Source organism: Veillonella parvula (assembly GCF_945949885.1).
Taxonomy (GTDB): Bacteria; Bacillota; Negativicutes; order Veillonellales; family Veillonellaceae; genus Veillonella; species Veillonella parvula_B.
The window spans coordinates 1-57,671 of record NZ_CAMFFZ010000010.1 but is presented as its reverse complement, the minus strand read 5'-3'; the positions used below and the strand labels follow the sequence as shown (position 1 = coordinate 57,671).

The following is a 57,671-nucleotide window of genomic DNA, read 5'->3' as shown; positions in this document are numbered from 1 at the left end:
GCATCAAAATCTTCTGGTGTTGTATAAATTTCAAACACATCATCTTCAGACTTAAGATCTTCTGCACCAGCTTCGAGAGCGAGCATAGTTACTTCATCTTCGTCATGATCTTTTTTATCGATAACAAATACGCCTTTAGATTTGAACATCCAGCCTACACAGCCGCTTTCACCAAGGTTACCACCTTGTTTAGAAAAAGCATGGCGCACGTCTGCAGCAGCACGATTACGATTATCAGTCATCACCTCAACGGTAACGGCAACACCGGCAGGCCCATAGCCTTCATATACGATTTCCTCGTATGCGTTCATATCCGTTGTGCCTACGCCCTTATCGATAGCACGTTGAATATTATCCTTAGGAATGTTATTTTCACGAGCTTTCTGAAGTGCTAATTTCAAACGCATATTCCCCGTCGGATCTGCACCGCCCATGCGTGCTGCAACGGTGATTTCACGGCCGATTTTCGTAGCCATTTTAGCTTTTAACGCATCGGTTTTACCTTTTTTATGTTTAATATTTGCCCATTTAGAATGTCCTGACATAGACGCCTCCTATTTATTCCACCATGCTTCGCCCCGCAGCCGATCTAAGATGATTGATACGGCACTACGCACGGATAAATGATTGTATTCACCATGGCCATATATAGGTTCTAAAATATAGTCAAAGCTTTCCATCGTTTCTTTTGTCATACCATAACCGGTACCAAATAATACTAACACAGGGCGCCCCTCATTTTCAAGGTGTTCACGCATCCGTGCATAGGAAATCGTATTATCATAGGTGCGAGCATCTGTTGTAGCTACAATCGGTCTCATTCCTTCTATATCTTCAATTGTTCGCACCGCTACCGCAATTGAGTTTACCAATTCCACGACTGTGAAAGCATCCTTACGATCAGGATTATAGGCAGAACCAAAGCCAGATTTCCAATGCTCCATAATAGTACTTACTAACTCACATTGAGCTGGAATGTTATGAATGACAAAATATTTAGACACATCATAGGTAATGGATGCTCGTGCAATATCATGTATATCATAATTTGTAATAGCCGTCGTAATGACCTCTTTATGTTTATTCATAATAGGATAATGAACAAGTCCGATATATAAATTAGCCAACGCCTTATATCTCCACACCAATAAAAAATACAAAATAAAATTAATCGATTAAAAGCGGTACAAAATAAGCTTCTGTGCCTGCAATTTCATCAGGAGAAAAACGACAACCTACCGCAGACGCTTGGTCTCCTAGCATAAAGCAAGATAATGTTAGATACCCCTCTTTCGTACCACTGTCGACAGTATGGGTAAAACATTTCTGATGTATAAAATCTTGATACATAACTTTTTTACTGTCCCGACAAACTATATCATCATAGTTATCTACAAATTTTTCCATGTATAGTTCGGCTTGGTCTCCACACTTTTGAACAACCTGAATATTTCGTCCTTCACGTCCCCAAATTTCTTTTTGAATATATAGCGCATCATCAAGGTTCGGGAAATCACTTTCAAAATAGGACGGAGTCAAATAACGTTCAATAATATCTCGCTCAGGACCTGTAAAAAATTGATTAGTCAAGTATAAGGCGTACACCAAGGACATAAATGACTTATTTTGCAAAATGATCGCTTCTGGAGGATTAAATAAATTAAACCGCCCCTCATTATATAAATCTAGGAACATCTCACCTAACGGTTCCCCCGTTGCCGTCGTCTCATCAATCAATAATTCCATTGGATGCAAACGATACAGGTTTGATGCATGCCTGCCATCAGGAAGTAAAATCCCTTCATCATCAATGACCATATCATAAAATGATAAAAATCGTACATCCGCCTCAGGACAAGCGGATTTCATCGTATTCATTAAAAACTTAGTAGTTCCTAAATCTTCTAAATAATCATGAAAGCAAGCAAACACAAATGGATTAGGTCCACCACTTTTTACCGTATTATATTTACTATTTTCCTGAGAAGTGCGGTCATAAACACGTTTCAAAAAACGTTCTAGCTCATCTCTAGCCCCTGTATTGGGATGCTCTTTATCAAAATAATGCGCGCCTACCTCATTAGCATAATAGCTTTCAATCAAAAAACAGGGGGTATCCGCATTCATTTCCACCATGCGCAATCGCCCCTGTGTATCGAGAACAAAATCAAAACGAGACAGCCACGTAGGTAGGCCTAACGGATTCCCTCGGTGAAGATAAGGAATCAGATTTTCCGGCATATCCATATTGAGGACAAACTCATCAGGTGCCTGCTGAAAAACCTTAGTAGCCTTATAAAATATTTGGAATAACATACGAGATGCATGTCGTATTTCATCGTAGAACTCAGCAGGAAAAGATTGTACTGAAAGCGTTGGATATCTATCGTCATATCCTTCATAATCTACAAAAGGCAGTATGTGCGTATCTAACGCATCAATATAGGATTGCATAGTATCGCCTCCCATCACGAGCCACCAGAGCGTACACCAGCACTACCAAAGCCCGATTTTTGACCTATAGAAGAGGCTTTTTGACTTCTTCGCTTCTCATAGTCTTGATAAGTACGTCGCCCCACAGAACTATGCAGATTTGAACCTGATGCTGTATATACATTAGTCTCCTCATACGGTTTTAATGGAGCTGCTACGCGGTATGTCATAGTTCGTCCATCCATACGAGCTGTAGGTGGATTAAATCCATGGAAAATATAGTAACCTGCTGCAATACTTGGCAAAAGACTGGCTAAACCAGCATCCCACACTAAACTGCCATCCGTTTCTCGGTGAAAGGTAACGGATCGGTCATCATCAAACAAAGCTGTTTCTTTACCATCACCATGATTCAATAAAGAGTAGCGATTTCCTTGATTATCCTTTAATCGAACTTCCCCATCATTTGCTTCCGGGTAGATTGTATCACATACGGCATAAGCGATGTCATTCCAGTATGAAGACACACCAACGATGCCCGCTACAGCGGCAAAGGCACTCGTTATGTATATGGTTTTCTTACTTGGCTTATACATAGGACACTCCCTTAGTGCACAGCACCACTAACAACGAGAGCAAGCCCTACGAAGATACCAAATACGAGGATACCGGCAGCTGTATTACCACGCATAATCTCTTCAGATAAATTATATTTACGATGCCATAAATTAATAAACATATACCCTGTTACAAATAGTACAATACCAAGAATAGCATAAACAACACTTGCTACTACACCGTGCAATAAAGAAGTATCTGCTGTAGTAACTACAGGAGACATGATAACAGCACGCAATATTTCACCAATACCGATAAAGGAACCTGCAGATAGCCATGCTACAGCACAGTTACCACGTTTAATTTCTTCACTAAATTTACCAGGTACAAAGAAATCAATAACAGTGTTGGCAGTTAACATTAAGAAAATTCCAAAACAAGCATAAAAAATCGTCAATAATACATCAGGAATAAAAATCATGATAAACCTCCTAATATTGTCCCTTTATATTCATAGTCACCGGTTAAACATATAAGCTTTATCGGCTTCATTAAGATTGTGTACATTAAGGAATTTATCGCGCCCACCACTATCCCGTTGGCGAACCATATAGGCATAGGAATCAAGCACATGTGACTTTCGCATTGTACCATTAATGAGCTCCTGTTCCTCTGGCGTCAACTTTCCTGGCTCGCACACCTTAACGCGAGTTTGCCCATCTACGTTAGTGATAATATAAGCAGACTTAGCATCATAGAATACAATGACTTCACGCCCTTCTTGTAAGTCCTCACCTTCATTTCTTATATCTCCGTCTAAAGAATCAATTAAATCTAATGCTGTACTAACAGGATCTAAACTGGAAGTATATACATATTCATTATCCGAATCCGCCTTAGAATAATACACTGATGTATCATGCATATGCTCTTTTGCGGTGTATGGAAGCCCGAACGTAGCACGTACGTCATGCCAATTATAATCCTTATCAACTCCAACAAGAAAAGCCATAAATAGCACGGCATAGCCAATTGCACCAGCGATTGCTCCAACTCGCTTTTTCAGACGCTTATTACGCATCTTTTTATTAATCGCATCAGCCGCTGCATCTTTACAGAGGCGAATATGTGTCAAAGGTACACGTGCGCCTTCGGCAAACATTATTTCGCCTTTAAACCAGTTTTCTTCAAAAAATACACTAGCACCGCCTTCACAAGGCAATTGATATTCCTTATACCCTGCCCGATCACCTACAGAGGCGCCACTATCACCATCAACTGCTACAACCTTTTCTAAGCCGATTTGATGTAAGGTAAAGCCCTTAGGAGTACGTTTACGATAGGATGTTCTGGATACGGTACACCACTCATTATCATTGTATTCAATAGTGACCCATATTTTATCTGTTCCCTCTACAGCCTCAAGACCATATTCATGCCAATAATCACCAGGCGACTTTTGCATAGACGGCTTAGCCTTATAGGCTTGTTCCTGATCAGCTTTTGGAATAATCTCATTATATTTAATTTTTTCAGTTATTACATAACGGCTGCCCTGAACCTCAAGGACATCGTAACAATTAAACTCCATAAACAACCTCATTAGAGTAGCAATAACTTAATACGTGTCTAAACTACTCTCTCTCCTAAACGGGATTTAATGAAATTAATCATTAAAGTAGCCTGCACGTTCATGAATCGTTTCATTTTCAAGAATAGAAATACCATATTGCTGACCTAAGGTAGCTTTTACAAGCACATTGGCTACATCAGCAGTCTTTACAGGTTCTTGACTCATTAATATATGAGCCTTATTGATTACGCCGAACACAGCGCAACTAATGCGCTCTATTAATTTCGGTTCTTCACGAATCAACGTAGCTGGACGAGCAATGACAATCGCTTCAAAAGGCAGTTCCAAAATGATCTCTTCCAGCTGCCCTTTCATAGACAAGTAAAAGAATGGAGATTTTGGATTTGCTCCCAAGGAAGATACTAAACCATATTTTTTAACGCCATTTTGAGCAGCGATGCACGCCATTTCGTACTGGTAGGTATAATCTACCATCCATTGAGCTTCTTTAGTGCCCGCTTGTTTACGATTTGTGCCCATAGCAGAAAATAGAATATCACCTGTTACGAGATGAGCCCACTCACGAGGTTCATCAAAATTAACAATATGGACTGTTACCTTTGGAAATGTAAACGTAACAGGACGACGTACGAACACATGAACTTCTTGGACTTCATGATTATCGATTAACATATCCACAATATGATGACCCACTGCACCAGTAGCGCCTAATACTAAAGCTTTCATATTTCACCTTTATATCTTTCAGACTCTTCTTCTACAACTTCTTTTAAAAGCTTAATTTCTTCTTTTGTTAATGACCGTTCCAATAAATCAGGGCGCAATAATCGTGTTCGTTTTAACGCTTCCTTTTGACGCCATGCGGCAATATTTTTATGATGACCACTACGCAATACCTCCGGTACAATCCAGCCTCTAAATTCTGGTGGCTTTGTATATTGAGGGCATTCTAAAAGAGGCTGATAAAAAGAGTCCTCTTGTGCTCCGCTAGCTGCACCTAACACACCTGGAATCATACGAGCTACCGCATCAGCAACTACCATGGCTGGCAACTCACCACCAGTCAATACATAGTCACCAATAGAAATCGTTTCATCTACAAGATGTTTCTCTACACGATAATCTACACCTTCATAATGACCACAAATAAGGACCACTTGATCATAGCTAGCCAATTCACGAGCCTTCTCCTGTGTGAAAGGCTGTCCTGTAGGTCCCATAAAGATAATGCGGCGTCGTATACTTTCATTAGAATTACCAATAAGACTCATTTCATCACACATCTCATCTGTGGTATAAGTATCATTAATATCACTATCATATTGAGCAATAACGGATTCTACAGCTTCAAAAATAGGAGGTGCCATCATAAGCATGCCAGCACCGCCACCATACGGCGTATCATCTACTTGACCATGTTTATTATGACTAAAGTCCCGAGGGTTAGTTACACCCATAGATAAGCGTTTCGCTTCGATAGCCCGTTTTATGATGGAATGACTAAAAAAAGCATCAAAAAACTCAGGAAATAAAGATACAATATCGATACGCATAGACCGTCCCCTGTACTTATTAACTCACATTAACTCATTAGTATTATCTATATATAGCTATATTATATAACTTTTACGATAATATACCTATATGTAGATAAAACAAAACCGCCCAAATGATTATATCCATTCAGGCGGATCTACGATCATCAATTTATTTTTCACATTGATGTCTTTAACGACCTCTTCAATGGCTGCAAATAATTGATCTGGTTCCCCATCTTTGGAAACCACATAGACATCATTAGCACCTGGTTGTAATACATCAGTAACTGTGCCAAGCACGTTACCCATAGTATCTTGTACCTCAAGACCAATGATATCAAAAATATAGTAACGACCTTCTGGCAATTCCACTAAATCTTCACGACGCACTTGAATTTCTTTCTTACTGAATAGTTCAGCCGTATTGCGATCAGGAATTTCCTTAAAAGATGCTAAAACAAATTGCTTGTGAAATCGTGCGGATGCAACGTGGTATTCTTTACCATCGATGTAACAGGCATCCATATGCATAAACCGTTCTGGAAAATCAGTTTGAGGCATAATACGAAGATCACCCCGCACACCGTGCGGGGCGATGATAACACCTATTGTGATGAAATCGTTATGCTTCATTATTGACGAAACGCAACGATCTTACCGTCTTCTAATAGGATTTCAGCGCCCATCAAGGCATCCAAATTATCCCCGATTTTAACGGTAACTGTTTGCTCTAATGTACCTTGAGGAATTTCAGTTCCTAAAGACAACTCCTTAGCATCCTTCAATTTAGCTGTTACTTCTTCTTTGAAAGCCAAGCGTTTATTTTTTTCTTCGTCGATTTGTTGACGAATAGCAGTAAGACTTGTAGCATCAACTTTAGCTGCATCAGCCAAAATACGTTGGGCTTGAAACTCAATTGCTTCCAAATCTTTATTTACCATATCAAGGCGAGTTTCAAGATCGGATATAATTTTTGCTTTCAAGTCGTCTGTTACTTTTGCTTTTACTGCTACAGGGACACGTAATGTCATTTCTTCCATCGGAATACTCCCTTTTAGACAATATCAACAGATATCTTTTTGTTCTCTTTAATAGCCGCCGCTTTCACCACAGATCGAATCGCTTTTGCAATTCTACCTTGCTTTCCGATGACTTTGCCCATATCCTCTGGGGCTACATGAAGTTCGTAAACTTCAACATTTCCCTTTTGGACCATGGTAACAGAAACGGCATCAGGCTGCTTCACTAATGATTTCGCAATTAATGAAATTAATTCTATCATCACAGTATGCCTCTCTATTAATTACTTTTTAGCGTCTGCAAATTTTTGCATAACGCCTTGTTTTTTGAACAAGGAGCGAACAGTGTCAGTAGGCTGAGCACCTTTAGCTAACCAAGCCAAAGCTTTTTCTTCGTCTACATTAACGATAGCTGGTTGTTTAGTAGCATCATATTGACCAATTGTGTCAACAGGACGACCTTCACGTGGAGCACGTGCGTCAGCAACTACGATACGGTAGAAAGGAGCTTTTTTAGCACCTAAACGAGTCAAACGAATTTTTAACATTGTGAAATTCACCTCCTTATACTGATGTAAATGGACAAGTTCAGCGCCCCTGCCCATGTATTACATAAACGGTAATTTAGGCATTCCAGGGAAGCCGCCCTTACCGCCACGTAAACCTTGCATGCGCTTCATCATCTTCCGCGCTTCTTCAAATTGTTTCAACAAGCGATTTACATCTTGAACCTGTGTACCAGAACCTAAAGCAATACGCTTGCGGCGAGAACCATTAAGAATACTTGGGTTTTCTCGCTCTGCCGCCGTCATGGATGTAATGATAGCCTCAATACGACGCACCTCTTTACTATTCAAATCAAGGTCCTTTAATTGATCCTTAATTTGCCCCATGCCTGGCAACATGCCAATAATATTTTGTAATGGCCCTAACTTTCTCACCTGATTCATCTGTTTTAAGAAGTCATCCAAGGTGAAATTGTTTTTTGCCATTTTCTTAGCCATTTCACGAGCTTCTTCTTCATCGATGGCACCTTGAACATTTTCAATCAATGTTTTAAAGTCGCCCAAATCTAGGATACGAGAAGCCATGCGGTCTGGATAGAATACATCAAAACCATCCATTTTTTCGCTCACTCCAGTGAACTTAATTGGCAAGCCTGTTACAGCTTTGATAGACAGTGCGGCACCACCACGTGCATCACCATCGAGTTTAGTAAGAATAACACCATCAACACCTAATTTCTCATTAAATGTTTGCGCTGTTGTTACCGCATCTTGACCAATCATGGAATCTACAACGAGTAAAATTTCATGAGGTCGAACAGCAGCTTTAATGTTGGACAACTCATCCATAAGGACTGCATCTATAGCCAAACGACCTGCGGTATCGATGATAACAACATCTTTCAGCATATGTGTGCTTTGCTCTACGGCGCGACGCGCAATATCTACTGGATTCGCACTAGGTGTTTCATCTGCAAATACTGGAATATCAATTTGCTTACCTACTACTTGCAACTGAGTAATCGCAGCTGGGCGATATACGTCGGCAGCTACGAGCATCGGACGCTTACCTTGTTTACGTAGGTATACAGCTAGTTTACCAGCAGTTGTAGTTTTACCAGCACCTTGCAAACCAACGAGCATGATAATAGTTGGAGGCTTGCTGGAAATCATGATACGACTTTGCGTACCACCTAAGAGAGCTGTTAATTCATCATTTACGATTTTAATAACCGTTTGAGCAGGGTTCAAGGAACCGAATACCTCTTCACCGAGGGCCTTTTCCTTAATGGACTTAACAAAGTCCTTCGCTACCATAAAGTTAACGTCTGCTTCTAATAGAGCCGTACGTACCTGACGCAACGCAAGATTGACATCATCTTCAGTAATTTTGCCCTTTCCCTTTAAGGATTGAAAGGCTTCTTGCAGTTTTTCTGACAAGCTATCAAATGCCATAATATCCCTCCATTTGCGCCAATACTTGTTGCACCTTAGTCTCGGCCAATACCTCTTTAGGCAAGGTTGCTTTCAACTGTGAAAGCAAGCCTTCCCGTTGTTCATATTGTGCCACCAAGTGCAATTTAGATTCGTAATCATTTAAAATGTGTCGAGCACGCTGTAAGTTATCGTGTACAGCCTGTCGTGATACACCTAACTCCTCAGCAATCTCGCCAAGAGACATATCATCTTCGTGGTGAAGTTGTAAGGACATGCGTTGCTTGTCCGTCAATAATGGTCCATAGAAATCTAAGAGCAAACTTATGAGTACTCGTTCTTCCATTTCTCCACCTCCATCACTGTCAAGTCATATTACTTTACATATACTACAGCATATAAAAAGATGTGTCAAGTAGAAATACTTAACACACTTAATTAATTGCTGTAGTACGGAAGAAACACAGAATTTCTATTTTCTACTTTTATATCTATTACAATGTGCTATAATATCGATATCTAATATTTTCAATATAAAAGATAGGAGGTATTGTATGAATACCAAACAATATGACATTATTGTCTTAGGTTTTGGCAAGGTCGTCGGCAAAACCTTAGCCGCAAAATTTGGCTCTATAGGCAAATCCGTAGCCATGATTGAAGAAAATCCACTGATGTACGGTGGTACATGTATTAATATCGCATGTATCCCTACTAAGACGATGATCATGCCGCATCAAAAGGCTTATCATACGATCAAGTATTAAATCAACGCGAGGTTGTTACATCTCGCTTACGTAATAAAAACTTCGGTATGTTAAATACAAATGAACATGTCGATGTCTATACCGGGCATGGAGCATTCATTAGCAATAAAGAAATCGCCGTTACCGCTGGCGAGGATAAGATTGTATTATCTGCTGACACTATCGTTATTAACACCGGTGCTATAGCGATTAAACCTAATATTTCTGGCATCGATACAGCTACTGGTTTCTATAATAGTACCGAGATTCAACAATTACCTACTCAACCAAGTACATTAGGCGTTATCGGCACTGGTCCTATCGGTCTTGAATTTGCAAGTCTATATGCAAAACTTGGTGCTAAGGTAACTGTATTCAACATCGAATCTAGCATCTTAAAACGCGAAGAACCTATCGTTCAAGAACTAGCTACAGAGTACTTAACTGAGCAAGGTCTTACTATTCTTAATAATGTGACATTAGACTCTGTATCCAATGATGGCGACAAACCAGTTATCATCGCTAATAATCAAAAGTATACTTTTGATGCTGTTCTATACGCTACAGGTCGAAAAGCCAATACAGCTAATATCGGTTTAGAACATACGGACATCACTACTAACGAACGCGGTGCTATTGTAGTTAATGATACTTGTGAAAGCTCCGTCCCTGGTGTATACGCAGTCGGTGATGTAAACGGTGGACCGCAATTCACATATGTATCGCTTGATGACTTCCGTATCGTATTTGGCGCACTTACAGGTAACAACCAATATACCTTAAAAGATCCTAAAAATATTCCTTATACTACTTTCTTAACACCTCCACTTTCTCGTGTAGGTCTTACAGAAGAAGATGCAATCAACCAAGGATATACGGTTAAAACGAAAGAAATGCTCGTATCTACCATGCCTAGAGCACATGTAAACGACTATTTAAAAGGCGCCTTTAAAATTGTTGTGGATGCGGATAACGACTTAATCCTGGGCGCTACACTCTATTCTCAAGGCGCAGAAGAATTGATTAACTTAATAAAAATGGCTATGGATAATAACATTCCATATACATATTTCAAAAATCAAATCTTCACACACCCTACCATGGCCGAAAACCTAAATGACCTTTATAACTTTTAATGCAATAAACAAAATCAATAAACAATTGATACAAGCTGAAAAATAAAAGGGCGCTCATTAGCTAATATATATGCTAATGAGCGCCCTTTAACATTATCTAATATACCTTTTATAGGACAAATATAAGCAAAAAATTAATATAAAGTATAATATTTCAACCTCAAAATTGTAACTCTTAATAAATTTGAATCAATTGCTATTATACTAATATCTATTTATATAAATCACTCAAAATTACTTTTAATTTATAAGTAACATTACTCAGATTACTTCTATATTCACATTCATGATTAGATAAAACATTATAATTATGATTATTTTCACTAACATCCTCCCAAAACTTTGAAAATTCACTAGTACAATAATCTAATGATTCAGTATATTCAAAAGCTTTTTCATGCTTCCTTAAAAGTGAAAACAAATTTTTAATAGTTCTTTGATAATGAGTTACTTCATAGTATTTTTCTTGATTATTAATTTTTGATAAATCTTTTGTCTCAATGATAGTTAATATTTCCCCAATAAAGCGTTCTACAATACGACGTTTACACTCTTTTTCACTATTAGCTTTTCCATAAATAATTGCTAACCAAACAACAACCACAATGGACAAAAGATCTTTAAAGGGTATATAAAAATAATGTTCTTTAGGTAAACATTGTGCTGCTATAATAGCACCACATACACACACACCAATAAAAAAAGTCAAAAGCATTTCGCCTCTATTCTCATATCTCCACTATACACCTTGAATATATTTAGTAATTTCACTAATTAATGATGGTTCATCTTCACATTTTAAATTCAAATAATCAAAAATATCAATTTTTTTAGCTTTTAGCTCTCTCCCTAACACACCAAAACTTTCATCTAGAAAAGAAGATGGATACCCTAAACACCCATCTAAATCACAATTTACAACACTTCTGCTTTGCATTGCAGCTTTAATTTTGGGTTCTAAAAAATTTTTTCTAAATTCTTCACCAGAATACTTTCCTTCTGATGCTTTTCTACCTCCTGGTGTAATCGAAAAGTCTCTTGCAATCGATAGATTAATCAGAGTCACCTATATCTTCTCCTTTTATCTTCCATGAAAATAACGTTCCATGTAATTTATTTTTTAAATCTACATTTATTCTAACACCATCATGATTTATCTCACAATAGCCAAAACCAGAAATCAATCGAGCAGTCTCTATTCTATTAGACTTTAAGAACTCTAATATTTGTGGTAGCCCTTTTCCTCTATTATTTTTTTTTGTCTGAGTTCTAAAAGAGCCTTCTAAGGTACTCTTTAAAATATATGATTCTTTTTGCTTAGTGAAGTGCTTAATGGTATCTTTAATAATTTTTTTCTGTACGGTTGTAGGTATTCCCACCCCCTTATCAAATAAAACAAATTCTAAAAATCCCTTTTTGAACTCACATGCAACTAACCAATGTCCAGAAGTACATGTATAAGCATGCTGCCTTACATTTCCCATCATTTCAATCAAGGAAGCATATAGCTTCTTACTTAAATTACCCTTATCATATTTGAAACATTGATGTCGCTCAGCAAAGTCTAAAACTGATTTTGCTGTCTCTGTTGAAATATCTTTTCCTTCTTCAATTTGCAATGTATCTTCATCATATAATTGAACAGATTTTATAACCTTCTGATTTGTTACAAATTTACTAAAACCATACTTAATAAATAAGCTCCTTGTGTCTTTATTCCTAGGATAATTCCCTCGTATAATCACATTCTTATGATTAGCATCCTTTAAAATAGAAATCAAATACATTAAAGCTGCCGGATCAACAGCATCAACTTTAGAGGAATCAACTTTAATAGCCAACTTTCGTTTATGTACATAATCAATTAATTGATTTAAACACTTTAAAGTATTTTCGGTATTTTCAAGAAGAGAAAAATTATTTGGAACAACAACCTCATCTTTTTGTATCCGTTTTAAAACTCTAATCCTATGTGTTTTTTTATTGTGTTTTTTCTTTTTGAAATTCTTTTTATCAATACGTATTCTAGTAAGCCATTTCTTTCTGCGCCATTTCAACACAATCCCACTCCCCAAAGAAAAATATAATTATCACTAATATCCCTTTCCCAAAACGAGCGTAACATGAGTTTATAAAAAAGTCAAAATTCACTTTTTCATCTCTAATATTAATACTAAATTTTATAGTCTAATTACACAGACACGTTTAAATAGATTTATTCCTAAACTTCCTGAATAACTACTTTTCATTACTCTTAGATTATAAAAAACAAGGATTAAGTTATATCTAAATTCTTCTATTTTAGCATGGATATTCCCATTTAATTTTTTGTAAAAAGCCTACGCACCACAGTTTGCAATTTAGGAGTCAATACAATAGCCACCACAATACCTGCGGCACTTGTAATCAAGGAGTATTGAATTTTGCTAGCTGCTACGACCGCACTTTCAAGAACAAACCACCATGCAAGGAAGTAGCCAAAAGCTGTCCAAATAGCACCGATAATAAGAGCTACCAAGATTCGACCAAAGGATGCAGTAGGTTTATTAATAGATGGTGGCAAATAACCTGCAGTCAAACCACCTACAATAAGGCCTGCAATCCCTTTAATAAAGAAAGAAAACACGATGTATTGTGTATGACCACCAAAGAGATCAAAAAGTGCAGAGCCGATTGCCGCGCCTAAACCACTATATAAACCACCAAATAGAATTGATGTCGTAAAGAGAGCCGCTGAACCAAGATGCACCATGGCTCCACCAGGTATTTCAATGCGAATTGTTGTTGCTACTGCACACAAAGCGGCAATAAAGCCAATATATACTATATCACGAGTCTTTAATTTCATAGCCAAAATCCTCTCTTACTAAACAAATAACTATACTCAGTATAGCAGATGATGTGTACTATAAAAATACCGAGTTTATAGGAATTAAAATATTTGCAACAGAATGGACAAGTTAAAAACAGCACCTATACAATTGTATAGATGCTGTTTTTATTTTATATCATATATCAATTAGATTTTTGCTCGTTTCAAACGAAGCGAGTTACCTACGACTGTTACAGAGCTAAATGCCATCGCTGTACCCGCAATCATTGGATTTAATGCACCTATTGCGGCTAACGGAATACCGATACAGTTAAAGATCAATGCCCAGAATAGGTTTTGTTTAATATTGGTCATTGTCTTACGGCTGAGTCGTACTGCTTGTACCAAGGTATGCAAGTCATTTCGTACGAGAACGATATCCGCCGCCTCTACCGCAATATCTGTACCACTGCCAATAGCAAAACCAATATCTGCCGTAACGAGAGCAGGAGCATCATTGATACCGTCACCAACCATCCCCACTACAAGACCTTTATCTTGTAATTCTTTTACCTTACTAGCCTTGTCTTGAGGCAATACTTCAGCTATAACATGAGTAATACCTGCTTGCTTAGCAATATATTGAGCCGTACGGCAATTATCACCAGTGAGCATCCACACGTCGATACCTTGAGCTTGTAATTCTTTAACAACCTCGATGGTTTCTGGACGTAATTCGTCCTCTACGGCCCACAATGCACTGATGACACCATCTACAGCGAGAACAGATACGGAAGCACCTTGTTCTTCAAAGCGTAAAATATCTTCTTGAACCGCAGTTAAATCATAACCTAGTTCGTTCATCCAACGGCTGTGACCAAGTTGTACAGATACGCCTTGATATGCTCCTTGTAGGCCTTTACCAGGTACATCATCAAAACTTTCTAGTTCAATATCCTTACCTTTATATCCCTGATCTTCACCGTAGTAGACCATAGCCTTTGCAATTGGATGAGATGTGCCACTCTCAAGGGCCATCATAATGGACATATTTTTACTTTCATCGCCACTATAATTTTTGAAAGCCGTCACATCTAGCACACCTTGTGTGAGGGTGCCTGTTTTATCCATAACAACAGCATCTAATTTACCTGCTTTTTCAAGATATTCGGCACTCTTGATAAGTACACCATGTTCTGCACCCAGACCAGAGCCAACCATGATAGATGTTGGTGTGGCAAGGCCAAGAGCACAAGGGCAAGCGATAACAAGTACGGCTGTTGTATTAATGAGCGCCACATTGAGGGAGTCGCCCATGATGAAATACCATACGAGACCCGTCACGATAGCAAGACCGATTATTGTAGGCACAAAGTATTGCGCCACAATATCTGCAATGCGTTGAATACTAGCCTTGGATGTTTGTGCCTCTTCTACAACCTTGATGATTTGAGACAACATCGTATCAGAACCAATACGCTTAGCTTCCATGGTAAAAGCACCACTTAGGTTTATAGTAGCACCAATAACTTCAGAACCAACTTGTTTTTCTACCGGTAAACTTTCACCGGTCAGCATAGCCTCGTCTACGGTGGAGTAGCCATCAGTAATCGTACCGTCTACTGGAATTTTTTCGCCTGCTCGAACCTGTAAAATATCGCCTGCTACCACCTTAGATGTAGGGATGTCCACAAATTCTCCATCACGCAACACATGAGCTGTTGCAGGTTGTAAAGCAATCAATTTTTGAAGTGCTTCAGAGGTACGACCCTTTGCAATTTCTTCTAACAGCTTACCAAGAAGGATGAATGTAATGAGCCATGCAGAGGTTTCAAAGTAAATTCCATGAGGGCCTAGTTCAGGATGAAATTGCCAGTTATAGATACTGAATAAATAGGCTACCGTCGTACCCATTACAACGAGCACATCCATCGTAAGCGCTCCATTTTTTACAGCGCTCCAAGCACTCTTATAGAATATGAGACCAGGACCGAGCTGAGCAATAGTAGCAAGAACAAACTCTACCCATACAGGCAATGCCTGAATACCAAATCGATGTAACGTCATATTAATCATCATCGGTACCGCCATACAGGCGGCAATAATAAGGCGTGTAATATGAGGTTTTAAGTTAACCTTTTCTATTTCTTGCTTTGTTTCGTCTGCTTCTACAGCACCAAAACCAATATTCGTAATGGCATCAATAATCTGTTGTGAATCTATAGTAGCGCCATCTTTATATTCAACGCTCCCCTTTCGAGTTAAGAGGTTGACCTTAACCGATTCTACGCCCTCGACTTTAGAAACGACGTTTTCAACGCGTTTTACACAGGCTGCACAGTGCATACCTGTAATATCAAATTCTTGTTTTTTTACGCTCATATTCACAAGCCTTTCTACTCTGTAGATACATATATCTGATCTTACAACTTACTAGATTATTACAAATCCGTACTATATTTTGTATCTATATACTTAAATATACATCTAAACATCGGTCTATAAAAATGATATATACCATATTATAAATAAAATAGTCATAAACAGGTTTACTAAGAATGTTTTAATATACTCTAAAACTTCAATATATGAACATATTACATGAGTAACTACTCATATATCTATATTTAATAATAACATAAATTCTCATTACGTCAATATCCTACCAAATATAGAGGGTTATTTCATTTTTACAAGGGAATTAACCTCTTTTACCTATACATAGCATTCATAAATAGATTATAATAAAGTGATGATGAATAAACATAAACTTTGATTCCAAAGGAGGTGAATATATGTCTGAATCAATAAGCCCTACGGTAAAATTTACTTCGGTAGCGAAAGAATTTCGCCATGAATATGTTGTTGAAAAATCACGGTTTATAACAACTGTATATCCTTGCAAGACTGAAGAGGAAGCCCAAACCTTTATAAGCCGCATCAATAAAGAATTCTGGGATGCACGTCATAACTGCACAGCCTATGCATTAGGACCACAACAAGAACAACAACGATCTTCCGATAATGGAGAACCATCAGGTACAGCAGGTAAACCAATGCTAGAAGTACTCAAAAAGACTGGCATTACCAATGTAGCCGTCGTCGTAACGCGTTATTTTGGAGGTATTAAATTGGGCGCTGGTGGCTTGATTCGGGCCTATTCACACTCTGTTGCGGAAACCTTACGTCTTGCGCCTAAAGAACTACATACAACACGAACCCGACTACAAGCAAAGATTGACTATTCGCTGTATGGAGCAGTAGAAAGATATGTCCAGGACGAAAAATTACATTATGAAGCAAGCTTTGGTGAATATGTAGACATAACAATCCTAATACCACCTACTGATGTAGAGCACATACAAAAAGAGCTCCAAGACATAAGTCATGGAGCTGCTACTTGTACTGTATTAGATTCTATTGAGGTGGTACTACCACTAGATAAATAATCTAGTTAGTAGATTCCAAACTTTTAATTGCCGTTATTAACTAAACCGGCTATGCCTTGACCGAGTTCACGACGTTTTTCCTTAGTCATAGGATAAGGCCATACTCGTTCTAATTGTTTTTTCCGGCTAATTTTATTACGAGCCGTCATTAATCTACGTGCTTCCCAATTACGAATTGCTTGACTTAAGGTTCTTTTTACCACGCCCATAGTAGTACCTACTTTCTTAACTCTTGCTGTATATCAAAATTTGTGATAAGTATAGAAAGATAATTTAAAACTCAATTTACTTTCTATTACTTTGTTGAATTTAGTATATATAGCATTTTATTAAATGTGAAATGACCGTTACTTAGTTCGTTATAATTTTTATTTATCATATTATGTGTATAATAGGGAGATTCTATGGATACATCTTACTACCACAATTTTATTACCCTTATTCAAACGGGCAATATGACACAGGCCGCAGAGATTCTTCATATTACACAACCAGCGTTAAGTAAGCAGTTGAAATATTTAGAGGCTGAATTTGGGGCTCAATTAATCAACATTAAACGCGGTCAACGAGGATCAAACTTGCAATTAACAGATGCTGGTAAAATCTTCTACGAAAAAGCGCAACAACTCTGCTCTATTGAAGAATCTACATATAATGCTGTACAACAATTGAATTCACGCATTGAAGGTACTTTACGCATTGCGACATCTGCATCTCGTTCAACGCCAATCGTACAGCAATATTTACCAGCTTTTTCCATGAAATATCCATCTGTCCATTTTGAAATTTATGAAGGACTTATGACAAATGTAGTGACCCAACTCATCAACGGTAGCGCCGAATTAGGTATCGCCAATATTCAAATGGTAGATATCGATAAATTCGATATCCTGCTTACCCAAGAAGAGCATTTATACGCTATTTTCCGCCGTGATGTATTCTGGACAGATCGTGAGCATGATACCATCACGTGGGAAGACATAAAAAAATGTCCTCTATCCCTTTCTGGTGGCTCTGTCCGAATGATTATGCAATCTAGCTTAACAGATATGGAGCAACTTAATGCGGTAGCTATAACTACAACAAAAAGCTCAGCTATTGAATGGGCCTCTTCTGGTCGTACAGTTTCTTTAGTCCCAATGGACGCTAAGGAACTTATCAATCATCGCAAAATGGCCCGCATTAAATTGCCAGAATTCTCGGGAGATTTCAAAAAAGCTTTTATCACGCTTAAAGGCCATGCGCTTTCCCCAGTAGCACAGCAATTTATCGACTTCTACAAAGCATATGTATAATCATAATTATACATATTATTACCATACTATGATATTAACAGTCTATATAATTGGTGCCTATGCAATTATATACACCAATTCAATACATAAGAAAAGACCTAGTACTGAATGTGCTAGGTCTTTTTGTATCATATCCTATATAACGACAAATCTTATGGTTGTTTAAGTTCGCCGTACATATGACTCTGTTATACTTGATGAACAGCACCTACAATATCAGTGATGCTGTTAAGATTATATTGTTCTACATATTCGCTCATTTCACGGGCAATACGTGAAATTGCTGTTGGATCTACCATTGTAGCTGTACCAACTTGAACAGCTTGCGCCCCTGCCATCATAAATTCGATAGCATCTGTGCCAGTCATGATACCACCAAGACCAATAATAGGAATAGTTACCCCTTTATAAACTTGATGAACCATGCGAAGAGCCACGGGCTTTATGGCTGGGCCAGATAATCCACCATAAATATTCCCCAATACAGGTTTACGACGGTGAATATCTATAGCCATGCCCAACAAGGTATTAATGAGACTTACCCCATTGCCACCGCCTGCTTCAACAGCTTTTGCGATTTCCACAATATCCGTAACATTTGGTGAAAGTTTTACAATAACAGGCTTATCTGTTACTTTACGAACCGCTTTTGTTACCTGTTCTACTACCTTTGGATCTATACCAAAAGCCATGCCTTCACAGGCAACATTTGGGCAAGATACATTAACTTCAAGGCCTGCAATACCATTTACAGATAGTGTTTCTGCCATCCATGCAAATTCCTCTACCGTACCAGCAGACATATTCGCTAGCAATGGTACATCATATTTCTTAAGATCCGGTAGAATTTCTCTAACAAAATGTTCAGCCCCAGGATTTTCAAGGCCAATGCAGTTCAATACGCCAGATGGTGTTTCTGCAATGCGAGTGCTAGGATTACCATGACGACCTTTAGGGGTTAATCCTTTTACAGAAATAGCACCTACTTCATTACTTAGATCAAGGTAACCTGCATATTCAGGGCCATTACCAAAGGTACCAGATGCAGCGATAATAGGATTTTTCATCTTAATCCCGCAGTAATCGATGGCGAGCTTTGGATTAGGCGTAACGGTGTTATTTAAATCGCGTTCACTCATTAAAAGAACACCTCCTCAGCGGGGAATACAGGACCATCTTTACAAACTTTATAACGTTTGCCACCGGCACCATCACAAGCGCAACCTAAGCAACCGCCCGTACCACATCCCATGCGCTCTTCTAAAGATACTTGGCATGGCACATCGAGTTCTTTAGCCACTTGTGCTACGCCTTTCATCATAGGCATAGGACCACAAGTCATAACAGAAGTAAACGAATTAGCATTAATTAGGTCAGGCATGATTGCTGTAGGGAAACCTTTTGTACCTACGCTACCATCATCAGTAGTGATGTGGACTTGAACAGGCCTATCTTTAAATAAATCAGCCCAGAAGGTTTCGCTTTCATTTCTAAAACCAAGAATAACTTGTGCTTCTTCACCTTTTTGCAAATGAGAGGCGATACATAGCATCGGTGCAATACCAACGCCACCGCCAACGAGAAGCATATTATTAGATGTTACAAACGGTTCGCCCAAAGGTCCCAAACAATCTAATGTATCACCAGGCACGAGACGTGTCATAATTTCAGTCCCCTTGCCTACGACGCGATACAAAAGGGTAATCGTACCCTTTCGGGCATCAAATCCAGCATAGCTAATAGGGCGGCGCAATAATGGCGCCGTAGAGTCCGCTACGCGAACATTACAAAACTGTCCTACCTTTGCTTCTGCTGCCTGTTTTGGTGCGTGAATATCCATAATCCACACATCAGAGCCTATTTGCTCATTGCGAACGACTTCGCCCTGTTCTACATAGCCACTCATGGTTTTACTCCAATTCAAAATCTTGTAATGCTTCTACAGTGTAGTTCGCATCATCTTTACGATTCGCCACAACACGCAATACTTCCCGTGCTGTATCGAGACTTGTTAAGCATGGTGTACCCATTTCTACAGCAAGACGACGCAATTGGAATCCTTCGCGTTCAGGTCGTTTCCCTGCAGTCAATGTATTAAGTACAAGATCGACTTTGTCTTGACGAATGTGGTCAGCACAGTTATCATCACCTTCAGAGATTTTGTTAACTACCTTGCAGTCAACGCCATGTTCTTTGAAGTATTTACCAGTACCACCAGTTGCTTCAATATGATAGCCCAAATCAATAAAGCCTTTTGCTAATTGACTAGCCTCCTCTTTATCGCGGTCTGCAACAGTCATAAGGATTGTACCATCCTCTGGGATACGCATGTTGGCACCATTGATAGCTTTGAATAAAGCTTCAGAATATGTGCGACCAATCCCCATAACCTCACCAGTAGATTTCATTTCAGGTCCAAGAGCGATTTCTACAAGACCCATTTTAGAGAAGGAGAATACAGGTGCTTTTACAGCTACATATGGTTTATTAGGTACAAGACCAAGTGGTAAGCCTAAGTCTTTTAAGCTTTCACCAAGGGCAATGCGTGTTGCACATTCTACCATATTGATACCTGTAACCTTAGAAATGAATGGTACAGTACGGCTAGAACGAGGGTTAACTTCGATAACGTTAAGTTCACCATCAGCCACGATATATTGAATATTAAGTACACCTTTAACATTAAGGCCTACTGCAATACGACGTGTATAATCAACGATTTGATCAATCAATTCTTGGCTCAAATGTTGAGCTGGATAAACGGCCATGGAGTCACCAGAGTGAACACCGGCGCGTTCGATTTGTTCCATAATACCAGGGATACATACATCGGTACCATCAGAAATAGCGTCAACCTCTACCTCCATACCAACCATATAACGGTCGATAAGAACAGGATGCTCCTTAGATGCTACTACGGCTTCCTTCATGTATACATCAAGCTCTTTATCGTTGTATACGATTTCCATCGCACGACCGCCCAATACATAAGAAGGGCGAACGATTAATGGGTATTTCAACTTTTTAGCTGCTTCTTGTGCTTCTTCATCAGAGGTTACCAGAGCACCTACTGGGCGAGGGATACCAAGTTTCGCCAACAATTCATCAAAGCGTTCACGGTCTTCCGCCATATCGATGCTATCTACGGATGTACCGAGGATTTTGACGCCACGTTCTGCCAATGGGCCTGCCAAATTGATAGCCGTTTGACCACCAAATTGAGCAATGACGCCCGCTGGCTGTTCTTTATTGATGATTTCCATTACATCGTCCACAGTCAATGGCTCAAAGTATAAAGAGTCAGAAATATCAAAGTCAGTAGACACTGTTTCTGGGTTGTTATTAATCATAATAGATTGGTAACCCGCTTTACGAAGGGCCCAAGAGGAATGTACGGAACAGTAATCGAACTCTACGCCTTGACCGATACGAATTGGACCGGAACCAAGTACTACTACGGATTTATCGCCTAATGGACGAACCTCATCCTCTTGTGCATACGCACTGTAGTAATAAGGTGTTTTAGATTCAAATTCAGCTGCGCAAGTATCTACGTATTTATATGTTGGAAGAATATTCCATTCTTTACGTTTTGCACGAACATCTTCTACAGTTGTATTAGCATAACGAGCGATAACAGAATCAGTGAAGGAATAACGTTTTGCTTTGCGCAATACATCCTCTGTTAAACCTTGCTCAGCCAATGCTTTTTCCACAATAACAATGTTTTTAATTTTTTCAATAAAGAATGTATCAATTTTTGTAATATAGTGGATTTTTTCTACACTGATTCCCTTGCGAAGTGCTTCTGCTACAACATAGATACGTTCATCATCTACTAAATGTAACCGTTCAATCAATTGTTCCATAGACTCATGAGCGATTTTCTTAAGCTCAATATGGTCTAAACCAATTTCCAAGGAACGAATTGCTTTAAGTAAGGAGCCTTCCAAAGAACGGTCGATGGCCATAACTTCGCCAGTGGCTTTCATTTGTGTGCCCAAGGTACGATCTGCCAAGTTGAATTTTTCAAAAGGCCAGCGTGGAAACTTAGTTACTACATAGTCAAGAGTCGGTTCAAAGCATGCTTTAGTTTCACCGGTTACAGCATTTGTAATTTGATCCAATGTCATGCCTACTGCAATTTTTGCTGCTACCTTCGCAATTGGGTACCCAGTTGCTTTAGATGCCAATGCAGAGGAACGAGATACGCGAGGGTTTACTTCGATAACAATATATTCGTTGCTATTTGGATTCAAAGCGTATTGTACGTTACAACCACCTTCGATTTTTAAATAACGGATAATCTCTACAGATGCGGTACGCAGCATTTGGTATTGAATATCGTTCAAGGTTTGGCTTGGTGCCACAACGATAGAATCCCCAGTATGCACACCAACAGGATCAATATTTTCCATATTACATACGATGATGCAGTTATCTGCACTATCGCGCATTACTTCGTATTCAATCTCTTTCCAGCCTGCAACGGAACGTTCTGCTAGAATTTGGTGAATTGGTGAAAGTTTCAAACCACGACGTGTGATTTCATACATTTCATCTTCATTATGGGCAATACCTCCACCAGTACCGCCTAATGTGTATGCAGGACGGATGATAATAGGATATCCAATACGATTAGCAAAGGCTACTGCTTCTTCAAGATCGTTAAAGATATCGGATTCAGGAACCGGTTGGTTGATTTCCTTCATCGCTTCTTTGAAGAGTTCACGGTCTTCGGCTTGTTTAATGGCTTCAAGAGTTGTACCAAGAAGTTTTACACCATATTCTTCTAATACGCCAGCTTCAGACAATTGTACCGCCATATTAAGACCTACTTGACCACCCAATGTAGCCAACAAGCCCCAAGGGCGTTCTTTTTTTATAACTTCTGTTACGAATTCAAGACTAATCGGTTCTACATATACGCGGTCTGCAATATCTGTATCAGTCATAATAGTAGCAGGGTTGGAGTTAACTAATACTACTTTATAACCCTCTTCTCGAAGGGAACGGCATGCTTGTGTACCAGCATAATCAAATTCTGCAGCTTGACCGATAATAATTGGACCAGAACCAATTACAAGTACTTTTTTTGCTTCTGAGGTCATATTATTTTCCCTTTCTCATTAAGTCTTCAAATTCGTCAAATAAATATAGGTTATCAGTAGGTCCTGGGGATGCTTCTGGATGGTATTGTACGGAGAAGATTGGCAATTCTTTATGACGCATACCTTCTACGGTACCATCATTTACACTACGATGTGTAATTTCTACGAAATCTGGCAAAGAAGTATCATCTACCGCATAACCATGGTTTTGAGATGTAATATATACCCGACCAGTACGTAAATCTTGTACAGGATGATTAGAACCACGGTGACCAAATTTCAATTTGAATGTGGTGCCACCATAAGCTTGTGCCAATACTTGATGCCCCATACAGATGCCAAAGATTGGTTTCTTACCAAACATTTTCTTTACTTCTTCTACTGCATAGCCAAGATCTTGAGGGTCTCCAGGGCCATTAGATAAAAAAATACCATCTGGATTTGCTGCCAACACATCTTCAGCCTTAGTATCTGCAGGAAATACAGTAAGACGACAGCCTGCAGCTTCTAGAGAGCGAAGGATATTTTCCTTTACACCATAATCCATTACCGCTACGTGGAATTCAGCATTTTTATCGCCACGCATACCTTGCCATTTTGTAGTTACACGCATAACTTGATCTGTTGGCAAGTCTTGTTTAAACAATTTTTGAATATCCTCCATAGGGTAATCAGAGCGTACGAGCACGCCCTTCATTACACCATGGTTACGAAGAACACGTGTAATCGCACGTGTATCTACATCATAAAGGCAAGGGATGCCGTGCAAACGAAGATACTCACTAAATAACCCCTCATTTTGCCAGTTAGATGGAAAGTCACACAGTTCACCTACAATAAAACCTTTACAATATGGTTTAGGACCTTGAGTGATAGAATTTAAAGTACCATAATTACCAATTAAAGGATAGGTTAATGTAATAATTTGATCCGCATAGGATGGGTCAGTCAAGATTTCTTGATACCCAGTCATACCTGTGTTAAATACAACTTCGCCTACCGTTGGGGCGCCACCTAATAAGGAACCTTCAAACACGGAACCATCTTCAAGAACTAACTTGCCTTTCATTATAAGACTACGCCCTCCTTCATAACAATTTTGCCATCAACTACTGTGAGTTTAGCTTTACCTGTAACAGTCATACCATCAAACGGGCTAACTTTACCTTTTGTATAAAATTTATTTCTAACTACTGTCCACTTTTCAGTTGTAGAGAATACAGTAATATCCGCTGGCTTACCAACTTCAAGAACACCTGCATCAAGGTGCATCAACTCAGCTGGTCGAGTACTCATATAGTACACAACTTGATCAATGCTAAGTTTATCAGGACCATATGCATTTGTAATAACCGCTGCCAAAGATGTTTCGAGGCCACTGAAACCATTTGGTGCACAGCAGAATTCATGGTCTTTTTCTTCATATGCATGTGGTGCATGGTCTGTAATAATCGCATCGATTGTGCCATCTTTCAAGCCTTCTAATAATGCTTGGCGATGATCTTCTGAGCGAATTGGAGGAGCTATTTTAAATGCTGGGTTATATTCGCGTAAGTATTCATCTGTGAAAGACAAATGTTGGCTTGTAACTTCACAGGTTACATTAAGGCCTTTAGCCTTCGCACGGCGCACCATATCTACAGTATTTTTACTACTTACGTGAGCAATATGGATATGACCACCTGTCATTTCAGATAACAAGATATCACGAGCAACAGCCAAATCTTCAGCTACTGCAGGACGACCAATAACACCTAATTCATAAGAAACAATACCTTCATGCATATGGCCATTTTTAGTCAATGTAATATCTTCTGCATGGTCGATAACCATCTTATTAAACATGGACGAGTATTCTAAAGCACGACGCATAAATGCAGCATTTTCTACATAGTGGCCATCATCGGAGAAAGCTACTACACCAGCTTCTGCCATATCCCCCATTTCAGCAAGTTCCTTACCTTCAAGACCTTTTGATACAGCACCAATAAATTCTACCTTAACAACACCAGTAAGTTCGGCTTGCTTTTGCAACCCTCTTACGAGCGCAGCATTATCTACCACAGGATTTGTATTAGCCATAGTTACAACACGTGTGAAACCACCTGCAGCAGCGGCTTGTGTACCGGAATGGAAATCTTCTTTCGCTTCTTGACCTGGCTCACGCAAATGTGTGTGAATATCGATAAGGCCTGGTGCTACAATAAGACCTGTTGCATCATATATCTCAGCACCTTCAGCATTTAAGTTTTGACCGATGGCTGCAATTTTACCATCTTTTACGAGAATGTCTGCTACTTCGTTTTGTTTTTTCGCCGGATTTACTACCGTACCATTTTTAATAAGCAAGCTCACTACCGTCACCTCCGATAATAGTTAAGTACAATACAGCCATACGTATAGCTACGCCATTACGCACTTGTTCTTGAATTACTGATTGATCAGAATACGCAACATCTGGTGCGATTTCTAGACCACGGTTCATTGGACCTGGATGCATGACCATTACATCGTCTTTAGCTAATTTCAATACATCGCTATTGATACCAAAGATACGCGCATATTCTCTGTTTGTAGGATATAGTGCAGAGTGAATGCGTTCTAATTGAATGCGAAGTACGTTTACCACATCTGCATCAGCAACTGCTTCACGAATATCGTGGTGTACGGTAACACCTAATTTTTCAAGTTCTGGATATACCATTGTACGAGGACCAGCTAAATGTACATCAGCCCCCATTTTTGTAAGTCCATAAATGTTGGAGCGTGCTACACGACTATGCATTATATCGCCAAGGATAACCACCTTTAATCCTTCAATAGATTCCTTTTTCTCTAAGATAGAATACATGTCTAGTAATGCTTGTGTTGGATGCTCATGAGCGCCATCACCTGCGTTAATGATAATCGGTTCTACGGCTTTCGTAGCGTATAAAGGTGCACCTTCTGCGCTGTGGCGCATTACGATAGCATCTGTACCCATGTAGGACATAGTTAATAATGTATCGCGGAAACTTTCACCTTTACCCATGGAAGATCCACTAGGAGAAAGATTGATTACGTCAGCCCCTAAGTATTTACCGGCTAACTCAAAGGAACTACGGGTACGAGTACTTGGTTCCATAAAAAGGTTGATAATGGATTTCCCCTTTAATAGTGGAACCTTCTTGTCATCAGAAAGAACGATTTTCTTCATTTTCTTTGCCACATCTAAAATCAATTTGATTTCTTCAGGTGACACATTTTGCAAACCCAATAAATCTTTGCCTTTTAGGCTAACTTGTCCCATGATTTCCTCCTAACTCACGTAACAAAAAAGACCTTTTGCCCAGGGCAAAAGGTCAAATAGTTTGCACAAAGAAGCCCCTATGGGCACTTCAACTATATTCCTTTCTCAGCCTCTCTGGACTAAATTAAAAGGTATTGTATTATGCAATGGTCTCTCGTACCATATATGCATTTCTTTGTTTATTGTACTGAATCCACCTTTGAAAGTCAATGTAAAACACAAAATTCATATGGATTTTAAAAAGAGGACAAGCATATAAAATTGCTTGTCCTCTCTATATTTAAACAGCTATTACTCCACTTCTATATCTTAAACTTTAATCTAAAATTTCTTTTCTAGAAATTAAGGGGCTTAACCTAATGGATATAATCTTGGTGGGTTTTCTTCATCATTTTGCTGTTCATTTTGTGGAGTATATGGCATTTGATCTTGTTGCGGCTCATTCGCTACAGGATTTATCTGCACATATTGCTGATTTGACGACAATTGAGGTTGACGTTGCTCACGACGACGTGTATTTTGAGATGCAGTCGGTCTAGGTTTTGTCAACTCATCAATGGATACAGCATTTGGAATAGTTACATTTGATGTATCCCCATGAATATCATCAAGTTCACTGAAGGAAGGAGTCCTCTTAGATGCTTGAGCAGCCTTACGTTCGGCTTCAAGTTGTTGACGTGCAAGTTCTGCACGACGACGAGCACTCTCTTGTTGATCTCGGACACGTTGAATAGCTTCAGCACGCTCTTTTGCTTTACGCTCGATTTCAGCTTGAGCCAACGCTTGTTGACGAGCAGCTTCAGCTTTACGCTCTGCTTCTAGTTGCGCTTTATATCGTTCCTCAGCAATACGTCGTGCCTCTGCGGCTTGACGTTCTGCTTCAGCTCGTTCTGCAGCAAGTCGCTCTTGCTCTGCCTTACGAGCTTCCGCCACTATACGAGCCGCCTCTGCTTTCCGAACCTCTTCGGCACGTCTTGCTTCTTCTATGCGGCGAGCTTCATCGGCTCTACGCGCTTCTTCAGCACGTTTAGCCTCTGCAACAATTCGAGCTTCTTCTGCACGGCGCGCAGCTTCAAGACGTTCCTGTTCAGCTTTACGTTGTGCCTCAAGTCTAGCTGCTTCTGCTTTCCGAGCTTCTTCTGCTCTACGTGCTGCTGCTGCTAAACGAGCTTGTTCAGCTTTACGCGCTGCTTCAATTCTAGCTGCTTCAGCTTTGCGTGCTTCCTCTGCTCGTTTTGCTTCTGCTGCTACGCGAGCGGCCTCAGCTTTACGTTCCGCTTCAATTCGAGCTTCTTCTGCTCTACGCGCTTCCTCCGCACGACGAGCCTCTGCTGCTTTTCTTGCTACTTCCATTTGTTGTGCTTCCAAAGCAGCCTTAGCCTCTGCCGCTCTACGAGCGTCTTCTTGGCGCTTCGCTTCAAGAGCGGCTTGCTCAGCAGCACGTTGTGCTTCTAAAGCAGCTTTCGCTTCTGCTGCTTTACGAGCTTCTTCGGCACGTCTTGCTTCCAATGCTTCCTGCTCAGCTTTACGTTGTGCTTCTAAACGAGCTCTAGCCTCAGCAGCCAAGCGTTCCTCTTCGGCCTTTTTGGCCTCTAAAGCAGCTTTTTCTGCTGCTCGTTGCGCTTCAAAGCGAGCCTTAGCTTCGGCCGCTTTTCTTTCTTCCTCCGCTTTGCGTGCGGCCTCAATACGAGCAGCTTCAATTCTACGTTCTTCTTCAAGACGTTTTGCTTCCGCTGCTAGTCGAGCTTCTTCTGCTTTACGAGCCGCCTCTAGTCGATCCGCTTCCGCTTTTCTCGCTGCCTCGATACGTGCCATTTCAGCTTTACGAGCCGCTTCCGCCTTGCGAGCTTCCTCTGCTTTACGCTCTGCTTCGGCTTTTTCAGCCATCTTGCGCTCAATTTCAGCATGCTTGGCTTCTGCAGCCTTTCGCAACATTTCAGCTTTTTCTGCAGCTAGTCGAGCCTCTTCAGCTTTTTTACGAGCTAAGACTTCTTTCTCGTCTTTTGCCTTTTTAAGTTGCGCTTCTTTTTTTACATCTGCTACAGCTTTATCGCTTAACTTTTTAGTTTCTTCATGAGCAATTGTTTCTGCCTGTTTAGCTGGACTTTCAATAGTAGATTTTTTAGTATCTACTATCCCTTTATCTCCATCTTTGCCACCTACAGGGCCTACAGGTATTTGTGTGCTCCCTTGAGTTGGGTGCCCTAAGATATCTTTAACATCTTTCGGCACGTTAACAGCAATAGTTTGATGTTTTTGTGGATTTGCAAGAGATTCAGGAATCAACAAGAAACGAATTGGCAAATTCGATGCACCAGCTGGCATAAAATTTAATGTTAATAAATCGCCCGCATTATAATTTCCTAATAGACGACTATCTAATATAGTTCCTTCCCCTAATGCGGAAATACCATCTTCACCACCAATGTGGTAAGTCCGTGTATCTGTCTGTCCTCGTCTAGCACCTTGTTGATGCAATGCTTTTACTGTAAAGGAACCAGAATAAGGTCCCCCAAGAGGATTAAAATACAGTCTAAACGGTTCATTCCCCTTTGTAGGAATTTTTAGCGTATACGATACACCATAGTTACCACGATCTCGAACAAATGATTTATTTTGCATTTCGTCTACACCATTGATAAACGTATCTTCTCGGTCATTACCAATTTCTACAAAGGCACCACCTAAAGCGGTGTCGAATGGTGTAGCAACCTCCATATTACGTTTAGCACCAGTATAGGTACCGCGCAATTGTATTTCATCTATGGGAAGATTTTTCACCCAATGTGACGCATCTACGGGGTCCATCCCCATAGGCAGCATCATAACACGCGCAAATATAGGCCCTTCTGTTTTAATATCTACGATACCCGTAAATAATGCATCTCGATTTACCGGTGTATTTTCTAAGTCACTAAAGATTAATTGACGCCCTTGTGGTGGGATGCTAAGAGAGTATAACGGTCTTGCATCTGGGCTTTCATTAAGAGGCTGCTCCAAATCCTTCCGAGACAAATCACGACCTGCTGCAAAATAGTCAGGTGTAGCTACAGATTTTAATTGTCTCATGACATGTACTGAAGTTGGATAAGCCGTTTGGTTTTCTAAGACGATAGCAATCTTGTGAGGTAGATCCATTTCATTTACATGATAGAAATAGATACGACCATTGCCATTAATTGTACCTGCACTTAACGTACCTCCTACAGGTCCTACATATTCAGGACTATCCGATAGGAGCAATGTATCCGTTTGAGACATCAACGATGGTGGCAACGGAGAAAACTGAAAATATCCAATTGATTGTAAATCTATATCACGAGCTTCTACATGGCCTGTAAGGGCAGCCATGGCAGCCATAGCCGCAGCTACACAATATCTTGATTTATAGGAAAACATATATTATTACCTCTATATTTCTTCGAGCCCCAACGGGTCATACGTAAGTGCTAATGCTTCAATCTTCTTTAGTCGATGGCCAATTCCAGATTTAGATAGTTCCCCCTCCATCAACTCTTCAAGCTCTTTTAAACTCGCTTCAGGATTCTCCCACCGAAGTCTTGCAACGACGCGCAACTTTTCAGGTAATTCTTCAATACCGATTTCTCTATCAATAATACGGATTGCTTTTACCTGACGAACTGCTGCATCCACAACCTTCTGTAAATTTGCCGTCTCACAGTTGACTTGACGATTAATTTGATTCCGTACGGTTTTCATAATCCGCACGTTTTCAAATTCCATAAGCGCCGATTGAGCACCCATGATTTGCAAACAATTTGTTACTGCATCCCCTTCTTTAAGATATACTACATACTCTTCCTTCCGCTCCGTTAAGCCTGCATGAATGTGAAAAAGCCGTAATACATGGATAATTTCCCTCGCAAAAATCTCGTTTCCCGTCATAAACTCAAGATGGTAATCACTTTGTGGTTTATTAACAGAGCCTCCCCCTAAAAAAGCTCCCCTTAAAAAGGCACGTCGTGCTTCCATTGATTTGAGCCAACTGCGAGGGATTTGTTCGGTTACAGGCCATAAAGCGAGATCCTCTAAAACCTGTCTCCCTTCTATAGAAGGTTCCACAGAGAGCGTATACATATTTTTTTTACGCAGGTTTAAACCTTGTCGTACTAATACATTTGTAGGTAATTCGTATTGCTTTTTCAAAATACCAAGCAACCGACGAGCTACTGCATTATTAGCCGTAGCCAAACGAATGCCGACGGCACCTTTCATCCCCAAAATGATAGATCCGCTCATACGCAATAAGCAAGACGCTTCAATTTTCATGGCCACATCCGCATCACTAGAGGCTTCATATTGGCATAATTCATTTTTTACATCTTCTGCAAATGACATGGACATCCCTTCTCATTAATGATCATCTCGTTGAAGATAATATTCTAAGATATGCGGTTCAGTGTTAGATTGCATAGCATGAATGATATCCATAATAACTTTACCTAACCGTTCAGGATCGTGAACAGCCGGTTTTTGAGGGTTAATTAAGGTAGCTCGTATAGTGCGGATTCCTTTGTCTTGTAACTTTTTAGTATCTAATACCAATGGTTCAGATCCTACAGCACTATATTGTTCAACCATTTGAATTGGCAACGGCCCATCATTAGCAAGAACAGTATCTATAATTCCTTCCCCGCCATGCTCAATCAGAGCCTCTACATGGTCATTTAATGTATAGCCCGTAGTTTCGCCTGGTTGTGTCATAACATTAGCAATATAGATTTTATTAGCCTTACTTGCTCGAACATGAGAGGCCAATTTATCAGTCAGTAAATTTGGAATAATACTTGTATATAAACTACCAGGACCTAAGATGATTACGTCCGCTTCATCAATGGCACGCAATGCAGCCCCCTCTGGCTTAGGCTGTGCTGGATCACTATAAATATGACGAATTCGTTTACCCGAATTTGGAATATTGCTTTCACCTTCTACAATAGTGCCATCTGTCATTTCAGCACGCAATTTAATAAACTCTGTAGAAGAAGGAATTACACGACCACGGACACGCAACAATTTACTAGCCGCTTCAAGAGCTTCTTCAATATCTCCATCATAAACTTGAGCAAGCGCAGTGATAAAGAGATTACCAAAACTGTGCCCAGAAAGCTCATTTTCACCATCGAAACGATAACGGAATAAGTTCTCCATTACTCCTTCTTGTTCAGCTAGTGATACTAAACAGTTTCGCAAATCACCAGGAGCTATCATTTGAAAATCTTCACGCAAGCGACCAGAAGAACCTCCATCATCAGCGACAGTTACAATCGCAGATAGGTTTGATGTATGTGATTTCAAACCGCGCAATAAATTTGATAAGCCCGTACCACCACCGATTACTACAATTTTTGGGCCCTTATCGAGTCGGATATTTTGAAAAATAATATCCGATACCTTACTGTCAGGATTAGGTAATACGGCGCGAATAATCGTTTTAATAACTTTACTCGTACCGATGAGCATTAATACAGCACCAATCGATAATACTACAGCCCCTACAGCAATGAGTACATTATAATTGTAAAAGCCCGTCATATTATAGGAAAAGGCAAGTACAATATCTTCAAGAACGGCAAGCCATTGATAGTTAAACATCAAAGAAATGCCAATAATTAAAAGACCTACACCACAACTAAATAGGGCAAGCCAACGTTTTATATTTAGACCCGGAATTAGCCACCGGAACCATCCTTTTCGCAACATAATCCCCCCTATCTAGTTATCAAGTGTTATAATTTCATGAGGATTATAATCTTCTTCTACATTATTTTTCATCATATCTCTGTGTTCAACAGATACGCGATACCCTTTCTCTAATAAGTGAGAATATAGCGCCTCTGCCATAGCTACAGATCTATGCATACCACCTGTACAGCCTACCGCTACGATAAACTGAGACTTACCTTCTTGTTCATAATTTGGCACAAGGAAGTCTACGGTATCAAAATAACGTTTTTTAAATTCATCGGTCACTTCAAAGGAATGAATATATTCATTAACCGCTTTTACTCGACCTGTTTTATGGCGAAACTCGGGAATATAAAATGGATTAGGTAAGAAACGAACATCCCAAACCATATCTGCATCGAGAGGAATACCATATTTAAAGCCAAAACTCACTACAGTAATAGCCATACCATGACCTTCATCAACTTGAGTAAAACGCGTTTTTAAATATTCTTTCAAGCTTGCCGTCTTCATATTAGTAGTATCAATTATAAAGTCAGCTTTATGGCGTACAGAGTTAAGGATTTGACGTTCTTTCTTTAACCCTGTTGTAATCAGCCCATCTGGAGCCAATGGATGGCTACGACGACTTTCCTTATAGCGACGAATCAAAGTCTCATCTGTAGCATCCATAAATACAATTTCAAAATCTACCTTCATATCTTTTAATGTATCTAAAGATGATGAAAGAGCTTCAAAAAATTCGCCCCCCCGAATATCTACAACAAGAGCAACGCGATTAGTCCGTTCTCCACCTTGTCGGCAAATTTCACTTAATTTAGGAATCAGCACAGGAGGAATATTATCAATACATAAATACCCCATATCTTCTAAAGCTTGCAATACTTGAGTTTTGCCGGCACCTGACATACCTGTAACTATTAACAAACGAAATGCTTCCATAGTTTTACTCCATTATAAAAGATTATCTTCAATCCAATGGGCTACTCCATCGTCATTATGATGACCACAAATTGTATGAGCCACAGATTTTACATGATCTGTAGCGTTTTCAACAGCTACAGAGTAACCTGTTTTACGTAGCATAGAAATATCATTTTCTGCATTACCAAAAGAAACGATATGTTCTAAACTAATATGATTATCTAAAGCTAGTTGTGTCAAAGCACGCCCCTTTGACACATTAAGGGCAACGATTTCTAAAAAGTCTTTTTGGCTACGAACTAGAGTCACCATATCACCAACTCTAGGAGTTAAAATTTCAATAATTCTGTTAATTCCTTCTACTGTATCTATGGCAATTAGCTTATTCGGTTCAGTTTTTAAACTATATAACTTATCCCCTAAAAACTCTGCCGTAGCACCAGTCTGTTTTTCATAAAGAGCGGACTGCCACGTCTTATGATGGCATAGTAAATGATCATCCACATACGATTGTATATGCCAATCATATTGTTTTGCTAATTCATAAATACGACGTACCACTTCAATAGAAACAGTCTGTTCAAACAGTTTACATCCTGTTTCCAACTCTTGAATGAGGCCACCAGAAAATAAAATCATCGGCACATTACCAAGCTTTAATGCCTGCCCAATGGGCTTAGCCGTTTGGTACATACGCCCCGTAGCAATCGTAATGGCAACACCCCTTTGCTGCAATCGATGTAATACATCTACTGTATAGTCAGATATAGTATTATCGCTACGCACCAAAGTTTCATCACAATCGATGGCAACCATTTTAATATGAGAAAAAGAAGGATTCATGTTTGCCTCCTTTATAAAAAATTAAAATACTCTTTATTATACCATTAATAGTGGCTATATAGATAGAAATTAGCGGTAATAACCCTAATAATGACAAGAAAGTTTGCTCATGAAATTTTCATTAAATTCAAAACCACTCTATTATCAATGGCTTATTCTATATTAATTGAGTAGATACTATTGCCTGCATACTATTTATTAAATACTATAATAAAAGGTCTTATAGAAATTACACATGCTATTTTATATTGCGCACACAAAAAAGAGACTCCCAAAGGAGTCTCTTTTATATGATTAACTGTCAAATTAGAATTTGTAGTTAAGATCTGCACGGTAGAAGTCGCCTTTATCAGCTTTTGTGCTATCAGTTGTTTTCCAGTCAAAGCCATAGTATGCAGACAAGCCTACATTATTTTGTAAAGCATAGTCAACACTTGCCATCCAGCCTTTTGCATTGTGAGTATAAATTTGATTCCATGTAGAATCAACAATTGGAGCGTTTTCTTTCTGATTGAAGTACTGAGCTTTCACATCCCAAGTACCGGCTTTTTTAATGTCATAGTTGCCGTAACCGAGACCTGCAACCCAAGCTTGAGAACGTGCCATCTTAGAGTCTTTCAACCATTCGCCGCCAACCCATACTTTATTGAAGTTAGCATCAGCATTGAAGCCGTAAAGGTTTTTATAGGAATCGCGGCGATTAGAACCAACGAAATTATCGCCGTTAACGCGACCGTAGAAACCGCCCACATTGACATGGGAACCTACTTTGCCGTTCAAGCCGATATAGCTGATACTTTCGTTGTCAGCACGTTTAATATCCTCGAAGTCACCGGACGTCATATAACCGTAAGCCGCTTGTGCCTGAATTTTATCGTTGCCAAAGTTCACTTGAGCACCGTCAAACGTACCGTCAAACATCAAGCCGCCGCCAAATGCTTGACCGAAACGACCAGCTTTCAAGGATACGCGTTCGCCGAATTTATGATTTACATAAGCGCGGTCGATAGTCGCATCAGCTTTATCCTCACCTTCCGAACCTTGACCGAATTCGAAGTTGCCGGAAGTTACACGAACAACTGCTTCAGTGCGATCGTTTACCTTCGCATTGAATTGTACACGAGCACGAGCGTCGAATTTGGATTTAGCGTGTTCAGCATCACGGTAACGTAAACGCATATCGCCTGTTACCTTAACATTACCCACGCGGTCTTCCAAGCGAGCTACACGAACGCCCAAGTTATTCAATTCGTTGGAGAATTCATCAGCCAAACGGTTGATCATAGCTTGTTGTTCAGCGTTAGCGCGGTCTTGGTTAGCCATAGCTTTAGCTACCATTTGAGCCATTTCGTAACGAGTGATATTGTTTTGACCTTTGAAAGTGCCATCTGGGTAACCGTTAACGATACCAGCGTTTGCCAATTGGGAAACTGCTTGGTATGCCCAAGAGTCTGGAGTTACATCGGAGAATGGGTTAGCTGCGAATGCAGTAGTTACACCCAAAACTGCTGTTGCTGCAAAGATTGCTGCGAATTGTTTTTTCATAGTTGAATTCCTTCTTTCTGAAAAAAATAGAAAAATAAAATGTTACAAGTCATAACATTCACATTCTACTCAGTTCTTCAGATCAAGAATCTTTGGGAGTGTCCACGTTTCCTCGCCACATTCTATATCGAAGTTCTTCGTTTCATGTGTTTGCTACTTCTAGTAGGGTGATATTAGCACAACCACTTTTTCGTGTAAACCCTTTTTTCTCAATTAGGTTCTCATTGTCTTGTTTTTATAACTTAAAATGCCTGCTAAGTTAGATTTTATCTAGTTTTATAAGATATAATTTTTTTCATTAAAAAATTAAAAATTATCTACTTTCTCATTAAGTAAGAATAATTATCATAACCATTATTAAACCAAACTTATAAATGATATACTAATTAATAAATAATAAAATGTTTTATACATAATGGGTTTATAAATACATCATACAATATATGGTGTATTAGAACTAAATAATTACTAAAACATTCGATGTATTAAGGAATCTTATATATGTATTAAATTTACTATATATACTATTATATACAAAAGATAATATATAAGATTTTTATGCAACAAAAAAAAGACTTCCGAAGAAGTCTTTTTTTTGTTGTGAGGGAATTAGAATTTGTAATTTAATTCTGCACGGTAGAAGTCGGAAAGATCATTACCGTTTTGATCTTTAGAGTTGAAACCATAACCTGCGGATAAGCCTACGTTATCTTGTACTGCGTAGTCTACGCTAGCCATGTAACCTTTGTAACCATTAGATGTATTTGTTAAGTCATATGCTTGATCCCATGTGGAGCTTACGATTGGTGCATTAGCTTTTTGGTTGAAGTATTGACCTTTCACATCCCATGTACCTTTTTTAGCGATGTCGTAGTTACCATAGCCAAGACCTGCTGTCCAAGCTTGAGAGTTATCTACGTTGGAAGCTTTCAACCATTCGCCGCCGGCCCATAATTTATTCTTACGGAAGTCAGCATTGAAACCGTAAACATTTTGTTTATCGGAGTTAACTGTTACACCGTTGTGGTTCAAGTTGCCGCTAGATAATCTGGAGTAGAAGCCACCAATGGAGGATTCTTTACCAACTTTACCTTTTAAGCCTACATAGGATACAGATGGGTTATCAGATTTGGAGTTGCCATCAGCAGCACCATCAATCATATAACCATACGCACCTTGTACTTGAACTTTATCATTACCTACGTTCAATTGTGCACCGTCAAATGTATCATCGTACATCAAACCGCCACCAATTGTTTGTTGGAAACGACCAGCTTTAGCAGATACGTTGCTACCAAATTTGTGATCTACGTAAGCACGATCGATTGTTGCTTGAGAACCTTTAGTAGAGTCACCAAATTCGTAATTACCTTTTACACGAACAACTGCTTGTGTTTTATCATTTACATTAGCATTGAATTGTACACGTGCACGGCCGTCAGTTAAAGATTTACTATTAGCTTTGTAAACACCTTTGTCTTCAGAACCTTGGTAACGGATACGAGCATCACCAGTTACCTTTACATTACCTACACGGTCTTCCAAACGAGATACTCGAACGCCGAGGTTGTTCAACTCGTTAGAGAACTCATCTGCCAAGCGGTTAATCATAGCTTGTTGTTCAGCGTTAGCACGATCTTGGTTAGCCATAGCTTTAGCTACCATTTGAGCCATTTCATAACGAGTGATATTGTTTTGGCCTTTGAAAGTGCCATCTGGATAACCATTAACGATACCAGATTGTGCTAATTGGGATACTGCTTGGTATGCCCAACTATCTGGAGTTACATCGGAGAATGGATTTGCAGCAAATGCTGTTGTTACACCTAACACTGCTGTTGCTGCTAACATTGTTGCGAATTGTTTTTTCATAATGAATTCCTTCTTTCTTATAAATAAGAATTTATATTTGCAGAAGACGTTCACTACATAAGTAGTATCACTATGAAAGATGTATTAGGAGTGTCCATGTTTCCTCAACTAAATTATCTATCTTAGCTTCACTTCTTTGTAGCGTAGCCTTTCTGTTGATGTGAATATACCACCACCCCAAAACTTTGTAAAGCATTTTACGCAACTAAATTTCATGAAATTTCTTTCATGAATAAAAATTATACTAAAAACATAGATTTTTACTATATTTTCAAAAATTTAATTTTACAAAATTTCATTTTACAGTCTAAAAAAATAGATAATTTTATTATCTACAGCTATAAATTTAATAATTATTGCTTATTAAATTTAGCCTATCTTATAATTTATATTAATTTATTTGTTTTAATTGTTTATTTTCTATAAGATTGATAAGTGATATATTTAGATTCACCCTAGCCGTCTTGCTAAATTTTATTTAGTATACATTTCACAAGATACGACGTAACTTAATCCTTCTTAACTTAAAAAAGCCTATCTACGATGAAATTTATCGTAGATAGGCTTTCACGATTATTAAATTGCGTAAGAAACAAACCCTAGAATATGGTCAACAGGAACTGGGCCGATAAAACGACTATCACTAGAATGATTTCGATTATCCCCCATTACAAACACATGGCCTTCTGGAACTGTTACAGATGTAGAGCGAGTGAAGTTCATTTTTCTATCTTTTGTATATGGCTCTTGTAATGGCTCTCCATTACGCCATACATGACCATCCTTAAACTCTAATACATCACCAGGCCGACCAATTACGCGTTTTACCCATACATCATTTGTTTGAGCGGCTTTGTTAAAAACAGATACATAGTTCATCAATGGCTCTTTTACATCATCCACCCATGTGCGAACGCGATTAACGCGGCTATCAATAATAACAATTTGACCATATTCTGGCATGTCATTCATAATGTGATGCCATTTTGCAACAATCAAATATTGTCCATTGTGTAATGTATCATCCATTGATTCCCCAGACACTCTAGTAGGTTGAATCAAGAAAATATGAATTACCATAGCAATGATTAATGCCAATGCAATAGCATAAATCCAATCTAATATTTCTTTTACTATTGTATTACCTAACTTATTACTCATAGTTTCCTCTTAATGACCACCTTTCGTAAATCTCCCACCAAAGACATCATGTACGTCTTGGATCGTAATAAATGCTGTAGGATCTACTTCATAAACGGTATCCTTTAATCTTGTAATTTCTAGCCGCGTTACTACAGAATATAATACATGTTTCGGTTGTTTTAAATACCCGCCTTCTCCGTACATAATAGTAACACCACGATTAAGATTAGCATTTAATGCATCAGCAATAATCTTGGAATTATCTGCATCGGTAATAATCATAACCCCTTTAGATTCTTCAAGTCCAGTGATGGTCACATCAATCATCTTATAAGCAATAAAATAAGCAATTAAGGAATACATGGCACTATTCCAACTATATACAAAGCCCGCTGCTCCAAGAATAACTAAATTCATGGCCATTACAATTTCGCCTACAGAAAAGGTGGACCGTTTATCAAAGATAATAGCTACAATTTCAGATCCATCTAATGAGCCACCATTACGAATAATTAGCCCTACCCCAATACCTAAGATTATACCACCAAAGATTGCCCCTAAAAATGGGTCAGTTGTAATAGGTGTAAAGCGGTGTGCAATGGTAGAAAATATTGCCATCCATATAATAGAGAACAAAGTAGACAAGGTAAATCCTTTACCAATTACTTTATAGCCTAAATATAAAAAGGGTAAGTTGAAAAGTACTACGAAGATGCTAAAAGAAATACCTGATAGTTCCGCAGCCATCAAAGATATACCAACTACCCCACCGTCAATGATACTATTGGGTACTAAAAATAAATCTAACCCTATCGTATATATTAAGGCACCTAGAATCATCATTACACAGCGCATAATAAGATTTGACCAGTTACGCATTGAAGTTTCATTCGTCATGATTATCTCCTTTTCCGTATAACTGCTCCATAGCATGTAATCTTTTCTCTTCTAACTCACTTGAACTCATAGTTTCTTCTTTGATTGCCGCTTCGTTCTGAGCTAACTGCTTCGTATAACGCAAGCCAATAACGAGAGCCGTCAAATCATCTACAGGTTCTGGTGGAAATTGCATAGATGTAGGAATAATCTTGCGCCACCCTGTAGGAGGATTATATTGCCAATATAATTTACGGGCCTCCTCTGTACTGTGAGATTCGTCGATTAAACTAGTTGTAATTTTATGATTACGTCCAATTTGTTGAAGAGAAGGATACAAGTGTTTATGATTTGTACCATTTCCACAAACAATATGAACAATACCATAATATTCAGTTAAAACACGCTCAATATCTTTATTGAAAGTATTTGAAGAAATAATTTTACGGCATATCATCTCACCGAAAGATGAGACTATGGCTATACCAGTTTTCTCATTTCCTGGATCCACTGCTAAAATATATGTATTTTCAGTCATTTGATTATCCCCTTTGTAAGTACAGTAGTTATATTTTAACATAAAAAGAAGGTCTTATGTTGAAAATTACATAAGACCTTCTTTTATAATGTATGAAACCAACATACTTTTATCATATTAATTAGTTTGCATTTTTGCCTTATCATTAAAAACCGGCATTTGGGTAATACGCAACTTAAGGTGTACAGGACCAGACGAATATGTATCGCCATCAGTATAAGCTTCAACGTGAACCTTACCACGCATAGTGTTTATTCGTTTAATAGCTGTAAACAAATCGTCACCAGATATCGTTCCAATATCACCTGATAAAGAATCAGGAATAATCCCCTTTGCCTTCGCATGCTCGTTTACTTGTTTCAAAAACTGAAGCATGGAGGACTGAGCATTAGCACCCCCATCCAGCACAGCAGAGTGAATAACTTCCCCATTTTTATAGATAAATTGTTGTGGATATACTTGGATAACTGCAACTGCAGGTTCACCTGAAATAATATTTCCTGCGGCTACCACTTGAACAACCATTGGTGTTTTAGAGTTAATTAATTTTTGCGTAGCCACCTCAACATTTTGTCGATCTACATACACAACGGATTGACCTTTATCCTCTAAACCTAATCGACGTAATACAAGCTTATTTGTATCATCGATAATATGTTTAATAGCATTATTGCTATCTTCTTCACTTAAACCAGGTCGTACAACAGCTTGCGCTAATAGCTGATCTACTTGGAAGAGAATTGTCCCTTCACGCAAATGAATAATACCATTTTGCAATTGTTCTTGCGTAGCTTGTAGATTCTTAATATGAGCTTCCATCTTAGCGCGAGTCTCTTCAAGTTCGGCTAACTTTTTAGATACCTCTGCATAAGAGGCTTGTAAAGATGCCAATTCTGCCTCTGTTGCATCTTTAGCAGCTTGTGCACTCGCTAATTCAGCTTTTGTAGCCTCTACTTCACGACGTATCTGTTCAATCTCAGCCATCCGGTCTTCAAGCTCTTGTTTATTCTGTTCTAACAAAGCTTGACCACGAATAAGCTCTTGCGTCTTTGCAGCAACCTCATTATTTAGCTGCTTCATATCTGCTCGCAGCTTATCCATACCGAACAGTGCAGTTCGTACGCTTTGAGACGTAAAAGTTAAAACTCCAACCGTAGCTGCTGCAACAAGAAGGCCTGTCACAATGGTAACTATAATAGACGTGTGCTTAGGTCGTAATCCAAAGAGGGACATGCGACGTTTACCAATTTTAGTGCCTAACTTATCCCCCATGTAAGCAATGAGACCACCCATAAGAGCGATAATTATTAAGATTTTAACACCTACTAACATCGAGTCCCTCCTTTCCTATGATTACAATCTGTTATTTCGATACGCGCCAATTCAAATATAAGCCTGCAATAATACCTAAGGTATCTGGTATCAATGCAGCCAATACAGTTGGCAATGCTCCGCCTTTTCCTAAGGCACCAGCAAAGGTCATCACCCCATAATAAATAAAGATGATAAGAATACTAATACCAAAGCCGATAGATGAACTAGAACGTTGTTTTTGAAGGCCTAAAGGTGCACCTACGAGAGCAAATACAAAGCTTGCCAAAGGAATTGTAAAGCGTTGATACATTTCCATTTCAAGTTTATTAGCATTAGTATAGGCTGCCTTATAAGCTCTGATTTGATGACGTAACTCCTTAATCGTTAATTCCTCAGGTTTACGTTGATCTTGTTGAATATCTTTTGGGGCAGACTTAATCGGCAAGGATTGCTCCTTAAATTTCATGGTACGTTCAACACCATTACCAGCTGATAAATCGTAGATGATACCATTCTGCATCACCCAATATTGACCATTCCAGATAGCTGTATCAGCATTTTCAACTTGTTGTAACTTGCCGCCCTCCCCAAATTGTTGAACCGTAATCATGGACAACTGTTTGGTTTCAGCATCATAGCTCTTAGCATACATCAATGTGCCTAGCTCATCACCATTCATCGTTTTTAACACAATATGATTTTGTGTTTGAGGTGATGCATTTTTCATAATTTGTTCGCGCACAATCGTTTGATACATATGATTTGTACGAGGTACAACAAATTCATTAAATGCTACTGCCCCAATGGAAATGATGAGGGCAATAATATATACAGGCATGGCCAAGCGTAAAAAGCTTAGACCACCAGCACGCATAACAACGATTTCACTAGTGCTACTCAAACGACTAAAAGTCATAAGAGAAGCCAATAGTACTGACATTGGGAATGTTAAAATAACAATACTTGGTAAAGCCAAGACAAATGCTTGCATAACAAGCAACAATGGTGCTCCATATTCAGTAATATATTGAGCAATCCTAAACAATGTGCCTGTACCAATAAAAATACTAGTAAAAGCAAAAACCCCAAATAGGAATGGGCCTACAAAAGCTTTTAAAATATATTTATCTAATAATCGCATAGCCCCTCCTATAATTTAAAGTTATCCCCTAAATAATGTTCACGAGCGATTGGATCATTCGCAATTTCATCAGGGGTACCCTCTAGGAGGATTTTGCCATTACTCAAAATATAAGCCTTATCTACAATCCCCAATGTTTCGCGAACATTATGGTCTGTAATCAAGATACCAATACCTCGGTTCTTAACGTGTAAGATAATTTGCTGAATATCAGCAACCGCAATTGGATCGACACCTGCAAAAGGTTCATCAAGAAGAATGAAATTAGGTTCTAAGGCGAGGCAACGCGCAATTTCTACACGGCGTCGTTCACCACCAGATAATTGCATCCCCATACGGTCACGGACATGTCCAATATGAAATTCTTCAATCAATGATTCCACGATAGCTTCAATCTCATCAGATTTTTTTGTCGTAATCTGTAACATAGCACGAATATTATCTTCTACAGACATAGAACGAAAAATTGATGCCTCTTGCGGTAAGTATCCAATACCTTCAGCCGCCCGCTTATACATAGGAATATTTGTTATATCCTTGCCATCAACGGTAATGATACCAGAACTTGGTCTTTCAATGCCTACAATCATATAAAATGACGTAGTTTTACCGGCCCCATTAGGCCCTAATAGACCTACAACTTGGCCTTTATCAACGCGTAGACTTACACCATCTACCACATTGCGTCCGCTAAAGGTTTTAACTAAGTTTTTGGTTTCTATATACATATATTATCCTTATTTATTCGGAACAATGACGAGTGTACTACGTCCACCTAATGTTTCAGCAGAATCATCAGCTAAACGAATTTTCAGTTCCGGTGCATTCAGTACATTACCATTTTGAACGGCATGCGCAGAACCAGATAAGAGTACCACTCCATCATTTTGGTTTGGCGTTTGTGTATATGTAGCTCGGTCAGCAGAACCAGACACGTTTCGTTCAGGATTAGAGAAGGTAACATTACCTTGCGCTACAGCACGAACTTCCTTCATCCATCCTTCTACCTTATCACCGGTTAAGGTTGTCCCTTCAGCAATCAAACGGGCATTGCCTGTAACAAGACCGTATTCAGAGTCAGTACTATACTCAACACTGTCACCAAAGATTTGGCGATCAGCACGTTGTAAATGAACGCTACCATTAGCAGTGAATTTATTATTATTGTAACTGTGAACCGCTTGAGCAGACATGGCCATATCAGAACCAATCATAGATACACCACCATCAAGATTTGCTTCTTGAGTTTTTGTGTTGTACCAACCCTTGGCACCAGTCATAGTTTTATCCGCTTGGGTGATAACAACATTACCCGTTGCATCCGCACGACCTGAATTGCCATCATAAGACAATGTATCAGCGCTGATAGTCAACGGATCATTTGCAGCCCAAACTGTAACAGATGCGGTCATGAGTACAGCTAATATAGCCATACCAATCTGTTTTTTCTTATTCATCATATTTCCTCTCAATTACTTCTTTGTTAATTTCGCATGTCCAATGGCTTTAATAATTTTTAAAGACATATTGCCCTCAATCTTGTCACCTGTGAGAGTTACATCCTTACTGTTATAAGTGAAAGCCGTTTTAGATGTCAATGTTTTCGTTTTGTTATCAAAATGAAGGGCCTCAGTTTTAAATTCTGCACCTTCCGTATTGGTAGCAGTAACGCCTTGATCAATATCAAGAGAGTTTCGATCACCCGTCAGTACAGCATGAGGAGCTGTAATCGTAGTAGTCACATCATCTTGATAGAACAGACCTTTCAAATTGGTCAGAACGATAGCTTTTGTACGCGGGTCATATTCAATCTTCTCAGCCGATAATGCCCATACTAACTTGCCATCCTTTTCCTCTTGCAAGTCCGCACCTTGGAAATTAACGAGTTGTCCACTTTGATTTTGGGTGGAATTAGCCTCATTAGAGTCTTTCATAATAAATACAATAAGACCGATTAGAGCTAATACTATAGCGACCACAACGGCAATTAACTTTTTATTGTTTTTCATGCGCTCTCTCCCGTATAGCTATCTTCTTATCGTAATCAATAATTTGATCCATCTTAGTCATCCAACGATGTTGGAACCAAAGCCACTCATCTGGATGTTCACGAATAAATTCTTCCGTAACACGTACACAGGCTTCAGTTAGACGATACATATCAACATCTTCATCGCCAGTTTCCTCATAATGTAATGCTGGCAAGATGTGAACGATATGTCCTCCTTCAGGCTTACGAGATGCAAAAATAGGTACTACAGGAGAGCCAAATTTCTTTGCAAATGTTGCTGGTCCCATAACAGCTGATGAATCTTGTCCCAAAAACGGAACTGGTAAACCATTTATATATCCATCTTGGTCAGCTAAGAATCCAAGAAGTTTTTTCTTTTTTAAAGCCTTAGCAGCAGAAACGATTTCGTTGCCACCACTAGCAAATACGTCAAGCCCCACCATCTCACGATATTCATTCATAAGGCGTGTGAATTGAGCATTAGGTTGTTTCTTAACAATTGTAGTGGAAGGATATCCATGAGCTGCCATAGCAGCCCCCATCCATTCCCAGTTGCCTACATGGCCAGTAAGAACGATAACTCCCTTATCTTCAGCAATGGCCTTTTCTAAATGTTCAACACCACGCATCTCTATGTGTTTATTGATAAAGGATTTCGTCAGGTTTGGCATGTATAATACTTCCATAACACTGCGACCAAGATTTTTGAACAACTTATTAATTAATTGTTCCGCCTCTTGATCGTTCATATTCATGCCAATTTTAATATTATTTATGCCTCTAAGCTTTTGCTTCTTCGCTATTAGCCCATATACAGGACCTAAACAAGCGCCTATGAGCAAAATGAGCTTGTATGGCAGTCGACAAACAAGCCAACTAATGCCTTTAACTAAATGGTATTGCCATTCGTTATTCATTCTGCTCACCTCCTTTATTGTCCATGAGCATGGGCCTCTCGCGCATAATCTGCAACAACAGAATCCCATAAACCTTGATTCTTCAGGATATATTCTACAGCCTCTCTAACAGCACCATGTCCACCATTGACGGTAGAAATAAATTTAGCTATTGATTTAACCTCTAATACCGCATTATTTGGTGCCATCGGCAAACCTACGAGTTGAAGAGCTCCTAAATCATTAAGATCATCCCCCATGTAAGCAACCGAATCTAAGTCGATTTGATGTTTTTTACAAAGAGTTCTTAATGCTTCAGTTTTATTAGCATACCCCATAAGAAGTTCATCAAAGTGTAACTCCTTCGCACGATGCTCTACCATCGGAGATACGCGAGCCGTGATAATTGCTAACTTTATCCCTGATTTACGAGCCGCAGTCAAGCCTAAACCATCTTTTACAGAAAAGGCTTTGAGCTCTTCTCCAGTCGATGTGTAAATTAGAGTTCCATCTGATAAAACTCCATCAACATCGAGAACAATCCATTGAATATTCATTATACAATGCCTCTACGCAATAAATCCGTGATGTGAACAATGCCAATACATACATTATTAGTATCAACCACTGGTAATACGGTGATAGGGCGGGGTTGATTTTTCTCCATCAAATGAAGCGCTTCTGCGGCCAGTTTATCCTTTGTAATCGTACGCGGCATAGACGTCATCATATCCTCTACGGGCCATTCTAAAAAATTACTGCCAGAATCAAGTCCACGACGCACATCACCATCAGTAACTAGGCCTAACAAATGTCCTTCTTCATCAATAACATTTGTAGCACCTAACCCTTTTTCTGTCATTACAAAGAGTGCATCGCGAACGGTAGCCCCTTTAAATACTGTTGGATTATCTTCGCCACCATGCATAATATTTTCTACAGTCAACAATAATTTACGACCTAAGGAACCTCCTGGATGGAATACAGCAAAGTTTTCTGGAGTAAAATGATGGCGTTCCAATAAACATACTGCTAACGCATCACCTAATGCTAGAGCAACAGTAGTACTTGTAGTAGGTGCTAAACCCAATGGACAAGCTTCTCGTTCTACCTCTGCCAACAATACAATATCAGAATTTTTTGCTAATGTAGACTCTGGTTTCCCTACAACACAGATTAATTTAGCTCCTATGCGGCGCAGAGACGGCAAAATACTAATGATTTCTCCTGTTTCACCACTATTAGAAAATGCTAACACTACATCATCTTCAGTAATCATACCAAGATCACCATGCACGCCTTCACCAGGATGCATAAAAAGTGCCGGTGTCCCTGTACTAGCCAAGGTAGCCGCAATTTTACGACCAATATGACCGGATTTTCCCATTCCTGTACATACTACACGGCCCTTACAAGCCAAAATCATATTTACAGCATTTACAAAATTGTGATCCAAACGAGAACTTAATTCTTCAATAGCACGAGCTTCCTCATGAAGCACCTGTGCCGCTTGTTCTAAAATAGTCACAAATACCGCCCCTAACCTTTTACGATTTTATCAATAGCTACTAAATCATGAAGCACAGCTTCAAATTGATCTAAATACAACATATTAGGACCATCAGACAATGCTTCCTCAGGATTATCGTGTACTTCAAAGAATAACCCATCTACGCCACTAGCCACAGCCGCACGTGCCAAATTTGGTACAAATTCACGATTACCACTAGATTTAGTTCCTGCACCACCTGGCAATTGAACGCTATGAGTAGCATCAAAGATTACTGGATAGTCGAAAGAACGCATAATTGGGAAAGATCTCATGTCAACTACGAGGTTGTTATAACCAAAGCTAAAACCACGTTCGGTAAGCATAAGATTTTCATTACCTGTTTCTTTCATTTTATTTAGAACATTTTCCATGTCCTTAGGAGCCATGAATTGACCTTTTTTAACATTTACGCATTTACCAGTTTTAGCAGCGCCGTATACGAGATCAGTTTGACGGCATAAGAAAGCAGGAATTTGTAGAATATCTAATACTTCAGCAGCAGGTTCAATTTGCTCGATAGAGTGAATGTCACTGACAACGGGCACGTTGAGTTCCTTCTTAATAGAAGCAAGCATTTTTAATCCTTCCTCAAGACCTGGTCCGCGGAAAGAACTAAAGCTAGAGCGATTAGCTTTATCAAAGGAAGCTTTAAAGATATAAGGAACACCTAAACGTTCGCATATCTCTTTTGCTCGTTTACCGATAGCTAATGTGCGGTCATAGTCCTCAATAACACATGGACCTGCAAGGACAAATAAACCTTTGCCACCACCCACTGTAATATCTTTAATTTGAACTGTTTTCATTTATTTCTCCTCTTGCTCGTAAATTGCATTAACACGAGCTAAGTCTTCAGGTGTATCAACACCGATAAATCGTTTATTCGTTAGAATAACACGAATTGTATAACCATTCTCCAAAGCACGTAATTGTTCTAGAGATTCCGTTTGCTCCGCCGGAGTTGGTTCCATCTTGGCGTAGTTCAATAAGAATTCTCTACGATATGCATAGATGCCAATATGTTTTAGTGGCGGACGCACAAAGTCATGGCGAGGATATGGGATTAAAGATCTAGAAAAATACATCGCATCATTACGATTATTTAAAATGACCTTTACCGCTGATGGCTCCTCATACTCTTCCTCTAATAAAGGAGTAGCTACTGTGGCCATCTGTAAGTTTGGATCTTCCTCAAATAGATGTGCCAAGTCATCAATAAGATTTGGATCAATCATCGGTTCATCACCTTGGACATTGATAACAACATCTAAGTCTGTATAATGACTAGCAACCTCTGCTAATCGATCCGTTCCTGTAGGGTGATTAGGATCTGTCATCATAACAGTTCCCCCAAACTGTTGTACTGCAGAATATACGCGGTTATCATCAGTGGCTACAATTGTACATACTGTCTTTGTAGCTTGTGATACCCTTGCATAAACCCGTTCAATCATAGGTTTACCTGCAATATCAGCTAATGGTTTGCCTGGTAATCTTGTAGAACCATAACGCGCAGGAATAACACATCCAAACTTCACGATAAAACCCCATTTCTGTTATTCGTGTATCTTATTATTATACACTAAATCTCTAAATTTTCTATGAATTCTTGTTTTCCAGAAACAAATTCAATCCCTATAGATAGCACCAGAATCGGTATTTTCAAGTCTTCAATTGCATGCAACTGACTCAACTTAACTGCATCCTTTTCTGTAATGCAAATAGCATCAGCTTGATGAGCAAATGCTTCTTTCCAAATCTCAACTACATCATCATTTGAAAAGTCATGATGATCTCCAAATGGCACGGTATGAACAACATTATACCCTACATCAGTCAACGTTTGTGTAAAGGATTGAGGGTTTCCGATTCCACTTACAGCCATAATGCGTTGTTCCTTATAAGCATCTACAGAAGCCCCAACAGAGCCATTAGCCCACTCATCTAAGGTATACATAAATTGCGGTTTATGTGTTGTTTCATAAACAGGTACATTGGGAATCATCTGAGTTAATCGCTTTCGAATGCCAGATGCAATACCTGGTGCTACTTGATCAACCTTCGTAAGAACGATAATATTAGCGCGCTGTAAACCACTAAGTGGTTCACGTAATAGTCCCCGTGGCAATACATGTTCATAGCCAAACGGATTGGATGCATCGATTAGTACAATATCAATATCTCTTGCTAGTGCACGATGTTGAAAGCCATCATCCATAATAAGACAATCAGCACCTAACTCATTAATAGCGATTTCTGCAGATTTGGAACGTTCACGTCCAATGATTACATTAGATTTTTGTAAAACCTTAGCCAGTAACCAAGCCTCATCACCACTGATAGATGGCTCTACAAGCATTGTCCCGTCTTTAGAAATAATAATATTTTTGTTATTATCTTCTGCACGGTACCCACGACTAAGAACAGTAGGATGAAGACCCTTTTGAGTAAGCACATCACAAATAAATCGCACCATCGGTGTTTTTCCAGTACCACCAGCCGTAATGTTGCCAACACTGATTACGGGCACTGTAACTTTCGTAACGCCTTTACCTTCATCAAATCGAGCATTGCGTATTGATACAGCCTTCTCATAACCTTTACTCAAAAGGCCTAAACTGGAACGAGCTATATCACCTAATACGGATTGATCTTCACCACTAACGATGGATTTAAATAATGCTTCCCCACTCATAGGTGACTCCTCCTATTATGTAATACAGTAGACTAATCTAACAAATTTAGTCTTACTACGGAATAATTTGATGTTTCTCAAATAGCAAGCGCAACTCTTGTGTATTACGCCGCGTAGCACCACGATTTTCTTTAATGATATCCAGGCAGTTTTGCCCCATCTCTTTAGCCAAGTCTCTATCCTTACACAAACGCAAGACCATAGCGGTTAGCTCTTTGCCATTCTTCACTTGCTCACAAGCATTTCGAGAATTTAATAAGGCGAAAATTTCTTTAAAGTTAAACATATGAGAACCAACCAAAATTGGCTTACCATGTGCAGCTGGTTCCAAAATATTATGACCTCCAGTTTTAACAAGAGAGCCACCAACAAAGATAATATCGCCTAAGCTATACAGTCGTCCAAGTTCACCAATAGTATCTAAAACAACAACGGGAATACCTTCATGAACGGGCTCTTTCATATCACTACGACAAATAGCACTCAATTCATAATGCTTTGCAATATTTTGTACATCATGACCGCGATAAATCTCGCGAGGTGCAATCAATAAACGGGCTTGTGGATACTCTTTCAATACTTGCTTAAAAGTTTCAAAAATAGCCTCTTCTTCACCTTTGTGAGTACTACCTGCAATAATGATAGGATGATTATTCCCAAAGCCAAACTCATCGAGAAGAGCTTGTTTTTCTTCATATGATACGGTGGCATACGTTTGATCGTATTTCATATTACCTGTTACGGTAATATCAGGTGTATGAGCACCTAAACTTTCAATATACGCCGCATCAAATTTGGACTGCATGCAGAAACGCTCAATAGAACGTAACATTTCACGCGTAAAAGCACTGATATACTTATAACGTTTCATACTGCGATCTGAAATGCGTCCATTAACCATCATAACTGGAATGTTTTCCGATTCGGCGATACGCAAGAAGTTTGGCCAAATTTCAGTTTCTACAAGTAAAATAGTAATCGGCTTAATAATATGTAAAATTTTACGAGTTAAATACGGCAGATCAAGGGGAAAGAATATAATTCCTTCTGCTTCAGGAATGATACGATGAGCCATAGCATGACCAGTAGCAGTAACTACTGACACAACCACAACAGCTTCAGGAAATTCCTTTTTAACCTCTTTTACCAATGGACTGGTAGCCACAATTTCCCCTACGGAAGCGGCGTGAATCCAAATAGCACGACGCCCTTCAATTTTCTTTAATAGCGAAGCGGGCATATAGCCTGCACTTTGTTTGATACGCTCATAAAAGCCATCTTCAAAGGCAAGTCGGTATAAAATAACCGGAATCAAGCCTATCCAATAAAATATGAGCAATACGTTATATATCCAGTACATGGTTATCCTTTATTGGAGAATTGAACGGAATAAAGATGATTGTACAATCCGCCGTCAACAGCTAATAGCTCTTGGTGAGTCCCCTGCTCTACCAAGCGACCTTGATTAAGTACAACAATTTGATGAGCATTTTGAACGGTGCTCAATCGATGGGCAATAACAAATGCCGTACGCCCTTTCATGAGACGATCTAACGCCTCTTGTACAAGTTTTTCACTCTCCGTATCTAAAGCAGATGTAGCTTCATCTAGAATTAAAATACGAGGATCTTTTAAAATAGCGCGTGCGATGGCAACGCGTTGACGTTGTCCACCAGATAATGAACTGCCTCGTTCGCCTACAATTGTATCGAGACCATCAGGCATCTTCTCAACGAACTCAAGTACGTTAGCCGCTTTAGCCGCTTCATACACGTCTTCATCAGTAGCATCTAAACGTCCATACAAGATATTCTCTTTAATTGTAGCATTGAATAATATGGTTTCCTGTGGTACAAGACCAATTTGTTCACGCAAAGATTTAAAAGTAACATCTTTTATATCGTAACCATCAATTGTAATAGAACCACCGGTTACATCATAGAAACGAGGTAGTAAGTTAGCGAGAGTTGTCTTACCTGCACCAGATGGTCCAACAAGGGCTACACTTTCGCCAGCCTTAACTGACAAGGCAAAATTTTCTAAGGCAGTCTTTTCTCCATCATAGGAGAAAGAAACATCATTAAACTCCACATTGCCGGTAATCGCAGGCAATGTAATAGCATCAGGTTTCTCCACAACATCTGCTTTAGTATCTAAAATTTCAAATACACGATCGGCAGCAGCCAACGCCTTTTGAATATTACCATATACTTGACTCAAACGTTTTACGGGATTTGACAAGTTAATAGCATAAATCAAGAAAGCAATCAAAGAACCTGCAGTAATAGCACCTGTTACTACGGAGTAACCACCGTACCAAAGGATGACCGCTACAGCGATTGCCGCAGAAAACTCAACCATTGGGCTTAACAAGCTAGTCAATTTAGTAGCTTTGATAACTGCTTTAAAATTGCGATCATTTTCATCTTCAAAACGCTTACGCTCAAAATCTTCACGAGCAAAGGATTTTACAACGCGAACTGCACTAATTACCTCTTGTAAAAGTGCCGTAATATCAGCTACGCGCCCTTGGACATCATGCCCCGCCACGCGAAGCTTCTTACCAAAAACATTGATAATCACTAAAACTACGGGAACCGTAATAAAAGTAACTAACGTCAATTTCCAGTCAATGAGAAGCATGGACACCAAGGAACCGATAAGTGTTACAGATTCAGTGATAAAAGAAATCAAGTTATCTACCACGGCCGTTTGCAATGCAGCTACATCATTTGTAAGATTACTCATGATAACGCCCGTTTTGCGGCGATCAAAGTAAGATAAACTTAATCTTTGTAAGTGATTAAAAATAGCCTCACGGACATCGATAATCACGCGCTGTCCGATGTAGGACATGTTATAGGTTTGACCATAGGTAGCAAAGCCACGAATTAAGAAGATGAGTATGATAGCACCTACAATGAGGTTCAACATAAACATATTCTTTTCATCTAACACTTGGTCTACTACATTCTTAATCAGCCAAGGTACTACCAAATAGGCTGCAGCGGCGACAATCATGCAGAACACTGCAAAAAGCATCCGCTTATAATAAGGCTTTACAAAATATAAGAGCCTAGAATAACTATTCATTACATTTCTCCTTACCGAGATTGTACACAAGATGTGCTACTCGTTTTACTGCACCAGGCTCACCTAATTTATGACGTACTTCGCGCAATTCACTACGCATAGCTTCATTTTTCTCTACATCACTAATCAATGGTTCCACCAAAGATACAATTGCTTCTGGTGTGACAGCATCTTGTAATAATTCAGGAATAACCTCTTTACCAGCTACAATATTAGGCAAGCCCACATGTGTTACATTCACAACCATCTTACCAATACCATAAGTAATTGGTGATACGCGATACAATAACACCGTTGGCAATTCCATCATAGCCGTTTCTAATGTAGCGGTTCCTGATGCGGCAAGGCACACATCACAAATCTGCATCAAGTCATATGTATGGTCTTCCGTAATCGTAACAGGTACCTTATGAGCATCGATAAAAGCTTCTAGCTCACTTCGATCAATCGTATGTGCTCGAGGCAAGAAGAATTGGACATCTTCATGCTTCGCCATCAATTGCTCACCACTTTTTAGCATCGTATCAAGCAAGGATAAAACCTCTTGTTTACGACTGCCAGGCATGAGCAATACTTTTTTAGCCTCTTTACGAGCCCCAAAGTATGCTTCGGCCGCTTCTTTAGTCATCGTAGGATGTACAATATCGAGTAAAGGATGACCTACAAAATCTACATCACATTTGTACTTGCGATACGCTTCAGCTTCAAATGGGAAGATAGATGCTACCTTGGTTACATACTTACGAATTGTATTACCACGACTACTGTGCCAAGCCCAAATCGTTGGAGCAATATAATATAAAACAGGAATCTCCAATTCATGAGCCACCGCAGCTAATTTCATATTAAAACCTGGATAATCTACACAAACGAGAATATCTGGTTTTTCCTTCATCATGACACGTTTCAAGTACGTGCGCAGCTTAAAGAATTTTGGCAATGATTTCACAATCTCTACAATACCAATGACACCAAGGTTCTTAATGTCATAAACGATACGAACACCAGCGCGTTCCATCAGGGTGCCACCCATACCAAACATCTCTACAGAAGGATCTATTTCTCTCAATGCATTGGCTACACTTGCCGCATGAGTATCGCCGGAAGCTTCACCGGCGGAAAACATGACTTTCATTATGCATCCTTTCTGGAATTTACAAATTCTTGGTCTACAGCACAGATAACAATACCATGACGATCTGCCATATTAAGCACATCTTGTTGTTGTACGAAAATAGTCTTTTCCGCTTCTACAGCTAGCACCTTACAACCGCTATCAATCATAGACATGAGAGTTTTTATGCCTACTGCTGGCACATCAAAGCGTACGTCTTGATTTGGTTTTTCTGTTTTAACAACAATCGCATCTCCGCGACCCAGTTCTCCACCTCTCAAGATACACTTGTCAGTCCCTTCAATGGCTTCAATTGCCATGACCGCCTTATGTTTAACAACAACGGTTTGACCAATATCAAGGGCCCCCATTTGTTTAGCTAATTCAAAACCAAAACAAATGTCAGCCCATTGCTCATCTGTAGGTTGTGCTTTTGAAAGCACTCCTACCTTTGGCATAAATGGTTTCAAGTATGCTGTTTGATCTAATACTTTAAAGCCTTCTCGTTCGATTTCATCAACGATGGCAAGCATAATCGTATCATCTTTACGATTTTTGAGCCGCTTTAAAACGCCTAATGTTTTTAAATCAGGAAATGTAAGGCCTTTAAAGAGAATCTCTTTAGTGACTTTTCCAAGCATAGTTAACTCTTGAACCTCTTCTTTTTTCAAGGTTTTAAAGATTTTACCTAGTTTAGCAACACCAATATCATAGAAAGCATCAGCCTCAGCCTTTAGAGCTGGGTCTATATCAGGTACTACACCGATAACAACCACCTCGTGGCCCAATACATGAGCGGCACGCATGAATTCTACAGGCAAAACACCAATGCCCGCAATTAATCCTACCTTTGCCAAGACTATACCTCCTAGATGGCCTCACGGCCTATATATCAATTAGTAATTTCAAGTTCATTATGAAAATGCCTAAAAATAGACATAATCATATACAATATATTTTACTATAAATAGCTACTTTTTACCATTAAAAAGCCAAGGTTTATGCCCTTTTCTTCATCATTTTATTAAAACTTCCTTATTACTTTTAACTACTAAAACATCTACGAATATATCTATAAAAATATTTTTATAATTATGAAAATATAATGCAAATTATCATTAATATAAAACTCAACCAGTTATAATGTACACAAAAAGACCTCGTACATTGTACGAGGTCCTCATAATTAGTCGCGACGAGTACGCATAATTCCCCTATCGGCATTGCGTAAGAAGCGTAATAAATTTTCAATTTCTACGGAAGAGTCCAATTGTAATTCCATTTCTTCAATTGCCTTGGATAAGCTGAATCCAGAACGATAAATAATGCGGAATGCCTGTTTCAAATCACGTCGTACATCTTCGGAAATCCCTGCACGAGATAATCCTACAGAGTTAAGACCGATAACACGTGCCGGTTGACCATCAGCAATTACGTAAGGTGGGATATCTTGTACCACCTTAGCCATTCCGCCAACCATAGCGTTACGACCGATTTTAACAAATTGATGAATACCAGCAAGACCACCAATAACTACACGATCTTCAACGATAGCGTGACCTGCAAGGCCTGCACAGTTACTCATTATTACATTATTACCAACGATACAGTTGTGAGCCACATGTGTACATGCTTGAAGTAAGCAATTATTGCCTACACGTGTTTCTTCACCCTCTCCAGTAGCGCGGCTAATAGTTACGAACTCACGAATAACCGTTTCATCACCAATATTACAATAGCTTTTTTCGCCTTTAAATTTTAAATCTTGCGGTTCCAACCCAATAGATGCGTTAGGATAAATTTCACAACGCTTACCAATGGTTGTCCAACCACCAATTACAACATGTGCACCGATTTGTGTGCCATCGCCAATCTCGACATGTTCGCCGATAACAGCGCCAGGACCTACGATTACATCTTTGCCCAATTTAGCATTTGGATGGACTATGGCTGTACTATGGATGTTGGATTCCGCATTTTCCATGCCTACAACTATCACTACAATCACTCCTCATTCTATTATACAAGGGCAAACATGTATTCACCGCTAGCGCACAATTTGTCGCCAACATAGGCACGGCCTTCAACCTTGCCCATTTTACCTTTAATTTTAACAATATCTACCTCCATGCGAACTTGATCGCCAGGTTTTACAGGATGGCGGAAACGCACTTTATCAATACCTGTAAACATAGGAGTAAGCCCACGATTTTCCTCAGGGTACAATAATGCAATACCACCAACTTGAGCAATAGCCTCAGTCAATAATACACCTGGCATAACTGGGTTCCCTGGAAAGTGACCTTGGAAGAACAATTCGTTGAATGTAGCATTTTTAATACCCACAGCACGTTTCATAGGTTCTAACTCAACAATACGATCAACCAAAAGCATTGGGTAACGATGAGGTAAAATTTCTAAAATATCTTCGTGATTAAGAATCATGGCTGTGTCTCCCTTATTTCTTCCATTATACTGCGAGCCAATCTTGAATTTAATTCATGACTCGATTTCAAAGCAATTACATGACCTTCGATTCGTCCTAATAAGAATAAGTCGCCTATAACGTCTAAGGCTTTGTGGCGAACTAATTCGTCATCAAAGCGAGGTACAGACAAACATTTCTCATCATCATAGACTAACGCATTATCTAAGCTACCACCTTTTGCAAGGCCCATGGCCTGTAATTGTTCTAATTCTTTCATAAATCCGATAGTTCTAGCAGCACTAATATGCTCTTTAAAGTATTCTGGTGAAACTTCAAAATCACAATGTTGTGTACCAAGCAACGGATGGCTGTTAATTGATGTGAATGTTATGCGATAACCATCATATGGCAAAATAACAATAAAACGATCTCCATCATAAACAGCATGAGATCGAGTCACTTTGTATACATGATGCGGCGCTATTTGTTCTTCAATACCAGCCTCTTCAATAAGATTGACAAAAATAGCACTACTACCATCACCTACAGGAGGTTCTGGAGAATCTATTTCAATATAACAGTTATCAATATTCATAGCACTGAACGCTGCCATCAGATGTTCAACAGTAAATACCTTTGCTTCACCATTTTCCAACGTGGTAGCGCGCATAGTGTTCGTCACATTATCAATGTGTGCTCGCACAGAAGGATGGCCTTCAATGTCCGTGCGGACAAACACAATTCCTGTATCTTCAGGTGCAGGATTAAAAACCATATGTACTGGTTCACCGCTATGAAGGCCAATCCCTTGATATGAAACAGCCTTTTTTATTGTTTGTTGTGGCTTACTCATAAGAATGTCCTTTCATAATCCGAATTCACGTTTACTATACACCAATATGTATTATACCCTATTTGCATAGGCGTTACAAGAAATTTACCATATATTACGCTAATTGGAAAGACTATTCTTAGTCTTTAAAATTTTAATAGATTATTTTTAAAGCTTAATTGTAGAATGAAATTGAACAACTAAAAAATCCATAGTGAACCTTGT

At 39.1% G+C, this 57,671-nt stretch carries 56 protein-coding genes and 1 pseudogene (1 of these 57 running past the window's edge); 3 read left to right on the top strand and 54 right to left on the bottom strand.

Going from position 1 to position 57,671, the window contains the following annotated elements:
- The 14 genes from Q7O55_RS04660 to ylxM form a co-directional block, all read right to left on the bottom strand.
- A protein-coding gene (locus tag Q7O55_RS04660; RefSeq protein ID WP_303928806.1) for a YebC/PmpR family DNA-binding transcriptional regulator crosses the window boundary here: on the bottom strand, positions 1-545 show its 5' portion. It extends 190 nt beyond the left edge of the window; only the first 545 of its 735 coding nucleotides appear in the window; the start codon lies at positions 543-545; its stop codon lies beyond the left edge, outside the window.
- A 9-nt stretch (positions 546-554) separates the two neighbouring features.
- A complete protein-coding gene (locus Q7O55_RS04655; protein ID WP_303928805.1) occupies positions 555-1,127 on the bottom strand; it encodes an RNA methyltransferase in 573 nt (190 codons plus the stop codon).
- A gap of 40 nt (positions 1,128-1,167) precedes the next feature.
- Positions 1,168-2,454, bottom strand: coding sequence for a glutathionylspermidine synthase family protein (locus Q7O55_RS04650; protein WP_303928803.1), 1,287 nt, complete (start codon positions 2,452-2,454; stop codon positions 1,168-1,170).
- A 14-nt stretch (positions 2,455-2,468) separates the two neighbouring features.
- A complete protein-coding gene (locus Q7O55_RS04645; RefSeq protein WP_303928801.1) occupies positions 2,469-3,029 on the bottom strand; it encodes a hypothetical protein in 561 nt (186 codons plus the stop codon).
- Positions 3,030-3,040: 11 nt separating this feature from the next.
- The gene (locus Q7O55_RS04640; protein ID WP_009352625.1) at positions 3,041-3,472 is read right to left on the bottom strand and encodes a DUF350 domain-containing protein; all 432 of its coding nucleotides are present in this window, start codon (positions 3,470-3,472) and stop codon (positions 3,041-3,043) included.
- A gap of 36 nt (positions 3,473-3,508) precedes the next feature.
- On the bottom strand, positions 3,509-4,582 hold the full coding sequence (locus tag Q7O55_RS04635) for a hypothetical protein (RefSeq protein WP_303928799.1): 1,074 nt from the start codon (positions 4,580-4,582) through the stop codon (positions 3,509-3,511).
- Positions 4,583-4,657: 75 nt separating this feature from the next.
- Positions 4,658-5,311, bottom strand: a complete 654-nt coding sequence (locus tag Q7O55_RS04630) for an NAD(P)H-binding protein (protein WP_303928797.1) — start codon at positions 5,309-5,311, stop codon at positions 4,658-4,660.
- On the bottom strand, positions 5,308-6,138 hold the full coding sequence (gene trmD / locus Q7O55_RS04625; RefSeq protein WP_303928796.1) for a tRNA (guanosine(37)-N1)-methyltransferase TrmD: 831 nt from the start codon (positions 6,136-6,138) through the stop codon (positions 5,308-5,310). The genes Q7O55_RS04630 and trmD overlap by 4 nt, the downstream gene beginning before the upstream one ends.
- A gap of 120 nt (positions 6,139-6,258) precedes the next feature.
- Positions 6,259-6,756, bottom strand: a complete 498-nt coding sequence (rimM, locus tag Q7O55_RS04620; protein WP_303928795.1) for a ribosome maturation factor RimM — start codon at positions 6,754-6,756, stop codon at positions 6,259-6,261.
- Positions 6,756-7,163, bottom strand: coding sequence for a YlqD family protein (locus Q7O55_RS04615; RefSeq protein ID WP_303928793.1), 408 nt, complete (start codon positions 7,161-7,163; stop codon positions 6,756-6,758). Before Q7O55_RS04615 ends, rimM begins: the two co-directional genes overlap by 1 nt.
- 14 nt (positions 7,164-7,177) lie before the next feature.
- Positions 7,178-7,405, bottom strand: coding sequence for a KH domain-containing protein (locus Q7O55_RS04610; RefSeq protein ID WP_004695567.1), 228 nt, complete (start codon positions 7,403-7,405; stop codon positions 7,178-7,180).
- 21 nt (positions 7,406-7,426) lie between these two features.
- Entirely contained in the window at positions 7,427-7,690 is a 264-nt protein-coding gene (gene rpsP / locus Q7O55_RS04605; RefSeq protein ID WP_004695565.1) for a 30S ribosomal protein S16, read from the bottom strand.
- A 60-nt stretch (positions 7,691-7,750) separates the two neighbouring features.
- Positions 7,751-9,103, bottom strand: a complete 1,353-nt coding sequence (gene ffh / locus Q7O55_RS04600; protein ID WP_303928791.1) for a signal recognition particle protein — start codon at positions 9,101-9,103, stop codon at positions 7,751-7,753.
- Positions 9,093-9,428, bottom strand: coding sequence for a YlxM family DNA-binding protein (ylxM, locus tag Q7O55_RS04595; protein WP_004695559.1), 336 nt, complete (start codon positions 9,426-9,428; stop codon positions 9,093-9,095). The genes ffh and ylxM overlap by 11 nt, the downstream gene beginning before the upstream one ends.
- Before the next feature lie 208 nt (positions 9,429-9,636).
- Between ylxM and Q7O55_RS04590 the strand changes: the two are divergent.
- Positions 9,637-10,964: pseudogene (locus tag Q7O55_RS04590) on the top strand (FAD-containing oxidoreductase).
- A 211-nt stretch (positions 10,965-11,175) separates the two neighbouring features.
- On the opposite strand, the gene Q7O55_RS04585 reads toward Q7O55_RS04590, so the two are convergent.
- The 5 genes from Q7O55_RS04585 to Q7O55_RS04565 all read right to left on the bottom strand — a co-directional run bounded on the left by Q7O55_RS04585 (position 11,176) and on the right by Q7O55_RS04565 (position 16,158).
- Complete coding sequence (locus Q7O55_RS04585) at positions 11,176-11,679, bottom strand: hypothetical protein (RefSeq protein WP_303928790.1); 504 nt, start codon at positions 11,677-11,679, stop codon at positions 11,176-11,178.
- A gap of 24 nt (positions 11,680-11,703) precedes the next feature.
- The gene (locus Q7O55_RS04580) at positions 11,704-12,030 is read right to left on the bottom strand and encodes an STAS-like domain-containing protein (RefSeq protein ID WP_303928789.1); all 327 of its coding nucleotides are present in this window, start codon (positions 12,028-12,030) and stop codon (positions 11,704-11,706) included.
- The gene (locus Q7O55_RS04575; protein WP_303928788.1) at positions 12,017-13,024 is read right to left on the bottom strand and encodes a hypothetical protein; all 1,008 of its coding nucleotides are present in this window, start codon (positions 13,022-13,024) and stop codon (positions 12,017-12,019) included. Before Q7O55_RS04575 ends, Q7O55_RS04580 begins: the two co-directional genes overlap by 14 nt.
- Before the next feature lie 260 nt (positions 13,025-13,284).
- On the bottom strand, positions 13,285-13,812 hold the full coding sequence (locus tag Q7O55_RS04570; protein ID WP_303928786.1) for an ECF transporter S component: 528 nt from the start codon (positions 13,810-13,812) through the stop codon (positions 13,285-13,287).
- Between the two features lie 171 nt (positions 13,813-13,983).
- Positions 13,984-16,158 (bottom strand): cation-translocating P-type ATPase, encoded by a 2,175-nt coding sequence (locus Q7O55_RS04565; protein WP_303928785.1) that lies wholly within the window; start codon positions 16,156-16,158, stop codon positions 13,984-13,986.
- A 413-nt stretch (positions 16,159-16,571) separates the two neighbouring features.
- On the opposite strand from Q7O55_RS04565, the gene Q7O55_RS04560 reads away from it, so the two are divergent.
- Positions 16,572-17,225, top strand: a complete 654-nt coding sequence (locus Q7O55_RS04560) for a YigZ family protein (protein WP_303928783.1) — start codon at positions 16,572-16,574, stop codon at positions 17,223-17,225.
- Between the two features lie 23 nt (positions 17,226-17,248).
- On the opposite strand, the gene Q7O55_RS04555 is transcribed toward Q7O55_RS04560, so the two are convergent.
- Positions 17,249-17,434 carry a hypothetical protein gene (locus tag Q7O55_RS04555; RefSeq protein WP_303928781.1) on the bottom strand — a complete coding sequence of 62 codons (186 nt, stop codon included), beginning with the start codon at positions 17,432-17,434 and terminating at the stop codon, positions 17,249-17,251.
- 195 nt (positions 17,435-17,629) lie between these two features.
- On the opposite strand from Q7O55_RS04555, the gene Q7O55_RS04550 reads away from it, so the two are divergent.
- Positions 17,630-18,520 (top strand): LysR family transcriptional regulator, encoded by an 891-nt coding sequence (locus Q7O55_RS04550; RefSeq protein ID WP_303928779.1) that lies wholly within the window; start codon positions 17,630-17,632, stop codon positions 18,518-18,520.
- 188 nt (positions 18,521-18,708) lie between these two features.
- Here Q7O55_RS04550 and Q7O55_RS04545 read toward each other — a convergent pair whose 3' ends face one another.
- From Q7O55_RS04545 to lpxC, 34 genes are all read right to left on the bottom strand, one after another.
- Positions 18,709-19,659, bottom strand: a complete 951-nt coding sequence (locus Q7O55_RS04545) for a dihydroorotate dehydrogenase (protein ID WP_303928778.1) — start codon at positions 19,657-19,659, stop codon at positions 18,709-18,711.
- The gene (locus Q7O55_RS04540) at positions 19,659-20,426 is read right to left on the bottom strand and encodes a dihydroorotate dehydrogenase electron transfer subunit (protein ID WP_303928777.1); all 768 of its coding nucleotides are present in this window, start codon (positions 20,424-20,426) and stop codon (positions 19,659-19,661) included. Before Q7O55_RS04540 ends, Q7O55_RS04545 begins: the two co-directional genes overlap by 1 nt.
- Positions 20,427-20,430: 4 nt before the next feature.
- Positions 20,431-23,631, bottom strand: a complete 3,201-nt coding sequence (gene carB / locus Q7O55_RS04535) for a carbamoyl-phosphate synthase large subunit (RefSeq protein WP_303928775.1) — start codon at positions 23,629-23,631, stop codon at positions 20,431-20,433.
- Between the two features lies 1 nt (position 23,632).
- Positions 23,633-24,700: a glutamine-hydrolyzing carbamoyl-phosphate synthase small subunit gene (gene carA, locus Q7O55_RS04530; RefSeq protein ID WP_303928773.1), complete on the bottom strand. Its 1,068-nt coding sequence runs from the start codon at positions 24,698-24,700 to the stop codon at positions 23,633-23,635.
- Complete coding sequence (locus Q7O55_RS04525) at positions 24,700-25,986, bottom strand: dihydroorotase (RefSeq protein WP_303928771.1); 1,287 nt, start codon at positions 25,984-25,986, stop codon at positions 24,700-24,702. Before Q7O55_RS04525 ends, carA begins: the two co-directional genes overlap by 1 nt.
- Complete coding sequence (locus Q7O55_RS04520; RefSeq protein ID WP_303928769.1) at positions 25,970-26,920, bottom strand: aspartate carbamoyltransferase catalytic subunit; 951 nt, start codon at positions 26,918-26,920, stop codon at positions 25,970-25,972. Before Q7O55_RS04520 ends, Q7O55_RS04525 begins: the two co-directional genes overlap by 17 nt.
- Before the next feature lie 351 nt (positions 26,921-27,271).
- Entirely contained in the window at positions 27,272-30,319 is a 3,048-nt protein-coding gene (locus Q7O55_RS04515) for an ATPase (RefSeq protein ID WP_303928767.1), read from the bottom strand.
- A 12-nt stretch (positions 30,320-30,331) separates the two neighbouring features.
- A complete protein-coding gene (whiA, locus tag Q7O55_RS04510; protein WP_303928765.1) occupies positions 30,332-31,279 on the bottom strand; it encodes a DNA-binding protein WhiA in 948 nt (315 codons plus the stop codon).
- Positions 31,280-31,294: 15 nt separating this feature from the next.
- Complete coding sequence (yvcK, locus tag Q7O55_RS04505; protein WP_303928763.1) at positions 31,295-32,644, bottom strand: gluconeogenesis factor YvcK family protein; 1,350 nt, start codon at positions 32,642-32,644, stop codon at positions 31,295-31,297.
- 12 nt (positions 32,645-32,656) lie between these two features.
- Positions 32,657-33,571 carry an RNase adapter RapZ gene (rapZ, locus tag Q7O55_RS04500; protein WP_303928761.1) on the bottom strand — a complete coding sequence of 305 codons (915 nt, stop codon included), beginning with the start codon at positions 33,569-33,571 and terminating at the stop codon, positions 32,657-32,659.
- Positions 33,572-33,583: 12 nt separating this feature from the next.
- The gene (locus Q7O55_RS04495) at positions 33,584-34,396 is read right to left on the bottom strand and encodes a Cof-type HAD-IIB family hydrolase (protein WP_303928760.1); all 813 of its coding nucleotides are present in this window, start codon (positions 34,394-34,396) and stop codon (positions 33,584-33,586) included.
- A 306-nt stretch (positions 34,397-34,702) separates the two neighbouring features.
- Positions 34,703-35,941 carry a putative porin gene (locus Q7O55_RS04490; RefSeq protein WP_303928758.1) on the bottom strand — a complete coding sequence of 413 codons (1,239 nt, stop codon included), beginning with the start codon at positions 35,939-35,941 and terminating at the stop codon, positions 34,703-34,705.
- 609 nt (positions 35,942-36,550) lie between these two features.
- Positions 36,551-37,813, bottom strand: a complete 1,263-nt coding sequence (locus Q7O55_RS04485; RefSeq protein WP_303928756.1) for an S-layer homology domain-containing protein — start codon at positions 37,811-37,813, stop codon at positions 36,551-36,553.
- Between the two features lie 576 nt (positions 37,814-38,389).
- The gene (gene lepB, locus Q7O55_RS04480; RefSeq protein ID WP_303928754.1) at positions 38,390-38,974 is read right to left on the bottom strand and encodes a signal peptidase I; all 585 of its coding nucleotides are present in this window, start codon (positions 38,972-38,974) and stop codon (positions 38,390-38,392) included.
- A 9-nt stretch (positions 38,975-38,983) separates the two neighbouring features.
- Complete coding sequence (locus tag Q7O55_RS04475; protein ID WP_303928752.1) at positions 38,984-39,853, bottom strand: YitT family protein; 870 nt, start codon at positions 39,851-39,853, stop codon at positions 38,984-38,986.
- Positions 39,843-40,370 (bottom strand): hypothetical protein, encoded by a 528-nt coding sequence (locus Q7O55_RS04470; RefSeq protein ID WP_303928751.1) that lies wholly within the window; start codon positions 40,368-40,370, stop codon positions 39,843-39,845. Before Q7O55_RS04470 ends, Q7O55_RS04475 begins: the two co-directional genes overlap by 11 nt.
- Before the next feature lie 117 nt (positions 40,371-40,487).
- Positions 40,488-41,702, bottom strand: a complete 1,215-nt coding sequence (locus tag Q7O55_RS04465) for a DUF3084 domain-containing protein (protein ID WP_303928750.1) — start codon at positions 41,700-41,702, stop codon at positions 40,488-40,490.
- Positions 41,703-41,733: 31 nt separating this feature from the next.
- A complete protein-coding gene (locus Q7O55_RS04460; protein ID WP_060919875.1) occupies positions 41,734-42,825 on the bottom strand; it encodes an LptF/LptG family permease in 1,092 nt (363 codons plus the stop codon).
- Between the two features lie 8 nt (positions 42,826-42,833).
- Positions 42,834-43,553, bottom strand: coding sequence for an LPS export ABC transporter ATP-binding protein (lptB, locus tag Q7O55_RS04455; RefSeq protein WP_303928746.1), 720 nt, complete (start codon positions 43,551-43,553; stop codon positions 42,834-42,836).
- Between the two features lie 9 nt (positions 43,554-43,562).
- On the bottom strand, positions 43,563-44,285 hold the full coding sequence (locus Q7O55_RS04450; RefSeq protein WP_004698437.1) for an LptA/OstA family protein: 723 nt from the start codon (positions 44,283-44,285) through the stop codon (positions 43,563-43,565).
- A gap of 12 nt (positions 44,286-44,297) precedes the next feature.
- Entirely contained in the window at positions 44,298-44,834 is a 537-nt protein-coding gene (lptC, locus tag Q7O55_RS04445; RefSeq protein WP_303928744.1) for an LPS export ABC transporter periplasmic protein LptC, read from the bottom strand.
- The gene (locus Q7O55_RS04440) at positions 44,821-45,753 is read right to left on the bottom strand and encodes a lysophospholipid acyltransferase family protein (protein WP_004698446.1); all 933 of its coding nucleotides are present in this window, start codon (positions 45,751-45,753) and stop codon (positions 44,821-44,823) included. The genes lptC and Q7O55_RS04440 overlap by 14 nt, the downstream gene beginning before the upstream one ends.
- A 14-nt stretch (positions 45,754-45,767) precedes the next feature.
- Positions 45,768-46,289: an HAD family hydrolase gene (locus tag Q7O55_RS04435; protein ID WP_227037939.1), complete on the bottom strand. Its 522-nt coding sequence runs from the start codon at positions 46,287-46,289 to the stop codon at positions 45,768-45,770.
- The gene (locus Q7O55_RS04430; protein WP_303928742.1) at positions 46,289-47,260 is read right to left on the bottom strand and encodes an SIS domain-containing protein; all 972 of its coding nucleotides are present in this window, start codon (positions 47,258-47,260) and stop codon (positions 46,289-46,291) included. Before Q7O55_RS04430 ends, Q7O55_RS04435 begins: the two co-directional genes overlap by 1 nt.
- Positions 47,261-47,271: 11 nt before the next feature.
- The gene (gene kdsA / locus Q7O55_RS04425; protein ID WP_303928740.1) at positions 47,272-48,090 is read right to left on the bottom strand and encodes a 3-deoxy-8-phosphooctulonate synthase; all 819 of its coding nucleotides are present in this window, start codon (positions 48,088-48,090) and stop codon (positions 47,272-47,274) included.
- On the bottom strand, positions 48,091-48,822 hold the full coding sequence (kdsB, locus tag Q7O55_RS04420) for a 3-deoxy-manno-octulosonate cytidylyltransferase (protein ID WP_295815531.1): 732 nt from the start codon (positions 48,820-48,822) through the stop codon (positions 48,091-48,093).
- Positions 48,823-48,866: 44 nt separating this feature from the next.
- Positions 48,867-49,979 (bottom strand): tetraacyldisaccharide 4'-kinase, encoded by a 1,113-nt coding sequence (lpxK, locus tag Q7O55_RS04415; protein ID WP_303928737.1) that lies wholly within the window; start codon positions 49,977-49,979, stop codon positions 48,867-48,869.
- Positions 49,980-50,034: 55 nt separating this feature from the next.
- Positions 50,035-51,339, bottom strand: a complete 1,305-nt coding sequence (locus Q7O55_RS04410; protein ID WP_303928735.1) for a 3-deoxy-D-manno-octulosonic acid transferase — start codon at positions 51,337-51,339, stop codon at positions 50,035-50,037.
- 2 nt (positions 51,340-51,341) lie between these two features.
- Complete coding sequence (locus Q7O55_RS04405; protein WP_303928734.1) at positions 51,342-53,072, bottom strand: ABC transporter ATP-binding protein; 1,731 nt, start codon at positions 53,070-53,072, stop codon at positions 51,342-51,344.
- Positions 53,065-54,207, bottom strand: a complete 1,143-nt coding sequence (gene lpxB / locus Q7O55_RS04400; RefSeq protein ID WP_303928733.1) for a lipid-A-disaccharide synthase — start codon at positions 54,205-54,207, stop codon at positions 53,065-53,067. Before lpxB ends, Q7O55_RS04405 begins: the two co-directional genes overlap by 8 nt.
- Positions 54,207-55,043: an LpxI family protein gene (locus Q7O55_RS04395; RefSeq protein ID WP_303928731.1), complete on the bottom strand. Its 837-nt coding sequence runs from the start codon at positions 55,041-55,043 to the stop codon at positions 54,207-54,209. The genes lpxB and Q7O55_RS04395 overlap by 1 nt, the downstream gene beginning before the upstream one ends.
- Before the next feature lie 329 nt (positions 55,044-55,372).
- The gene (gene lpxA / locus Q7O55_RS04390) at positions 55,373-56,185 is read right to left on the bottom strand and encodes an acyl-ACP--UDP-N-acetylglucosamine O-acyltransferase (protein WP_004695481.1); all 813 of its coding nucleotides are present in this window, start codon (positions 56,183-56,185) and stop codon (positions 55,373-55,375) included.
- Positions 56,186-56,205: 20 nt separating this feature from the next.
- Positions 56,206-56,631, bottom strand: coding sequence for a 3-hydroxyacyl-ACP dehydratase FabZ (fabZ, locus tag Q7O55_RS04385; RefSeq protein ID WP_004695477.1), 426 nt, complete (start codon positions 56,629-56,631; stop codon positions 56,206-56,208).
- Positions 56,628-57,467: a UDP-3-O-acyl-N-acetylglucosamine deacetylase gene (lpxC, locus tag Q7O55_RS04380; RefSeq protein ID WP_303928730.1), complete on the bottom strand. Its 840-nt coding sequence runs from the start codon at positions 57,465-57,467 to the stop codon at positions 56,628-56,630. Before lpxC ends, fabZ begins: the two co-directional genes overlap by 4 nt.
- Positions 57,468-57,671: the final 204 nt, after the last annotated feature.

Coding starts and splice junctions, on each gene's coding strand:
- Q7O55_RS04650 (WP_303928803.1), bottom strand. CDS start 2,454: ATGCAATCCTATATTGATGCGTTAGATACGCACATACTGCCTTTTGTA.
- Q7O55_RS04645 (WP_303928801.1), bottom strand. CDS start 3,029: ATGTATAAGCCAAGTAAGAAAACCATATACATAACGAGTGCCTTTGCC.
- Q7O55_RS04640 (WP_009352625.1), bottom strand. CDS start 3,472: ATGATTTTTATTCCTGATGTATTATTGACGATTTTTTATGCTTGTTTT.
- Q7O55_RS04635 (WP_303928799.1), bottom strand. CDS start 4,582: ATGGAGTTTAATTGTTACGATGTCCTTGAGGTTCAGGGCAGCCGTTAT.
- Q7O55_RS04630 (WP_303928797.1), bottom strand. CDS start 5,311: ATGAAAGCTTTAGTATTAGGCGCTACTGGTGCAGTGGGTCATCATATT.
- trmD (WP_303928796.1), bottom strand. CDS start 6,138: ATGCGTATCGATATTGTATCTTTATTTCCTGAGTTTTTTGATGCTTTT.
- rimM (WP_303928795.1), bottom strand. CDS start 6,756: ATGAAGCATAACGATTTCATCACAATAGGTGTTATCATCGCCCCGCAC.
- Q7O55_RS04615 (WP_303928793.1), bottom strand. CDS start 7,163: ATGGAAGAAATGACATTACGTGTCCCTGTAGCAGTAAAAGCAAAAGTA.
- Q7O55_RS04610 (WP_004695567.1), bottom strand. CDS start 7,405: ATGATAGAATTAATTTCATTAATTGCGAAATCATTAGTGAAGCAGCCT.
- rpsP (WP_004695565.1), bottom strand. CDS start 7,690: ATGTTAAAAATTCGTTTGACTCGTTTAGGTGCTAAAAAAGCTCCTTTC.
- ffh (WP_303928791.1), bottom strand. CDS start 9,103: ATGGCATTTGATAGCTTGTCAGAAAAACTGCAAGAAGCCTTTCAATCC.
- ylxM (WP_004695559.1), bottom strand. CDS start 9,428: ATGGAAGAACGAGTACTCATAAGTTTGCTCTTAGATTTCTATGGACCA.
- Q7O55_RS04585 (WP_303928790.1), bottom strand. CDS start 11,679: ATGCTTTTGACTTTTTTTATTGGTGTGTGTGTATGTGGTGCTATTATA.
- Q7O55_RS04570 (WP_303928786.1), bottom strand. CDS start 13,812: ATGAAATTAAAGACTCGTGATATAGTATATATTGGCTTTATTGCCGCT.
- Q7O55_RS04565 (WP_303928785.1), bottom strand. CDS start 16,158: ATGAGCGTAAAAAAACAAGAATTTGATATTACAGGTATGCACTGTGCA.
- Q7O55_RS04560 (WP_303928783.1), top strand. CDS start 16,572: ATGTCTGAATCAATAAGCCCTACGGTAAAATTTACTTCGGTAGCGAAA.
- Q7O55_RS04555 (WP_303928781.1), bottom strand. CDS start 17,434: ATGGGCGTGGTAAAAAGAACCTTAAGTCAAGCAATTCGTAATTGGGAA.
- Q7O55_RS04550 (WP_303928779.1), top strand. CDS start 17,630: ATGGATACATCTTACTACCACAATTTTATTACCCTTATTCAAACGGGC.
- Q7O55_RS04545 (WP_303928778.1), bottom strand. CDS start 19,659: ATGAGTGAACGCGATTTAAATAACACCGTTACGCCTAATCCAAAGCTC.
- Q7O55_RS04540 (WP_303928777.1), bottom strand. CDS start 20,426: ATGAGTGGCTATGTAGAACAGGGCGAAGTCGTTCGCAATGAGCAAATA.
- carB (WP_303928775.1), bottom strand. CDS start 23,631: ATGACCTCAGAAGCAAAAAAAGTACTTGTAATTGGTTCTGGTCCAATT.
- carA (WP_303928773.1), bottom strand. CDS start 24,700: ATGAAAGGCAAGTTAGTTCTTGAAGATGGTTCCGTGTTTGAAGGTTCC.
- Q7O55_RS04520 (WP_303928769.1), bottom strand. CDS start 26,920: ATGGGACAAGTTAGCCTAAAAGGCAAAGATTTATTGGGTTTGCAAAAT.
- Q7O55_RS04515 (WP_303928767.1), bottom strand. CDS start 30,319: ATGTTTTCCTATAAATCAAGATATTGTGTAGCTGCGGCTATGGCTGCC.
- whiA (WP_303928765.1), bottom strand. CDS start 31,279: ATGTCATTTGCAGAAGATGTAAAAAATGAATTATGCCAATATGAAGCC.
- yvcK (WP_303928763.1), bottom strand. CDS start 32,644: ATGTTGCGAAAAGGATGGTTCCGGTGGCTAATTCCGGGTCTAAATATA.
- rapZ (WP_303928761.1), bottom strand. CDS start 33,571: ATGGAAGCATTTCGTTTGTTAATAGTTACAGGTATGTCAGGTGCCGGC.
- Q7O55_RS04495 (WP_303928760.1), bottom strand. CDS start 34,396: ATGAATCCTTCTTTTTCTCATATTAAAATGGTTGCCATCGATTGTGAT.
- Q7O55_RS04490 (WP_303928758.1), bottom strand. CDS start 35,941: ATGAAAAAACAATTCGCAGCAATCTTTGCAGCAACAGCAGTTTTGGGT.
- Q7O55_RS04485 (WP_303928756.1), bottom strand. CDS start 37,813: ATGAAAAAACAATTCGCAACAATGTTAGCAGCAACAGCAGTGTTAGGT.
- lepB (WP_303928754.1), bottom strand. CDS start 38,974: ATGAGTAATAAGTTAGGTAATACAATAGTAAAAGAAATATTAGATTGG.
- Q7O55_RS04475 (WP_303928752.1), bottom strand. CDS start 39,853: ATGACGAATGAAACTTCAATGCGTAACTGGTCAAATCTTATTATGCGC.
- Q7O55_RS04470 (WP_303928751.1), bottom strand. CDS start 40,370: ATGACTGAAAATACATATATTTTAGCAGTGGATCCAGGAAATGAGAAA.
- Q7O55_RS04465 (WP_303928750.1), bottom strand. CDS start 41,702: ATGTTAGTAGGTGTTAAAATCTTAATAATTATCGCTCTTATGGGTGGT.
- Q7O55_RS04460 (WP_060919875.1), bottom strand. CDS start 42,825: ATGCGATTATTAGATAAATATATTTTAAAAGCTTTTGTAGGCCCATTC.
- lptB (WP_303928746.1), bottom strand. CDS start 43,553: ATGTATATAGAAACCAAAAACTTAGTTAAAACCTTTAGCGGACGCAAT.
- Q7O55_RS04450 (WP_004698437.1), bottom strand. CDS start 44,285: ATGATGAATAAGAAAAAACAGATTGGTATGGCTATATTAGCTGTACTC.
- lptC (WP_303928744.1), bottom strand. CDS start 44,834: ATGAAAAACAATAAAAAGTTAATTGCCGTTGTGGTCGCTATAGTATTA.
- Q7O55_RS04440 (WP_004698446.1), bottom strand. CDS start 45,753: ATGAATAACGAATGGCAATACCATTTAGTTAAAGGCATTAGTTGGCTT.
- Q7O55_RS04435 (WP_227037939.1), bottom strand. CDS start 46,289: ATGAATATTCAATGGATTGTTCTCGATGTTGATGGAGTTTTATCAGAT.
- kdsA (WP_303928740.1), bottom strand. CDS start 48,090: ATGAAAACAGTTCAAATTAAAGATATTACAGTGGGTGGTGGCAAAGGT.
- lpxK (WP_303928737.1), bottom strand. CDS start 49,979: ATGAGTGGGGAAGCATTATTTAAATCCATCGTTAGTGGTGAAGATCAA.
- Q7O55_RS04410 (WP_303928735.1), bottom strand. CDS start 51,339: ATGTACTGGATATATAACGTATTGCTCATATTTTATTGGATAGGCTTG.
- Q7O55_RS04405 (WP_303928734.1), bottom strand. CDS start 53,072: ATGAATAGTTATTCTAGGCTCTTATATTTTGTAAAGCCTTATTATAAG.
- lpxB (WP_303928733.1), bottom strand. CDS start 54,207: ATGAAAGTCATGTTTTCCGCCGGTGAAGCTTCCGGCGATACTCATGCG.
- fabZ (WP_004695477.1), bottom strand. CDS start 56,631: ATGATTCTTAATCACGAAGATATTTTAGAAATTTTACCTCATCGTTAC.
- lpxC (WP_303928730.1), bottom strand. CDS start 57,467: ATGAGTAAGCCACAACAAACAATAAAAAAGGCTGTTTCATATCAAGGG.